The sequence below is a fragment of the Vibrio sp. Isolate33 genome (genome assembly GCF_022397895.1).
Taxonomy (GTDB): domain Bacteria; phylum Pseudomonadota; class Gammaproteobacteria; order Enterobacterales; family Vibrionaceae; genus Vibrio; species Vibrio pomeroyi.
In genome coordinates, this window is record NZ_JAKEUP010000001.1 from 288,358 (window position 1) to 346,028 (window position 57,671).

Annotated in this window: 39 protein-coding genes and 1 pseudogene (2 of these 40 only partly in view); 16 read left to right on the top strand and 24 right to left on the bottom strand. The window is 44.6% G+C overall.

What is annotated here, in order from left to right; translation table 11 throughout:
- On the bottom strand, nt 1-22 hold the start of the coding sequence (locus L1D37_RS01230; RefSeq protein WP_017630398.1) for a helix-turn-helix transcriptional regulator. Its footprint begins 296 nt before the window's first position; 22 of the gene's 318 nt are visible here — the first part of the coding sequence; its start codon is at nt 20-22; its stop codon lies beyond the left edge, outside the window.
- A 201-nt stretch (nt 23-223) separates the two neighbouring features.
- On the opposite strand from L1D37_RS01230, the gene L1D37_RS01235 reads away from it, so the two are divergent.
- Nucleotides 224-550: a hypothetical protein gene (locus L1D37_RS01235; RefSeq protein WP_239846585.1), complete on the top strand. Its 327-nt coding sequence runs from the start codon at nt 224-226 to the stop codon at nt 548-550.
- A 108-nt stretch (nt 551-658) separates the two neighbouring features.
- On the opposite strand, the gene L1D37_RS01240 is transcribed toward L1D37_RS01235, so the two are convergent.
- From L1D37_RS01240 to L1D37_RS01250, 3 genes are all read right to left on the bottom strand, one after another.
- Nucleotides 659-1,726, bottom strand: a complete 1,068-nt coding sequence (locus L1D37_RS01240) for a trypsin-like serine protease (protein WP_239846586.1) — start codon at nt 1,724-1,726, stop codon at nt 659-661.
- Nucleotides 1,727-1,990: 264 nt separating this feature from the next.
- Nucleotides 1,991-3,124, bottom strand: a complete 1,134-nt coding sequence (gcvT, locus tag L1D37_RS01245) for a glycine cleavage system aminomethyltransferase GcvT (RefSeq protein WP_048660228.1) — start codon at nt 3,122-3,124, stop codon at nt 1,991-1,993.
- Nucleotides 3,125-3,571: 447 nt separating this feature from the next.
- Entirely contained in the window at nt 3,572-4,195 is a 624-nt protein-coding gene (locus L1D37_RS01250) for an XRE family transcriptional regulator (RefSeq protein ID WP_017105927.1), read from the bottom strand.
- Nucleotides 4,196-4,635: 440 nt separating this feature from the next.
- Between L1D37_RS01250 and L1D37_RS01255 the strand changes: the two genes are divergently transcribed.
- From L1D37_RS01255 to gcvP, 3 genes are all read left to right on the top strand, one after another.
- Nucleotides 4,636-5,928, top strand: a complete 1,293-nt coding sequence (locus L1D37_RS01255; RefSeq protein WP_017064653.1) for a serine hydroxymethyltransferase — start codon at nt 4,636-4,638, stop codon at nt 5,926-5,928.
- 51 nt (nt 5,929-5,979) lie between these two features.
- Entirely contained in the window at nt 5,980-6,360 is a 381-nt protein-coding gene (gene gcvH, locus L1D37_RS01260; RefSeq protein WP_017072176.1) for a glycine cleavage system protein GcvH, read from the top strand.
- A gap of 89 nt (nt 6,361-6,449) precedes the next feature.
- The gene (gcvP, locus tag L1D37_RS01265) at nt 6,450-9,329 is read left to right on the top strand and encodes an aminomethyl-transferring glycine dehydrogenase (RefSeq protein ID WP_239846587.1); all 2,880 of its coding nucleotides are present in this window, start codon (nt 6,450-6,452) and stop codon (nt 9,327-9,329) included.
- 1,496 nt (nt 9,330-10,825) lie between these two features.
- Here the strand turns inward: gcvP and L1D37_RS01270 are convergent.
- Nucleotides 10,826-11,584, bottom strand: coding sequence for a hypothetical protein (locus tag L1D37_RS01270; protein ID WP_239846588.1), 759 nt, complete (start codon nt 11,582-11,584; stop codon nt 10,826-10,828).
- 392 nt (nt 11,585-11,976) lie between these two features.
- Between L1D37_RS01270 and L1D37_RS01275 the strand changes: the two genes are divergently transcribed.
- Nucleotides 11,977-13,359, top strand: coding sequence for an MATE family efflux transporter (locus tag L1D37_RS01275; RefSeq protein ID WP_239846589.1), 1,383 nt, complete (start codon nt 11,977-11,979; stop codon nt 13,357-13,359).
- A 97-nt stretch (nt 13,360-13,456) separates the two neighbouring features.
- Here L1D37_RS01275 and L1D37_RS01280 read toward each other — a convergent pair whose 3' ends face one another.
- Nucleotides 13,457-14,017, bottom strand: coding sequence for a type II secretion system protein (locus L1D37_RS01280; RefSeq protein ID WP_275665425.1), 561 nt, complete (start codon nt 14,015-14,017; stop codon nt 13,457-13,459).
- 296 nt (nt 14,018-14,313) lie between these two features.
- On the bottom strand, nt 14,314-15,201 hold the full coding sequence (locus tag L1D37_RS01285) for a LysR family transcriptional regulator (RefSeq protein ID WP_239846591.1): 888 nt from the start codon (nt 15,199-15,201) through the stop codon (nt 14,314-14,316).
- A 153-nt stretch (nt 15,202-15,354) separates the two neighbouring features.
- Here L1D37_RS01285 and L1D37_RS01290 point away from each other — a divergent pair, with 153 nt between their 5' ends.
- Nucleotides 15,355-15,960: a short chain dehydrogenase gene (locus L1D37_RS01290; RefSeq protein WP_239846592.1), complete on the top strand. Its 606-nt coding sequence runs from the start codon at nt 15,355-15,357 to the stop codon at nt 15,958-15,960.
- Nucleotides 15,961-16,063: 103 nt separating this feature from the next.
- On the opposite strand, the gene L1D37_RS01295 is transcribed toward L1D37_RS01290, so the two are convergent.
- The 9 genes and pseudogenes from L1D37_RS01295 to L1D37_RS01335 form a co-directional block, all read right to left on the bottom strand.
- The gene (locus tag L1D37_RS01295; protein WP_239846593.1) at nt 16,064-16,690 is read right to left on the bottom strand and encodes a LysE family translocator; all 627 of its coding nucleotides are present in this window, start codon (nt 16,688-16,690) and stop codon (nt 16,064-16,066) included.
- Nucleotides 16,691-16,941: 251 nt separating this feature from the next.
- On the bottom strand, nt 16,942-17,802 hold the full coding sequence (locus L1D37_RS01300) for a delta-class carbonic anhydrase (protein ID WP_239846594.1): 861 nt from the start codon (nt 17,800-17,802) through the stop codon (nt 16,942-16,944).
- Between the two features lie 352 nt (nt 17,803-18,154).
- Entirely contained in the window at nt 18,155-18,586 is a 432-nt protein-coding gene (locus tag L1D37_RS01305; RefSeq protein WP_239846595.1) for a hypothetical protein, read from the bottom strand.
- 134 nt (nt 18,587-18,720) lie between these two features.
- Nucleotides 18,721-19,098: a VOC family protein gene (locus L1D37_RS01310; protein ID WP_132815598.1), complete on the bottom strand. Its 378-nt coding sequence runs from the start codon at nt 19,096-19,098 to the stop codon at nt 18,721-18,723.
- A gap of 200 nt (nt 19,099-19,298) precedes the next feature.
- Nucleotides 19,299-19,991: pseudogene (locus L1D37_RS01315) on the bottom strand (PPC domain-containing protein); the annotation flags it as partial.
- Nucleotides 19,992-20,175: 184 nt separating this feature from the next.
- Nucleotides 20,176-20,532 (bottom strand): hypothetical protein, encoded by a 357-nt coding sequence (locus L1D37_RS01320; protein WP_239846596.1) that lies wholly within the window; start codon nt 20,530-20,532, stop codon nt 20,176-20,178.
- Between the two features lie 217 nt (nt 20,533-20,749).
- Nucleotides 20,750-21,772 (bottom strand): tryptophan--tRNA ligase, encoded by a 1,023-nt coding sequence (gene trpS, locus L1D37_RS01325; protein WP_239846597.1) that lies wholly within the window; start codon nt 21,770-21,772, stop codon nt 20,750-20,752.
- 296 nt (nt 21,773-22,068) lie between these two features.
- Nucleotides 22,069-22,842, bottom strand: a complete 774-nt coding sequence (locus tag L1D37_RS01330) for a hypothetical protein (RefSeq protein ID WP_239846598.1) — start codon at nt 22,840-22,842, stop codon at nt 22,069-22,071.
- A gap of 161 nt (nt 22,843-23,003) precedes the next feature.
- Nucleotides 23,004-24,335, bottom strand: coding sequence for a D-serine ammonia-lyase (locus tag L1D37_RS01335; protein ID WP_239846599.1), 1,332 nt, complete (start codon nt 24,333-24,335; stop codon nt 23,004-23,006).
- 133 nt (nt 24,336-24,468) lie between these two features.
- Here L1D37_RS01335 and L1D37_RS01340 point away from each other — a divergent pair, with 133 nt between their 5' ends.
- Complete coding sequence (locus L1D37_RS01340; RefSeq protein WP_239846600.1) at nt 24,469-25,662, top strand: MFS transporter; 1,194 nt, start codon at nt 24,469-24,471, stop codon at nt 25,660-25,662.
- Nucleotides 25,663-25,677: 15 nt separating this feature from the next.
- On the opposite strand, the gene L1D37_RS01345 is transcribed toward L1D37_RS01340, so the two are convergent.
- Both L1D37_RS01345 and L1D37_RS01350 read right to left on the bottom strand, forming a co-directional pair.
- A complete protein-coding gene (locus tag L1D37_RS01345; RefSeq protein WP_239846601.1) occupies nt 25,678-26,493 on the bottom strand; it encodes a helix-turn-helix transcriptional regulator in 816 nt (271 codons plus the stop codon).
- Between the two features lie 76 nt (nt 26,494-26,569).
- On the bottom strand, nt 26,570-27,103 hold the full coding sequence (locus tag L1D37_RS01350) for a YbhB/YbcL family Raf kinase inhibitor-like protein (RefSeq protein WP_239846602.1): 534 nt from the start codon (nt 27,101-27,103) through the stop codon (nt 26,570-26,572).
- Nucleotides 27,104-27,377: 274 nt separating this feature from the next.
- Between L1D37_RS01350 and L1D37_RS01355 the strand changes: the two genes are divergently transcribed.
- From L1D37_RS01355 to L1D37_RS01370, 4 genes are all read left to right on the top strand, one after another.
- Nucleotides 27,378-28,787 carry a DUF3404 domain-containing protein gene (locus L1D37_RS01355; RefSeq protein WP_239846873.1) on the top strand — a complete coding sequence of 470 codons (1,410 nt, stop codon included), beginning with the start codon at nt 27,378-27,380 and terminating at the stop codon, nt 28,785-28,787.
- A complete protein-coding gene (locus tag L1D37_RS01360) occupies nt 28,765-29,415 on the top strand; it encodes a response regulator transcription factor (RefSeq protein ID WP_239846603.1) in 651 nt (216 codons plus the stop codon). Before L1D37_RS01355 ends, L1D37_RS01360 begins: the two co-directional genes overlap by 23 nt.
- Nucleotides 29,412-30,230: a DUF2861 family protein gene (locus L1D37_RS01365; protein ID WP_239846604.1), complete on the top strand. Its 819-nt coding sequence runs from the start codon at nt 29,412-29,414 to the stop codon at nt 30,228-30,230. The genes L1D37_RS01360 and L1D37_RS01365 overlap by 4 nt, the downstream gene beginning before the upstream one ends.
- A 115-nt stretch (nt 30,231-30,345) precedes the next feature.
- Nucleotides 30,346-32,649 carry a glycoside hydrolase gene (locus tag L1D37_RS01370; protein WP_239846605.1) on the top strand — a complete coding sequence of 768 codons (2,304 nt, stop codon included), beginning with the start codon at nt 30,346-30,348 and terminating at the stop codon, nt 32,647-32,649.
- 130 nt (nt 32,650-32,779) lie between these two features.
- Here L1D37_RS01370 and L1D37_RS01375 read toward each other — a convergent pair whose 3' ends face one another.
- The gene (locus tag L1D37_RS01375; protein ID WP_239846606.1) at nt 32,780-33,682 is read right to left on the bottom strand and encodes a LysR family transcriptional regulator; all 903 of its coding nucleotides are present in this window, start codon (nt 33,680-33,682) and stop codon (nt 32,780-32,782) included.
- Between the two features lie 128 nt (nt 33,683-33,810).
- Between L1D37_RS01375 and L1D37_RS01380 the strand changes: the two genes are divergently transcribed.
- A complete protein-coding gene (locus L1D37_RS01380) occupies nt 33,811-34,875 on the top strand; it encodes an HlyD family secretion protein (RefSeq protein WP_239846607.1) in 1,065 nt (354 codons plus the stop codon).
- 3 nt (nt 34,876-34,878) lie between these two features.
- Complete coding sequence (locus L1D37_RS01385) at nt 34,879-36,429, top strand: DHA2 family efflux MFS transporter permease subunit (RefSeq protein ID WP_239846608.1); 1,551 nt, start codon at nt 34,879-34,881, stop codon at nt 36,427-36,429.
- 102 nt (nt 36,430-36,531) lie between these two features.
- Here L1D37_RS01385 and L1D37_RS01390 read toward each other — a convergent pair whose 3' ends face one another.
- The 3 genes from L1D37_RS01390 to L1D37_RS01400 form a co-directional block, all read right to left on the bottom strand.
- The gene (locus L1D37_RS01390) at nt 36,532-36,942 is read right to left on the bottom strand and encodes a phosphate ABC transporter substrate-binding protein (RefSeq protein ID WP_176679759.1); all 411 of its coding nucleotides are present in this window, start codon (nt 36,940-36,942) and stop codon (nt 36,532-36,534) included.
- A gap of 9 nt (nt 36,943-36,951) precedes the next feature.
- Nucleotides 36,952-38,088 carry a hypothetical protein gene (locus L1D37_RS01395; RefSeq protein ID WP_239846609.1) on the bottom strand — a complete coding sequence of 379 codons (1,137 nt, stop codon included), beginning with the start codon at nt 38,086-38,088 and terminating at the stop codon, nt 36,952-36,954.
- A gap of 131 nt (nt 38,089-38,219) precedes the next feature.
- Complete coding sequence (locus L1D37_RS01400) at nt 38,220-39,833, bottom strand: methyl-accepting chemotaxis protein (protein ID WP_176679761.1); 1,614 nt, start codon at nt 39,831-39,833, stop codon at nt 38,220-38,222.
- 361 nt (nt 39,834-40,194) lie between these two features.
- Between L1D37_RS01400 and L1D37_RS01405 the strand changes: the two genes are divergently transcribed.
- The 3 genes from L1D37_RS01405 to L1D37_RS01415 all read left to right on the top strand — a co-directional run bounded on the left by L1D37_RS01405 (nt 40,195) and on the right by L1D37_RS01415 (nt 43,439).
- Complete coding sequence (locus tag L1D37_RS01405) at nt 40,195-41,784, top strand: response regulator (protein ID WP_176679762.1); 1,590 nt, start codon at nt 40,195-40,197, stop codon at nt 41,782-41,784.
- Entirely contained in the window at nt 41,778-42,110 is a 333-nt protein-coding gene (locus L1D37_RS01410) for an Hpt domain-containing protein (protein ID WP_132762834.1), read from the top strand. The genes L1D37_RS01405 and L1D37_RS01410 overlap by 7 nt, the downstream gene beginning before the upstream one ends.
- Nucleotides 42,111-42,542: 432 nt before the next feature.
- Nucleotides 42,543-43,439, top strand: coding sequence for a sigma-70 family RNA polymerase sigma factor (locus L1D37_RS01415; protein ID WP_239846610.1), 897 nt, complete (start codon nt 42,543-42,545; stop codon nt 43,437-43,439).
- 159 nt (nt 43,440-43,598) lie between these two features.
- Here the strand turns inward: L1D37_RS01415 and L1D37_RS01420 are convergent, their stop codons facing one another.
- Both L1D37_RS01420 and L1D37_RS01425 read right to left on the bottom strand, forming a co-directional pair.
- Nucleotides 43,599-43,955 carry a hypothetical protein gene (locus tag L1D37_RS01420; RefSeq protein ID WP_210472828.1) on the bottom strand — a complete coding sequence of 119 codons (357 nt, stop codon included), beginning with the start codon at nt 43,953-43,955 and terminating at the stop codon, nt 43,599-43,601.
- Between the two features lie 219 nt (nt 43,956-44,174).
- Nucleotides 44,175-57,671, bottom strand: the 3' portion of a protein-coding gene (locus tag L1D37_RS01425) for a tandem-95 repeat protein (protein WP_239846611.1). 8,028 nt of this gene lie beyond the right edge of the window; only the last 13,497 of its 21,525 coding nucleotides appear in the window; the start codon falls outside the window, past its right edge; the stop codon is at nt 44,175-44,177.

Here is a 57,671-nt window from a genome sequence, read left to right on the forward strand (position 1 = left end):
TGACTATGGGCTCTTGTGACATTAGCTTTTCCTCATTAGACAGTTATGACCTAATTTCAGCAAGAAGCAGACCATATTGACTAGCAACGGTTTACATACGCCATCAAAGGCATATTATCCAATTATTAAAAAACGTTACGTATCATAAACTTTCACGCTTTGATCGGCGGTGAGCGTAAAGGCTAGAAAACTTGAAGACTCAAGTGTTGGGAAATAATAAAAATTGCATATTGCGAATAAGAAAGACGTCAAATTGGAAATTGCGAATCGCTATACATTGGCATTTCCTTGCATTAGTCACGCATTAGAATCACACAATCCCCGCCCAGAAATTATTGCAATACAACACAAGCTACTCACGTACAAAGAGGTGTTGCTGCACGGGAACATGTTGGAAGGTAAGGAATTAAAGCAGGCTTTTTCTGCATTGAACGAAAATGAAAAAGGTGTAGCGCAAGATGGGATTAAAAGCATCAATGCTGCGATAAAAGAGATGGATGAGATTCTAGAAAAATACAGCCGTAAAGCGGTTATCGAGCTGAGTAACTAGTTCGACAAGCAACTAACCAACTGTATATCTACAAACCTGCAAAAGTAAAAAGTAAAAAGTCGACGCTATCGTTAGATAAAACGTCGACTTCTTCAAAGCATTGAATATCTAACGTTTAACTGCTTTTCTAACGCCAGCAATCAACAACAGCATACCTAACAAACCAAATGAAACACTACCGCCACTGCTACCAGAGCCAGTTGACGTGCTTGTCCCAGCATAAGCAGTACGTTTCGCGTCTGTTGATACAAACTTAGCAGTTTCAGTTCCAGCCATAACACTGTCGATCCAATCTTTATAGTCTAATATTTCAGTGAATACCGACGTCACGGTAGGGCTACCACCACAAGTATCTGGGCCAAAACTGGTAATGCCAACCTGTCTATATGTTGAACCATCTTGCCAATAGACAGGACCTCCAGAGTCACCTTGGCACGTACCATTAAAGAGCCCGGTAAATGGACTGTAATCACCGTTAAAACATATTTGATTATCAGTTAAAGCTGAGCCATCCGTAAACGCGTTTATGCATGTTGCTTTGTCTACATACTTCAGAGCTGCTTTTTGCAATATAGTCGTGCTGTCAAAACCAGAACGCGTATCACCGTGACCAACGGCAACAAAACTTTCTGACGAATTGCGATAAAGTTCAGTAGAAAAACTAAGGGGATAGATCACATCATTTACAGCATCGATATTGAGAGCGCTTTCTAGCTTCAGGATTGCAATATCATTACGTAACAAGTCGCTCAAGCTATTTGAATAGTCACTACGATAATACACTTCTGATACACGTGCTTTCTGGGCAATGTTATTAGGAAATTGGGAAGTGTCTTGTAATTGAGGCACGACAACAGTAAATAACTGAGCATTCTCATCACCATAAATACAGTGCGCAGCCGTTAGAATATGCGTTGGGTCTAAAATTGTCGCACCACAGTATGGGCCAGTTGAATAGGTACCGTCATAATCTATGCGATCAATAAACAGGCTCGCCATTGACGGAAACTCAGCTACTGTCGCGTCGCTACCATTCACAATATAAGGTGTTACACCCACATCAGGAGTACTTTCAACCGTGTTTTCCATCGCCATAACACTTGATGTATAAATCAATGGCGCTAAAAGCCCTAAAACGGCTTTACGAACTGGACTCATTGTATGATTCACATTCATAGATAACTCCTTGTAACCCCTACTACTTATTTACAATATTGATGAATAGCCACCATAACACGTCCCAACCTTCAGTATAGTAAGTATTTGTAACGATATTGCCACATCTCTCATTTTATAAACCAATTTCAAAGTAACAGTTCTTGATGGTCACTTATCAAATCAATACGCGGCAATAAACAAAAAAGCCTACTGTTGAGTCCCTCTATATAGAGAGGTCAACAATAGGCTTTCGTAATAGTTGGTGTTTTCTCTTAAAAGAGATTAGCCACGGTAGTAACGTTGAGGTACGAATGGCATTTTTTCTACTGTCATTGGTAGTTTCTTACCACGAACTTCAGCGAATACTTCAGTGCCGATAGCCGCTAGGTCAGTACGAACGTAAGCCATTGATACTGGCTTGCCAGCGTTAGGACCCGCTGTACCACTTGTTACTACGCCAATCTTGTTGTCTTCAGCATCGAACAATTCAGCGCCTTCGCGTACTGGAGCCTTAGTTTGGCCTACTAGACCAACACGCTTACGTTGAACGTCTTTAGTCGCGATTTGCTCAAGGATAATATCAGCACCAGGGAAACCGCCTGCACGTTCACCGTCAGTACGACGAACTTTTTGAATACCCCATAGAAGGCTAGCTTCTACTGGAGTCGTTGTTGTATCTAAGTCGTGACCGTATAGACATAGACCACACTCAAGACGAAGTGAATCACGTGCGCCAAGGCCAATCCATTCTACTTCAGCTTCTGCAGTTAGCTTGCGCGCTAGTGCTTCAGCATGATCGTTCGGTACAGAGATCTCGTAGCCATCTTCACCCGTGTAACCACTGCGGCTCACGATGCATTCAACACCATCGATATCCACTTTTTGAACGTCCATGAACAGCATGTCTGCAACGCTTGGTTGGAAGCGAGCTAGAACTTCCGATGCTTTAGGACCTTGAAGTGCTAATAGAGCGCGGTCATCAATCACTTCCATTTCAACGTCTGCAGGAAGATGTGCCGTTAGATGATCGATATCTTGTGTCTTACAAGCTGCGTTCACAACAACAAACAGGTGATCACCTAAGTTAGCAACCATCAGGTCATCCATGATGCCGCCCTGCTCGTTAGTAAAGAACGCGTAGCGCTGCTTACCAGAAGGAAGGTCAATAATATCTACAGGAACCAAAGATTCTAGGACAGCAGCTGCATTTGCACCATGTAGACGAAGTTGCCCCATGTGAGAAACATCAAAAAGACCGGCAGCATCACGAGTGTGTAAGTGCTCTTTCTTTACACCTAGTGGGTACTGAACTGGCATGTCGTAGCCAGCGAAAGGAACCATCTTTGCGCCTTCTTCAACGTGAAGTGCGTGCAATGGTGTTTTTAGTAGGTCTTGATTAGCGTGTTCTTGAGTCATTTTATTCTCCATGAAGCGTTGCAGGCTTTCCAAATCGAATCTGCCGCTTGTATCTCTATTTAGAGTCGCTTCTAACGCTAGGTCTCAGCATTAGAAACAGTAGATAGTAAAAAGTGATGTCTTTTATATAGGCTTATATAGTTAGCGTTATAAAAATAGATAGCTGTACAAAAGCTCTACAACTCACTTTTTAAGAATTCACTTCAGTAAACTTCAATCAACATGAGTAAACCGTGTTCACTATAGTAAACAAGCCTGAGTCAGTTTTACACCCTTAACAAGATTAAAACAGCTCAAAATGTGACATTTAACAATTTAAAAACAATTATTCGATACATACAAAAACGCGATATTGATGATTTTCACATCAATATCGCGTCATTTGGCAAACGTTAGAAACAAAAGCAAACGTTTGCTTTCACTATAAGAAATTCTAATTTTGTTAACTTATTTTGCAGTCACCCACAAAATCAGCGCATCTTCTGCACTAGTAGAAATCAACATGTGGCCCATGTTGGCATCGTAATACATGCTGTCGCCTTCGCTCATAGGCACAGGTTCGTAGAATTCTGAGTAGAACATCACATCACCGGAGATAATCATTAAGAACTCTTCACCATCGTGACGAACCCAATCATTATATTCTTCAAAAGTACGCGCTCTTACGCGGCTTTTGAACGGCATCATCTTCTTATTAGAAAGCTCTGTCGCAAGCAGTTCATGCTCATAAGTCGGTGTCGGGTGAGGTTTGCCCTGGCCTGCCTTAGTTAAGTCACGACGTCCTGTTGCGACTTTTTTCCTTGGTGGTTCAAAGAGTTGAGGCATATCAATTTGCAAACCCATCGCTAATTTTTGCATAGCCTGAAAGGTTGGCGAGATTTGTTCATTCTCGATTTTGCTGAGCGTAGAACGCGCCAAGCCAGTTCTTTGGCTTGCTTCTTCTAGCGTGATCCCAAGCTTGCCGCGGATATCTTTAATACGCTGGCCAAGCCTAAGTGGTTCTATATTCTGGTCTAACGTTTCTTTCGCCAACGTTAAAGATGGGTACTCATCATAAATGTCTTCTGACATAGGTCCCTCATTATTTTCTTACTTCCTGTCTATTCATTTCATTGTTGCATGAAGCGCTTTGTTGATTAAAGAGCACACACAGAAATAAAGCGTGCTCCCTGTAGCAAAATGAGAAAAGTTGTTTCCTATTGGAAATTTTTGTTGAAAATTGATTTTATCGGAGCTATGTTATCGACTTGTTAGATGAAGAGATGCTACTTCAGCTTGTAGCAAATGATAGTTTTAACATTTGTAAGAGCTGTTTTTTACCCGAACTTTTGGGAACCAATTCGTGCTGCATTGACCCTACAACGATCGCTTAGACGCTGTAAGAGTATATTTAAAACGCAATTAACGTTTATCTGTACCTATATAGCGCAAACGATACCGATGCAGAAATCAACGTAAGACCTAATGGACTATAAAAACAATCACCATTAGCTTAATGAAAGGTCTCGACAATGAACGCTTACCAAAACCATAGCTTAGACAGTTTTTTCTCTACGAACCTATCTGCGACTGACGACGCAGTATTTGCTGGAATCCAAGCAGAGAACACTCGTCAAAACGAACAAATCGAACTTATTGCTTCTGAGAACATCGTTTCTAAAGCAGTAATGCAAGCTCAAGGCACCTGCCTAACCAACAAATACGCTGAAGGCTACCCAGGCCGTCGTTACTACGGTGGTTGTGAGCACGTAGATACAGTAGAAGCTATCGCAATCGAACGCGCTAAGCAGCTGTTCAAATGTGAATACGTAAACGTACAGCCTCACTCTGGCGCTCAAGCAAACGGCGCAGTTAAACTTGCCCTGCTTCAACCTGGCGACACTATCCTAGGTATGTCTCTTGACGCTGGTGGTCACCTTACACACGGTGCACGTCCTGCAATGTCTGGTAAATGGTTCAACGCAGTTCAATACGGCGTAGACCGCGACACTCTTGAAATCGATTACGAAGCGGTTCGCGCTTTAGCTATCGAAAGCCAACCTAAAATGATTATTGCTGGTGGTAGTGCTATTCCACGCGTTATTGATTTCGCTAAGTTCCGTGAAATCGCTGACGAAGTCGGCGCAATCCTAATGGTTGATATGGCACACATCGCGGGTCTTATCGCGACAGGTGCTCACCCTAGCCCACTACCACACGCACACGTTGTTACTACAACAACGCACAAAACACTTCGTGGCCCACGCGGCGGTATGATTCTGACGAACCACGAAGACATCAACAAAAAGATCAACTCTGCAGTGTTCCCTGGCCTACAAGGCGGCCCACTAATGCACGTTATCGCGGCTAAAGCAGTGGCGTTTGGCGAAGCACTTGGCCCAGAATTTAATACTTATATTGATTCAGTGATCGACAACGCAAAAGTTCTTGCTGAAGTGTTGCAAACTCGCGGTTGTGACATTGTGACTGGCGGAACAGACACGCACCTAATGCTGGTTGACCTTCGTCCTAAGGGCTTGAAAGGTAACGTAACTGAAGAAGCGTTAGAGCGTGCAGGGATCACATGTAACAAAAATGGTATACCATTCGATTCAGAGAAGCCTATGATTACTTCTGGCATTCGTTTAGGTACGCCAGCTGGAACCAGTCGTGGTTTTGGCACTGAAGAATTCAAACTTATCGGTGAATGGATCGGCGATGTACTTGATGGCTTAGTTGAAAGCCCTGAAGGCAACGCTGAAGTTGAGCAACGTGTTCGCAAGCAAGTTAAAGAGCTTTGCAAGCGCTTCCCTCTTTACCGTTAGACCGTTTTTAAGATTTAAATTAAAACCTCATAAATTTTTGGAGAATAAGCAATGGACAATACACTAAAGTTTGCAGACAGCCACGAGTGGGTAAAAGACAACGGTGACGGTACTGTAACTATCGGTATTTCTGAGCACGCTCAAGAGATGCTAGGTGACGTTGTGTTTGTTGACCTGCCTGACACTGACGACGAAATCGAAGCTGGCGAAAGCTTCTCTCTAGTTGAGTCAGTGAAAGCTGCTTCTGATATCTACGCACCAATCTCTGGCGAAATCGTAGAAATCAACGAAGAATTAGAAGATAGCCCAGAGCTAATCAACGAAGAACCTTATGAAGGTGGCTGGATTGTTAAAGTGAAGATGTCTGATGCGTCTGAACTAGACAACCTTAAAGATGCGGAAGAATACCTAAGCTCTATCGAAGAAGACTAATAGGTAACCTCATTACGATAAAGCTGCTCTTTTGAGCAGCTTAATTTTAGGGGCTAGCTCACGGCTCCAGAGAGAAAGTAGAACATATCATGACTGAATTACTTCAAAGCCAATTACTAAAAGACCTGGGTACTCAAAACGAGTTTGTTGCTCGTCATAACGGCCCAAATAAAGCAGACCAGCAAAAAATGCTTGAAGCGATCAACGCGACTAGCCTAGACGCACTGATCGACGAAACGGTTCCTGCACAAATCCGTCTTGAAAAACCAATGACACTTGCTGCGCCACTGAGCGAAATGGACATGCTGACCTCTCTTAAAGAGATCGCTAACCTAAACCAAGTGAAACGTACTTTCATTGGCCAAGGCTACTACAACACATTCACTCCAAACGTTATTCTACGTAACGTTTTAGAGAACCCAGGCTGGTACACAGCTTACACACCATACCAACCAGAGATTTCTCAAGGTCGCCTTGAAGCTCTACTAAATTACCAACAAATGGTAATGGACCTAACGGGTATGGAAATCGCAAACGCATCACTTCTTGATGAAGCGACAGCGGCTGGCGAAGCTATGACACTGTGTAAGCGTGCTGGCAAAAGCAAGAGCAAAGTATTCTTCGTTGCTGACGATGTTCACCCTCAAACACTAGAAGTTGTTAAAACTCGTGCTGAGTACATCGGTTTTGAAGTAATGGTTGGCGCTCTTGAAACACTTCCAGAGCAAGACGTATTTGGTGCGTTAGTTCAATACCCTGGCACAACAGGTGAAGTTCGTGACCTAACAGACATCATTGCGAAAGCTCAAGCAAACAAAACTCTAGTAACCGTTGCTACTGACCTACTCGCTTCTGCTCTACTTAAGCCAGCTGGCGAAATGGGCGCAGACGTAGTAATCGGTTCGGCGCAACGTTTCGGTGTTCCTATGGGTTACGGCGGTCCACACGCTGCATTCATGGGTACTCGTGAAAAGCATAAGCGTACAATGCCAGGTCGTGTCATCGGTGTTTCTATCGATACTCACGGTAACCAAGCGCTACGTATGGCAATGCAGACTCGTGAGCAACACATCCGCCGCGAGAAAGCGACATCGAACATCTGTACAGCTCAAGCACTTCTAGCAAACATGGCGTCTTTCTACGCGGTTTACCACGGTGCAGAAGGCCTACGTACTATCGCTCGTCGTACACACCACATGACAGCTATCCTAGCGGCAGGCCTGACTAAAGCGGGTTACGAGCTAACGAACAACAGCTTCTTCGATACGATCACAATCAACTCTGAAGAGAAGACAGATGCACTGTACGCGAAAGCGCAAGCAGCAGACATCAACTTACGCCTTCTTAAAGGTAAGATCGGCATCAGCTTAGACGAAACAACAACGATCGACGACGTGAATGCCCTATTCGCTATCTTCGACGTGAAAGAAGACGTTCAAGCACTATCTTCTGACATTGCATCAAACGAGTTTGCAGCAATTCCAGAAAACTGCCGTCGTGAATCAGAGTTCCTAACTCACCCAGTATTCAACACGCACCACAGCGAAACGCAAATGATGCGTTACCTAAAACAGCTTGAGAACAAAGACTTCTCACTAACGCACGGCATGATCCCACTGGGCAGCTGTACGATGAAGCTGAACGCTGCTGCTGAGATGATTCCAGTAACATGGCCTGAGTTTGGTTCAATTCACCCATTCGCACCTCTTGAGCAAGCAGCGGGTTACACTGCACTAGCGAAAGATCTTAAAGAGAAGCTATGTGAAATCACCGGTTACGACGATTTCTCACTACAACCAAACTCTGGTGCATCTGGTGAATACGCAGGTCTAATCGCGATTCAACGTTACCACGCAAGCCGCGGTGAAGGTCACCGTAACGTTTGTCTGATTCCAAGCTCTGCGCACGGTACTAACCCTGCTACAGCATCAATGGTTTCAATGAAGGTAGTAGTTGTTAAGTGTGATGAAGATGGCAACATCGACATGACAGACTTAGCTGCGAAAATCGAGAAGCACAAAGACAACCTATCAAGCATCATGATCACTTACCCTTCTACGCACGGCGTATACGAAGAGCAAGTGAAAGAAGTGTGTGAACAAGTACACGCAGCGGGCGGTCAGGTTTACCTAGACGGCGCGAACATGAACGCTCAAGTAGGTCTAACTTCACCTGGCTTCATTGGTTCAGACGTATCTCACTTGAACCTACACAAAACATTCTGTATCCCACACGGTGGTGGCGGTCCGGGTATGGGTCCAATCGGTGTTAAATCGCACCTAGCGCCTTTCCTACCAGGTCACATCGAAAACGGTGTACAAGGTTCTGACTACGCGGTATCAGCTGCGGATCTAGGTAGTGCTTCAATCCTACCTATCTCTTGGGCTTACATCGCAATGATGGGCGAACCTGGCCTAACAGACGCAACGAAAGTAGCGATTCTGAACGCGAACTATGTGATGGAAAAACTACGTCCTCACTACCCTGTTCTTTACCGTGGCACTAACGGCCGCGTAGCACACGAATGTATTATCGATATTCGTCCGCTTAAAGAAGATACAGGTATCAGCGAAGAAGATATTGCTAAGCGTCTAATGGACTTCGGTTTCCACGCGCCAACTATGTCTTTCCCAGTTGCTGGTACGCTAATGGTAGAGCCAACTGAATCAGAAGATTTAGAAGAGCTAGACCGTTTCTGTGAAGCGATGATCGCAATCCGTCACGAAATGGCAGCAGTGAAAGCGGGTGAATGGCCACTAGACAACAACCCTCTAGTAAACGCACCACACACACAAGTTGACCTTTCAGGCTCAGAATGGGATCGCCCTTACTCTCGCGAACTGGCTTGCTTCCCATCGAAAGCAACCAAGAACTCGAAGTACTGGCCTACTGTTAACCGTGTAGACAACGTATACGGCGACCGTAACCTAATCTGTTCTTGCCCAAGCATCGATAACTACGAAGACTAATTCGTAGCGGCGCTAAGCAGCGAAACATAACAAAAGGCGAACCAAATGGTTCGCCTTTTTGACATTCTAGATTTCAATTATTAACTAATCTAACTTTAGCGCTGAACTATACTAATAGGGTAATATATTGTTGCTAAACAAAAATAAGCTGAAAGCTGGCATAGAAGAATTACTCTGTAAGCTCTCATCGCACATCATTGCCATCATGCAATACATTGTTTTGATATTTATTTATAGTAGCAGTGACAACATCCCCGTGCCTCATATGCGATAACACGATTTCGCTACTTTGAGTAAATCTATGGCTAATTTTTATGGTATACGACTTAAATAGCCAGTTGAAAAAATTCTGGTAATATACAGCCTGTTCAAAATTACACCACCTGAGCCCATATGTACCTTTACTCCACGGAAATATACCAGAGTAACACCACACCCCCGATTCATTGATATAAATCTTTACGCTTCTAATGTTAAATATTTTTAGTATTATTCTAAATATATAAACTACTAAAAACGGTACAACCACAATCAGGATAAAACCATAGTATTCTTGAGGGAATAGCTTGAAAATCAAAGGAAAGTTATACACTATGACGCAAAGAATAACTAAAGTTAGTACCGGGTCTATATATGCAGTCCACGATTTTCTGAAAACGTAACTCCCTTCTAGAACATTACTATCCCTCACGGTGCACCCTCCTTTTAATTAAACCGTTATATTAAATGCTAATAATTTTTAAAGTTCGTTGTAATAATTTCATAGTTTTCGCGCTAAAAGTATTCGTGCATAGATTTAACCAATAAATATTCGACGTAACTCACTAATGTAGATAATAAATATGATCTACCAATAATCCAGTCTAGTAACCAAGATTGTCGTACATTTATTCGTTATGAGGTCGACGACAGGCATATCTAGTTTTATCTACGCAGAGGGATATTTGACTAATCGACATGATTTAAATACGCCAACCATGTCCTGCTCACCAGTTCCGTCGGTCGAAACACCCTTATTCTTGTGAACTTGGCTGTTTCCCATAAAAAGCAACAAAGAACTCGAAGTACTGGCCAACAGTTAACCGTGTAGACAACGTATACGGCGACCGTAACCTAATCTGTTCTTGCCCAAGCATCGATAACTACGAAGACTAATTCGTAGCGGCGCTAATCAGCGAAACATAACAAAAGGCGAACCAAACGGTTCGCCTTTTTGTTTTCTGAAATCTGAGGCAAACAAATGCATTGACCTTACCGTAAGGGAAAGGTTTAAGGTGAAATGAATCCAATGATGAATGAGGGAAAAACTATGGGATGTTGCAACAAAGCGCCAAAAGGTGGAGCCCCTCTTGGCCTGCTTCTAAAAGTCACGCTCGGGATTGGGTTATTTGTGTTTCTGTTGGCTTTGTGGCAGTAAGTTCAAAACAAAGAAGTGATTGTATGAACAAAGCAGAAAGCGCCAAGTTGATTTTGGCGCCATAGTCGTTTGTATACTTTTAAGTTAACGCGATTTTCTCTACCACTTTTAAAATAAATTTTCGCCCCTCTTCGGACTTAAATATATTGACCAACGTTTCCTTTATTTTTCCTTTGTTCAACTTCAACCACATTGATTTCGGATACTGAGGTGCATTATCACTAGCTTTATCTATAGCAGAACGCAATGCTTCTAACTTTGACTGAGAGATCTCACATTGTTCCTTAAGTTCATCAACTCGCTGATACAATTTCTCAAGATTCTGTTTTAGCAATATGATTTCGTCTTCAGAGAACTTTCGATTGGGTTCGACAACTTCGTGAGGAAAAATCGCTTCTAGTTGTTTATCTAACTCAACATCCGTGTGTTCTGGTTGGTTATAAATTGATAGTAACTCAACCTCAATATTGTTTACCCACACAGGCAATCGTTGGATAAAGCTAGTTAAATTAATGAACGAAATGGTATCCGTAGATTTTATAGAGCCTGGAGATTCAGTCGAGACATACTTGGTTCGTGTGACCGTTTTAGTATCAGGCTCCCCATAACGCGTGCCACCAATAGCTGCAATCATTTGGTCTGTTTCATTTTTATGCAACTGCAACGTTTCTTGGTATTCAACCTCTTCGAGTGAGATTTTAAACCCGTCATGATGCTTAAATTCAATCGAAACCAGCGCACCATATGAAGGGTATGTTATATCCACGTCTTCTAAGCTGAACTGTGTTTTACACAAAGCTTCCTCAATCTGAAGCCGATAAGTATTATTTACTTGCACGAGATTCTCCTAAAATATATCAGCCACTAGACCTAAAAACTGCGCATTTAAATACAGAATATTTTTATCTAGTTCTTTATGCCATCAATTGTACTAGCCTTTGCCTTTCCATAACAATGACTTATACCGTTGACTTAGTGATTAGCGTGGCAAATGTTGAATTTATCTTTCTAGTAATATCCCTAATAAATCATTAACTTACGTGCATTGATTCTCTGTTTTAAGGATCAGAACTTTTCCATATCTCTGAACTAGTGAAACTCTATAAATCCAATGCTTGACCCTATACGGTAAGGTGTTTATATTGTCGCCCGCCCAACGGGGCACATCCTAAAATGCACACCGGCCATCCTGCCATCATTCGTGTATTTATATTGGTGTTGTGAACTTCCATGCTAACGAAATTTCGTCCTTTTACTCGTGAATCGGGTGCGCTTATGCATCTTTCGGTTCCAATCATTTTGACTCAAATAGCGACCCAAGCGATGGGATTTGTCGATACGACAATGGCTGGCCAAGTAAGCCCTGCCGATCTCGCCGCTATTGCACTTGGCACTAGCCTTTGGATTCCTGTATTGCTGCTACTACGTGGCGTGATTATGGCGTTAACACCTGTTGTCGCTTACCACCGCGGCGCACGCGACTTTCAAAGTATCTCTGTTGAATTCTTCCAGATGGTTTGGTTGGCATTAATCGCGAGTGTGCTACTTATCGCTTACTTGGTGAGTGCGAAACCGATCTTAGAATGGATTGGCGTAGCCGCTGAGATAATTCCAATTGGCAGTGACTATGCGTTTGCCCTCGCCTTTGGTGTACCGGGTATTGCCCTGTTCTACACCTTGAACGGCTTCTGTGAAGGAATGAACAACACCAAAGTACCAATGATCATTTCTGTGGTTGGTTTGTTGGTGAATATTCCGGTCAACTACGTGCTTATTTACGGTAAGTTCGGCTTCCCTGAAATGGGCGCTGTGGGTTGTGGCTGGGCGACAAGCTTAGTGTATTGGCTAATGTCGGGAATGCTCTATTCCTACATTAAAGGTCATCACCACTACAAAACCATCATCAGCTTTGCTGACGCTAAACCAAAAGCAAAAGAGATGCTTCACCTTCTAAGGCTAGGTTTACCTATCGGTATGAACATCGCGGTATGTGGCAGCATCTTTGCGGTAATCGCATTGATGATTGGCCGTATTGGTGCAGAGAACGTGGCAGCCGCACAAATTGCACTTAACATTTCGAGCCTAACTTACGTGATTCCTATGAGTATCTCTTTTGGTATTACGATTCGTGTTGGGCACGCTTTGGGTGAAAAAGACGAACTTGGCGCGATTGAACGCAGTAAAGTCGGTATCCTGGTTGCAGCGTTGATTTCATTGCTTTCAGTGGCGATGTTCCTGCTGTTCCCTGAGTGGATCATTAGGCTTTACACAACCGACCCTACAATAAGCGCGACAGCAGCAGTATTGTTGACCTTTACAGCTATGTACCAATTCAGCGATGCATTGCAAACGTCTGCTAACGGTGCACTGCGTGGCTATAAAGACACTAAGATCCCGATGATCTTAGCTATCGCTTCATACTGGGGCTTAGCACTACCACTGGGCATGGTATTAGGCTTAACAGACCACATTGTTCCTGCAATGGGTGAAGAAGGCTTTTGGATTGGTATTCTGACGGGCTTGAGTGTGTCAGCGGCTCTGATGTTACTTCGTTTGCGATACGTGATTAAGAAGCGTGACTTGCCGCCAGCAGATGCAGCAATAGCAAACTAAGATAGACCATTAAGCTAATACAAAAAAGCGCGTTACTACCAATAGGTAATAACGCGCTTTTTTATTGAATTTCTACAAGTCAGTTAATGTGTTTGGGTTAACATTCGTCGTTCACTACACGAACGGTACATTCACAACCACCGACTGGACACTTGCTTGTGTCCTCACGGCCAAAAGAGTCATAAAGAACATAACAACCAGAAGGTAATGAATCGTCGGCTATGTGGTTTCTATCGAGGTCTGCTTGACTAAAGGGCTGAGTAAATCCCACTACCGTGTGTCTGTTGCCTAATTCAGAGATTATACTGTCATCGTCTGACAAGGTCAGGAAGTGGAGCATATTCAATTTATCACCAGATTCCCCCTCACTTTCAGGACATAGCGTTCCCCAGTCGACCTCAACTCGGCCGATACCGAAATCGATCACATAGTTACTTTGGTCATCTGGGTTTTCTGCACTAGGATTAAGCCCAGCAATAATAGCTTTCGAGGTTACTTGCGTGATCACCCCTTCCATTGCACCCGCAACACCTTCAAGTACTGCTTCTCTCGCTGACTCTTGGATATTAAGAAACCTCGGGGCTGCTGTCACAGCTAAAACACCGAGTATCACGATGACAACGATTAATTCCATTAACGTAAATCCGTTTTTCTTCATAACACCCACATCAGCTGACAACTTAAAGATTCAATAACTCAATGAATTATTGGTAACTATACATCGCGATTAGGATTCATAAAACTCCTCCCACTTCGCCTCAAATAGCCTATATGGGACGATTTATAGAACCTGCGCCTCACATCATTAACTGGAAGCGTTATCACATAAGGCATGAGCCGCTGTTATCCCGACAATACAACAACATAAACGAGAACAAGATACTGATAAAGTTTAGTCAATTTCTTTGAGCTAACGCATAAATGAAAATGGTGGTTAATTGGTGTTAGCGTTCTTCACGACTCCACTTCTAACAAAGAGGTGACCCATTTTTGTAGCGGATCATCGTTGTATCTTGGGTGCCATGCGGCTATCACATCAAAACTCTCTGGTGATTGTTCCATTGGGATTGTCACCAAATTCAAGCCCTCTATCGCTCTGGATGGTAGGAAGGCAATCGAGTCAGTGGTGTTTAGATACATGGGTACGATGGAGAAACACGGAGCAGACACTACCACATTGCGCTTTAAATCGAACTTCCCAAACCATTCGTCAATCGACCCTTTAAAGTTCGGGCGAGATGGTGAAGCGATGATCGTCGGATAACTCGCGACCTCTTCTAACGAAGGATTGGTTTGTGCGATAGAGGAATGAGGTGAAGTGACGCAAACATGGTGCTCTTCAAACAGCTTAATGACCTTATAGCTATCTGGAATATAATCAGGGAATGCGATAGCTAAATTGACCTTACCGCTTTCCATTAACTCGTGCAGATTATCGATTTCGAAATCACGCACAATCAGCTTTAATTCCGGTGCTTGCTCCCTTAGCTTTGCTATCAAGCTCGGTAAAATAATCTGCTGGGCATAATCTGTCGCCGCAATCACAAACGTTCCTTTTGCTTTCTCTGGCACAAAGTTGCTTTTTGATAACAGCAAATTAAAATCAATAAGCAGACGATCCACACCAACAGAAAGTTCTTGAGCAAATGTCGTTGGAACAAAACCATTGGTCTTCCTCACAAACAACCTATCGTCGAACACTTCACGCAGTTTCTTTAAATGCTCACTGACGGCTTGTTGAGTCATCCCTAATTGGTTGGCAGCTTTAGAAGCGTTCTCTTCACGTATTAGCGCTTGGAAAACCCTAAGTTGCTTTATGTCTAATCGATCTAATTTGCTCACACTCACCTACTTCCGTGAAATTGGATTCTGTATGAGTGTAACACTGCACAATAAAAACCAGTAACACTCACAAATAAGCTTTGTTTCTACTTGTTTAGTCATTTAGTTAAAGTTCCTCCATCGAAACGAAACACATACAGATCGGAGAAGAACATGAAAACAATCATTCTAATTGGTGCACGTGGCAAGATGGGTCAAGCAGCACTAATGGGCTTAGGCAATCACAAGGTAATCACAGCGGGTCGCTCTGGCGATGTCGACCATATTGTAGATATCACCGACCCACAGTCGATTGAAGCGCTTTACAAGAACGTGGGACACTTTGATGCGGTTGTGAACACCGTCGGCCTTTGCGAATACAACACCTTTGCAGATATGACAGAAGAACAGTGGATGACCACGGTAACGAGCAAAATGATGGGACAAATTAATCTTGTTCGCATCGGCCAAAAGTACATCGCTGACGGTGGTTCGTTTACGCTGATTAGCGGCATTTTGAATGTGAAGCCAATCCCTTACGCGATTGCAGACGCAACCACCAGCGGCGCGATTGATACTTTCGTAAAATGTGTCGCTTATGAGATGCCAAGAAACACACGCATCAATGTCATCAACCCGACCGTGCTCGCTGAAGCGTGGGATGTATATGGTGAAATGATGCCAGGTTTTGAACCCGTACCAAGCAAATTAGTCGGCAAAGCATTCGAGCGCTCAGTCGATGGCTTCCTTACTGGTGAAGTGATTTTTGTAGACGCTTAGATTTACAAACAAAACGCGAGCTATAACGAAGAAAGGCGAACCCATCGGTTCGCCTTTTTGTTTAATGAGTCGTGCTTAAAGAATCGAGCTCAACAAGCCATATCTATCGATTGATCGCCAAATATGAGCCAGCCGCAATCATTATTCCACCAGCACTTTGGTTTAATCTTTTATGTGCGCGTGGTGTTTTAAGCAAACTTGCCATTCTGCCCGCGCCCATTGCAATGATCATTAAACCGGACATCAAAGCAACGGCCGCTAAAACAGAAACCAAGACAATATCTTGTGAACGCAAAACCGTCAGATCAATAAAAGTCGGTAAGAATGAAATATAGAACAGAATCACTTTTGGGTTTGATGCCGAAATCAAAAAGCCTTGCGCGAAACTAGCAAGTTCTGATTTCTGGCTTTGTTTAGCCGCGAGCTCCGCTGTACCTTGCACTTCAGGCAGGCTCTTAAACATCTTGTAGCCTAAGTAAATCAGATAAGCGGCACCAACGTAGCGAATCACCTCAAAGGCCAATGCCCAGTTCTCAGCAATCGTCGCTAGACCAAAACAGGCAAGCGCCAAATAAATCAGATCACTGCAGATCACTCCTACAGAAAGAGAGATGCACTTTCGCCATCCATCGACCATACCACGAGCCAAAATCGCAAATACACCGGGCCCCGGAGTAATGCCAAATATAAACATGGCAATAAAGAATGTAACTGCGCCTTCTAATGACATTGGCTTGTCCTTACTTATAACCCAACATGATTGGTCACGAACGTATCATGGAGTTTCGATTCAGGTAAAGAGTGTTTTGGTTTACGAATATTCAAAAAGCTCATGTTTGAATAACTGTCACACGTAATTTCCCCACTAAACACACCTGTAAACCTAAATCTAGACCCGACGTATTTTTCGGTCAGACATAAAAAAGGCGAACCTAGTGGCTCGCCTCTGCAAAATATTGACTACGAATTAAGGTAACAAGATTAATTCGCCATTGGTGACAACAACTCAGGGTTAACCACCAAGTTTCTCACGCCGTGGGCGTGGTCTTCGTTAAAGTCATTGCCTTCACACCAGTTCCCCACTGTCGCGATGTTTACTTTCGCTACTTGTGGACGAACGCTCCATGTTACTTGGAAAGGTGAGCCTTGCTCGTTATAACCTGGACCTGTTGTAGAACCAGCGTATTGAATCGCTGAGCCAGTGTTTTGTGGAATGTTGGTTGCTTGGTGCAAACCATTCACTTTTGAGTGCTTAGCCAATGCTTCGAAGTCGAGAGCCTTATCATCATTCACTAATACGTAGACTTGAGTCTCAACACGCAATTGCGGATTGGTAATCGCATCGTTGAAACAAGCACCAAGCGTTTCACCCGGTTCTACTTGTGCCGTTGAGTACACGTAATGCACTTCTATGGTGTCGCCCGAATGCAAAGAGCCATGATCGCTCGGGCAAACCTTGCCCTCAAATGGTTTCAACTCAGCAGAACTCAGCTTGCCTGTGTATTTAAAGCCACTCTGGAAACCTTTACCATCACCGTTACCAGCGTATTGGGTAAACTCGCCACCTTTGTGTTCTGCGTTCTTATGGAAGTGGATATTACATAGGTTCATGGCTGTTGAATCTGGCGCATCCGAAAACAATCGAGCGTTTGTTCCTTCGGCTGAGCCTAAATCGCGTGGCGCTTGTGGGCCAAAACCTTTTCCTTGCGTATTGTCAGACAGGTTCGCTCTTTGTTCGGTGATGACACTGTCTGCTACAGACTCATGGCTCGCGTCAGAAGCGTTTGCGTGAGCCGCGAACATAACCATCGCGACGCTTAAAAATGCACTCTTATTCTTCATATCTCTTCCCTAGAATATTGATAACTAAACCTAAATAACGGATTTCACGCCAAACATACTACTATGCCCTTGAGTGAATATCAGACACTGTCTTTGTAAGATTAGATTTCGTTGCTTACTTTGGGAGGAGTATTAAAACACTCGATGCATATAACAAGTCGAACACCGTAAATACGGCGTGTCCATTCCAGAACAAATAAATACCTGCTTTATTGACTGTCTCTTGACGCAAACCAACGGGCTTGTTGGGTATGAATTAAAACATATCGATGAATAAGCATCTGAAATAAAAAGGCGAACCATATGGCTCGCCTTCTCTAATGATTGGATGTGCTCAGTAAGAGCTATTCGATTAACCGTGGCCTGTGGCAAATATCCCAAAGGTCAGAACGTTCAAGGTGTCTGTTACTCCCTCGAGTGATTTGATGACTTTCTTAGTCGGCTCGTTATTGAGCAATAGGTAACTTCCCAGCCCTTTCTCATTGTCGGTCTCGACTTCATCTTGTTTCGCTGTTACTTGAGATGAGTGTACTTCAGACTCTTCGACCGCTTCTGAAACAGTTTCTACTTCTGCTTTAACGTTGGCACTACTATCTTGAACTAAGGTCTCATTGGTCTCATCACTAGCATCCGAAACTACGCTTAAGTTCGTATCCTTCTCGACACTTTTCGACAGAGCGTCTTCGTTGCTCAACGCCTTCTCATCGATCTGCTCGTTACTCGTTGTAGAGCAAGCCGTTAAGAAAAACAGACTTACGATGAATGTGATTAAGTTTCGCACCATGGTAATAAGGCTCGAATTAATAAAACATTGTTCGATTGTAATTTATTTATCTCGCTACATCCACCATCAAGTGACTTAAGATCGCGGTTTATTGTTTGGAAAGATGAAGCAGAAATGATGTTTAAATCTAGATCCTAATAGTTAGAAACCTCAATCAGATTACCATCAGGATCTCGAACATAAACAGAGACAATTTTACCCGTCGCACCTGTTCGCGGCACAGGACCCTCTTCTATCTCTATTTCGTTCGCTTTGATATGTTCGATTACCTCAGCCATGGGTGTATTGGTAATAAAACAAAGGTCAGCACTCCCCGCTTGTACGCGCTTTGCTTTTGGTTCGAACTCATTACCTAATTGATGAAGGTTTATCTTTTGGTTACCAAATGACAACGCCACGCGACCTTCACCGAATTGGATAGGCTTCATACCCAATACGCGCTGATAGAAATCTACCGTTATCTCTATATCTTTGACGGTTAGTACCAAGTGATCTAAATGACTGATTTCCAAATTAATCATCCTTGTGTCGTCGTTACTGAATATTGCGTGCTGAATGCCGAATAAGCCTTAACCACATACTCTAATGTCCAACGTGCTAACACAAGATCAGCATACATCTTCACCTCTCACTTTGAACGAATAAAGGGAGCTCAGACTGCGCTCCCTTCTCATCAGTTTTAGCTAACTTAAATCACTTTAAGTCGTTTTAACTAGTAACAAGCACCTTCAAATACCCAGTACCAATAATTGTTGAACGGGTCGGCTCCCCAGTTATCCGCAGACGCTGTGAATCTGTTGCCATAATATTGAATGGTTGTTCCTGCTGGATAATAGTAATTTGGATTCCACTCTTGAAGGTTATCGCACAAGCCTTGTGGCTCAGGTTCTGGCTGAGGTAATTCAAACTCTGCGCTAACGGCCACGTAAGCATCCATTGAGCTTTGAGCACCGTCCACCAGCACGTAGATATCTTCACCTTGCACACCACCAAAACCGCAATATTCGTTGTTATCTGAGTTGGTAGAAGCGCAATCGTAGTCGCTTAGTGATACAGGTCGGCCGATTGCGACATACAAGTCAACGTTACCGTAACCATGATAAGTCTGAATCCAGGCATCACTTCCAGGTACATTCTTTAAAACGAACTGTTGCTGGTCGTCACCACCACTTACAATTGGTGTTGGCTCGTTTATCTCTAGTTCCACTACGCCGGGTGTTGGTGTTGGTGTTGGTGTTGGTGTTGGTGTTGGTGTTGGTGTTGGTGTTGGTGGATTAGGGTTCGGATTTGGCTGACCAGATCCACAGTTTTGTACATCAATACCCACTTCGTTAAACGCAGATTTCACTGCAGAGGTCTCATAACCTAGCTTTTCAGCGGCTTTGCAAACCCCGTTGGCACCTTCCAAAATTATCCAGAAATTTTATGCTTCAAATCGTTACGGGATTAAGATTCGATATGGATTTTCAAATAACAGCGCCAACTCACCATCATAAAATTAAACTCCCGCATTCACTAAACAAGGTAACGAGCAAAACAATGATGAAAGTGTGTTGGCGGTGTGTATTGGTTAAGGTGTAGGTTGAGACTTAGTCTTTAGCTTTATTGAGTGTGTAAGTGATGATGCTATCGCCCTCTACCTTAAACGCCCAAGTTTTTTCGTCTTCGGTAAAATGATATTCACCCTTGGACGAAGTTGGCGTCAGATTAGCGATGAACTCAGACAGCTGAGGCTCGTTGATCACAAAACTCCCCTCAGAGGTATTGATGTCTAAATCGTTATTGACTTCAATCTGCGACGTTGAGCTAGGCAAGATGTCGGGTAACCAGCCTCTATCAAACAAACGATCCTGTTGAGCCAGTTCGTAAGTTGCGTACTCATCACTGACAACGTCAGAGCAGCCCGAGAGTAAAAGTAAAATTGGGAGTAATAGTTTCGTTTTCATTTATTTCCATCATTTGAAGGCAAGGTCTTGTCCACTCTCTCAGTTGTATTCGAATAAAAAACAACAAGCAAGGGACAAGTACAATCACAAAAACGACTTTATAAATTAATTATTATTCCCATTCAATTTAATTGACTTTATTTACATATAGTCCACATGAAAATCATTGATAATCATAGCTTTAAATGCAGATTCGACCTAAAAAGCATCTTGTAAATTAGAGTATATTGAGACCAAACACGCCCTTTACATCGAACAAAACAGCTTCCGTTTTTTCTCTCGAGACTTGCGAGCCCTGGCGCAAGATATCGATGAGTTGCGCTTTGTCATCCAACAGTTCGGCTCTGCGTGCTCTTATCGGGCGAATCATCTCTTGTAAACACTCTTCCAATACCTTCTTAGTTTGGCCATCCCCTAACCCGCCTCTGCGGTAGTGATCTTTTAGTTCATTGACGTAGTGAGCGTCAGTGTGGAATGCATCAAGATAGGTAAACACGATATTCCCTTCTACTTGGCCAGGATCTTCGATTCGTAGATGATTTGGGTCGGTATACATGGATTTCACTGCGGCACGAATCTCTTTCTCGGTCGCGCCTAAGTTGATAGCGTTGCCCATTGATTTCGACATCTTGCTTTTACCGTCGGTGCTAGGAAGACGAGAGGCATTGCTCAGCAAGGGTTTACACTCATTTAAGATTGGCTTGCCTGCGAGCGAGTTAACTTTTCTCACGATCTCATTGGTCTGTTCTAGCATTGGTAATTGGTCGTCGCCCACAGGAATCAAGGTCGCGTTAAACGCCGTGATATCAGCCGCCTGCGAAATCGGATAAGTCAAAAAACCAGCTGGAATTGAGCGACCAAACTCCTTGTTTTGAATCTCACTTTTAACGGTTGGATTGCGTTCCAAACGAGCAATAGAAACAAGGTTGCTGTAGAACATGGTGAGTTCAGCCAGTGCTGGTAACTGTGATTGAAGACAAATCGTGGTTTTTGTTGGGTCGATACCTACCGCTAGATAATCAGCCACCACATTAAGAATGTTAGACGAAACCTTGGCAGGATTATGAGCGTTGTCGGTAAGCCCTTGCATGTCGGCAACCAATATCGTTTGGTCGTGAATATGCTGTAACGAAGTACGCTGCTGAAGTGAACCAACATAGTGACCTAGATGTAAAGGACCGGTAGCTCGGTCGCCAGCCAGAATGATTTCTGGTTTGTTCGTGTTTTGAGGTGTTTTCATGGGGTATCTCCAAGTAATAAAAGCTACTGGAGATAAAAAGAGACGACATTCTTGGTGACATTCTTAACTACCTTCCAGCAGCTAAAGAATGTGACTATTCCGTGCTGCTCTAGATAGAGCACCACCAGAAGAAAATTGAAGTTGAAGCAGAAGTAAATTTCATTATTAAAACCTACCAACAATAAGGGTTAACGACAACCCTTTTATTGGCAGACAATAAAACTAACGTACCGAAACCAGTTTTCGATGCGTTTTGAAACAGAAACCATTAAAGGTGAATATCGTAAGTAAATGTATTAATTACATAAATCAATAATTCTAGAGCGCATAGCTTGGTTGACGTTAAAGTGAGCGTTCAAAAATTCAAGCTGTTCCAGAGCCGATTCCGCCGTACGTTCGTAGCCTTGAGTAAAGGTTGGCAGTAACTGAGCAAACTTAGGGAAGCGCGCTTCTAGCCTTCTATCAGACATAAACTCATCGGCAAATTCAGGTTGTGGGCTTTCAGTTTGATCCACAAGATCGATCAAACGATCAAGCGCGTAAGATTGAACAAACCGGCTCCCAGAAAGCTTTTCACCTCGGTTATAGCGAGACATACCCACGTAAAGGTTAGTTAGCGCCTCTCCCATAATCCATGCCTGAGAATTGGGTTGTGCAGCAGCTTTTATTGGAGGCACACAACACTGAGTATCAAAGTCAGCTTCCTGCCAAACGATTCGCCCTTCCGCAAACGGAATATGCGCTAATTCATGTGGTTCGAATACTGCAAACTCACAGAATATCCCATCGGCATAAAGTACTTTATAACCATCGACCGTATTTCTTACCGCGTAGTCGATTGGGTTGATATCAGACAACCAATGCAAACTGTCTAAGAAATACTGTTTGTGTCCCGTTTGCACTATCGCGAAGAAATCGACGTCTGAATATTGATCCAGTCGCTCCGTTTCAATGCCAACTGAGCCTAGCCCCAACAAGGCATGCGCCTTACCAGAAGATCTTAAAGATTCCCCAATGGCATCTAACCGTTGTAAGAGTTTTTGTGGTGTATTTAGTTGTTGTGCTGGCATCGCTCTATCCCTATCAAGTTGAATGCCACTCAACCTAACTGACAGTGATAACAAGCATGAAGCCTAATTTATAAAATCTGTGTTTTAGGTAACGATCTGTGCAAGTTATTGTTTCATTTAAACTCGCAAACCATTCGTTAGCGCCTGCCTTTCTACCCGATTTACACCGGCGACTTAGCTAAATACTCTGCCATTTCTTGCTCTGGAACCATACCGCCGCCTGTCGCCCAAACAAGATGCGTTGCATTGGCTAACGTAGAGTCATCGATGCCTAACCTTTCCAGATATTCTCGGTTGTGTTCCACATGCACTGCACCCGGCATACCAGCCAATGCAGAAGGCTCTAATTGAATACCTTCAGATTGATTCAATTCACTTAGCAGCTGATACATGCGTTCGTCGGTTAACGTGTAGTAACCATCTAATAAACGTTCCATTGCTCGGCCAACAAAACCAGACGCACGACCTACTGCGAGTCCGTCTGCTGCTGTTAGGTTATCGATACCCAGATCTTGCACTGCAATTTCATCATGCAAACCAGTGTGAACGCCCAACAACATACAAGGCGAATGGGTCGGCTCAGCAAAAATACAATGAACATCATCACCAAACGCCATTTTTAAACCAAACGCCACACCACCGGGGCCGCCGCCAACACCACATGGCAAGTAAACGAACAACGGGTGCTCTTTGTCGACGACAATCTGTTGTTGTTCGAATTGTTGTTTGAGCCTTTCTCCTGCCACCGAATAACCGAGGAACAAGGTTTGAGAGTTTTCATCATCAATGAAGAAACAACGCGGATCTTGCTCTGCTTCTTTACGACCTTGCTCTACCGCTACACCGTAATCTTGTTCGTACTCGACCACATTAACGCCATGCTCGCGCAGTTTGTTCTTCTTCCACGCTCTCGCATCAGCAGACATGTGAACCGATACCGTAAAGCCAAGCTTGGCACTCATGATACCGATGGACATGCCTAGGTTGCCTGTCGAACCTACGGCAATACTGTATTGTTTAAAGAAGTCGCGAAACTCCGGCTCTAGCAGTTTGTTGTAATCATCGCTCTCACTCAGTAATCCGGCTTCAAACGCTAATTTCTCGGCGTGGGTTAACACTTCATAGATACCGCCACGCGCTTTGATTGAACCAGAAATCGGCAAGTGGCTGTCTTTTTTCATCATCAGGCGACCTTTAATCGGTAGCTGATAATGCGCTTCCAGTGTTGATTTCATCGCAGGGATATCAACAAGCTCAGACTCAATAATGCCATTGGTGACTTGGGTTTCAGGGAATGCCTTCGCCAGATAAGGCGCAAACCTTTGTAATCGCAGGCTTGCATCGTGAATGTCTTTTTCGCCCAAACCCACATAAGGTAAACCCTGCTCTAGCGTTGTGATGTTTGGGTTAAACCAATTCACTTCGTCGAGTGCCATTAATCGTTGAAGCAATGGGAAGTTTGAGATGAGTTTGTCGACATTCAATACAGTCATGGGTGACCTTCTCTGGTAACACGCGCACTGCGCAGGTTCAATCATTAGTAGCCCTATTTAAACGGTATTTGTGTAATCATTCAATGATCTGTAGGCTAGCCTGTCTTCTCATAAGCAAACAGTAGAACAACCTATGAGCGCCTCACTTCGTAACAGCATTTTCATCATGTTAGGGATTCTATTCCTATCACTTAACCTTCGTGGACCGTTCACGAGCTTGGCTCCGGTGCTTTCTCAGGTTATGGAAGGGCTCAGCCTTAACTCTTCTGCCGCTGGATTCTTAACGGCTTTACCACTGTTAACGTTCGCCCTGTTCTCGCCGCTAGTGACCAAAATATCTCAGCGAATTGGTCTTGAACCTAGCTTGCTGTTGGCTTTAGTCTTGATTACCACAGGTATCACGCTGCGTTCTTTTGGAGCGATTCCGACTTTATACATCGGCACCGTGATGATCGGGCTTGGTATCGCAATTGGTAATGTGTTGCTTCCGGTTGTGGTCAAAATTAGCTTCCCGACACGCATCGCGACGGTGACCTCCTTGTATATCTTTACGATGGGGATTGGTTCGACATTGGGCTCTAGTTTGATGGTGCCACTTTCAGAGCTGACCTTATTCACGTTGACGGGTTGGCAATTAGCGCTGTTGATGAACCTCGTATTTCCACTGTTGGCATTGATGATTTGGTTACCTAAGATCACCAAGCGTTCTTCTTCTAAAAGCACGAAGCAGAACGAAAAAAATCCAGTACCGATGAAAAAAATGATTAAGAGTGGTGTTGCTTGGCAGGTGACACTCGCACTTGGACTTAACTCATTTACCTTCTACTCTTTGGCGGGTTGGTTACCACAAATCTTGAACGACCTTGGCTATAGCGAAATCGATGCGGGTTACATTTACGGATTCCTACAGTTTTCAACCATGGTTCCAGGGTTACTGTTATTGCCGTTCTTAGGTAAGAGCAATAATCAACGATGGCTAATTACCTTGTGTACTTTGAGTGTGTTTATTGGATTGATTGGCCTGTTGTACTTACCAGACTTTGCAATATTTTGGGTAGGACTCTTTGGTTTAGCCAACTGTTCTACGTTTATTATCGCGCTCTCTTTTGTTGGCTTGCGTACATCAAACAGCAGCCAAGCGGCTTCGTTGTCTGGTATGGCCCAAGGCATTGGTTATGCCCTAGCGGCGACGGGCCCGACTTTGGTGGGTAAACTCCATTCACAAACGGGCTCTTGGAGCGTTCCGATTCTATTGATTGCTGGCGTTGCCTTCGCATGTACGATTTTTGCCGCACTCGCTGCAAGAGATACAAAAGTCAGCGTTTAATCAGTAGAAGAATGATTAAACAATAGAAGAATGATTAAGGCGTTGCGACTCTGCACTCGCAACTGTCTTAATGTATTCACTCGGCGATAAACCAAACTTACCTTTAAAACGTTGGCTAAAACGCCCTTCAGATTGATAACCACAAGATTGAGCCAGCATCGCTACATTCTGTTGGCCATTCTGCATCAAATACAGTGCGTGACTTAAGCGCACTTCCGCTAACACCTCACGATATTGCATGCCTTCAAGCTTAAGTTTGCGAATCAACGTGGTACGACTCATCGCAAAACGTTCTGCTACCGACTCTAACGGGTGTTTCTCGTCTGGAGAATGGGAAAGATAGTGGCTGAGCTTTTGGCTAAACGAAACGTTTGAGCTAATAAACAGTCGATGTAATACGCCCTTCTCCGCCAGTTGCTGATACAAGCCTTGCAACCAAAATTGCTGGGTTGCTGCACTCATGCTTTGACGATCAAACGTAAACAACGCGTTCAACGAATCTTGCAAACTCCGGTCAGCTTCTATGGTCGGTAATTCCAACTCATCGGCTCGCTGTTCACTTAAATCGAGCATCGCTTGAGTTGGCTGAAATTGAAAACTGAACACTCGCGAAAGGAAACGTCCTTTGTGAGGCATGTTCTCAAAACTCAATGATGCCGAGGCTTCACACAACAACAGCTCTGAATGTGTGAGTTCGGCTGCCGACTCTTTCCAAAACAGGCGCTTACTGCCTGTGATTATCTGAATAATACTAGGGGATAGAATCCTCACATTGCGCAGTTTCTGTAATTGCTCAGCGCGAAAGACTGTCACTTGATATTGATGATTCATCCCATCCCCTTGTTTGGTTGTATTTCTTGTAGTTATATTTCTTGTAGCAACAATCGCTTATTGCTTTATTAACCAACTAACGAGTATAAGTCGTGGTTAATCTCGCTTTGTCTAACGCCATGCTGTTCAGCGTAAAACCGACCACAGCAGATGGTGTGTTTTCGTCTAGGTTAAGTTTATCCGTTGGTAATGCCCAAACGGTAAATTGGTAACGGTGCATGCCATCTTTTTCTGGAGGACAAGCGCCACCAAAACCAACTGTTCCGTAATCGATGCGACCTTCTTTACCGCCTAGCTTTGTAATATCAGCTGCACGAGGAAGTTCATTTACACTTGCTGGGATATCAAATGCCACCCAATGCCAGAAACCGCTTTCGGTAGGTGCATCCGGATCATAGGCTGTAATCGCAAAGCTTTTGGTGCCCGCCGGCGCGTTTTTCCACATCAACTGAGGTGATAAATTATCGCCATCACAGCCCCAGCTAGAGTATTCAAACGCCTTCGCCATAGGGTGACCTTCTTGAATATCATTACTCGTGAGTTCAAATGCCTGAACTGAACCTGTAGCCAAGATACTTATTGCCAATACTGATTTGATGATTGTTTTCATGGTGTTTCCTCTTATTAGGTTTGAACCCAGTATATTCAGTTCCACCTTCCCAAAAATAACAGTAAGTACACAATAATCAAATTTAAACCAAATAAATGATACTTTCTGTATTTTAGCCTTATTCTCTTAAAGCATGTTCAATTCAGGCTTATGATTTATTTCATGACTCAGCTTCACAATTCGGTATTGAAAGGACACTTGTTGACATTCAGGTTACAAATCTCAGTCAAAACTCTTTAGACTCGCCCTAATGACTTTTAACGAGAATGACTGGATGCGCAGGCTGACATTAGCCCTTTGTTTGACCCTTTGGCTCCCAACGCTAGCCAATGCCCAAAGTTTGCAAGACAAGTGGCAAACCCTGTATCAACTCAGTTGGCAGTCGTCTCCTATCTCTGTCGCTCAACAAGAATTAGCTCAGTATCCAAAAGTTCTTCTTAAGGAAAACACCCGCTACCCGGATTTCAAAAAATTCAGTTGGGAAGAGATCGCTGCGCTAGCCACAATTCAAGATAGCTGCCGAGCGATTGAAAACACCAATCCTTCTTTGAACGATGCCATCGAATTCGAACTGGCTTTGTGTCAGCAACAAACGTTAGATTCAATCTGGTTTGCGGCACACTCAAAACGACATCCTGCTGGTGGCAGTTTTGCTGATCGTTATGTAGCGCATTACCCAGAGAACAGTGAACAAATTCATCCATTTTTGAGTATCAGCAATCCTCTGCATCCTTTGTTTAGCAAGCTGGAAACTTTAACGACAGAAGGAAAAGAGGCACTACTTAATGGATACCGCGCTTGGCAACAAGGTGATGTGCTTTGGTTAAGTGGCGAACAGGGCTGGAAAGCGATTCCCTCTGAAGTTTGGCAGCCTATCGCCGAGCAGCAAGAAGTGACCTTGTCGGGTGAAAACTGTTCTTTTCGTTACAGTAACCTGTGCCTGAGCGAGTCGAGCAACGACAGGCTTGTCATGAAGCTTGTGACTCTCGCACTACTCTTCACGCTACTTTGCGTATTAACTCGTGCCATATACCTGCGTAGAAAAGAGCGCAAAGAGAAACAGTTCGTTTTGCAGCTTCTCACGCATGAACTTCGCACGCCAATCACTAGCCTTGGCTTAACCGTCGAAATGTTCAGAAACCGCTACGATGATTTCCCCGATGATACCCAAGGGGCAGTTTGGCGTTTAATATCTGACTATCAAAGGCTTTCTCAGCTCACTCAGAACAGTAAAGTCTACTTGAGTTCGGATCAGCCAGAGCCCTTGCTAAAGCAGAACGCATCATTGGAAGAATGGCTCGACCATGTCTGTGAAAAGCACAATATTGAGTATCAATGTGAAGCAAGCGAGGTCGAACTTAATCTACCATATTACTGGCTAACCATTTGTTTAGATAACTTGATCAAGAATGCTAAGCAACACGGTCAAGGTAAGGTTTTAGTTAAAGTCACCCTTGCCGATAAGCTGACGATAGAAGTGCAAGATGAAGGTCAGTTCCCTTCTTGGATACAACGCCTTATGTCTCGACTAACGCCAAGCACTGCACACAAACAAGATAACATGGGCATTGGCCTAACGATTGTCGAACACTTGATGAAGCAAGCCAATGGCCGTCTCATTATTCTCCGTAACCCAACCCGATGTATTTTGGAAATCGCTTATGAACACCCTATTGCTGATTGAAGACGACCAACTGCTTGGGCAAGGCCTCGTCAGCTTCTTTGAGTCCAATGGTTACCACTGCCTTTGGGCACAAGATGCAAAGAGCGCCAGTAAGCTGTGGTTACGTGCCGACCTTGTGGTACTTGATCGACAGCTCGAAGATGGCGACAGCTTACAGCACCTTCCAAACTGGTTACTGCTCAAAGCTCTGCCTGTGATTGTGTTAACCGCAAAAGTGGAAGTTCAACAACGTGTTGAAGGCTTGATGGCAGGCGCTAAAGATTACGTGACTAAACCATTTTCAAATGAAGAGTTGCTTGCTCGGGTGATCACACAGCTTCGCCCATTAGGTGTTAGCCACTTGAACTACGCCAATATCCAAATCAACTTGTCGGAACGAATCGCTTATCTGGATGACAACCCTATCGCACTCAAACCTAAAGAATTTCAACTATTGGTTTTGTTTGTTCAGAATCAAGGGCGCGTGTTTCACCGAGATGAGTTGCTCAATAAAATTTGGGGTTACCAAGCCTTCCCAAGTACCAGAACCGTGGACAATCACATACTGCGCTTACGTCAGAAGCTGCCGACACTTCACCTAGAAACACATCGAGGCGTTGGTTATCGTTTGGCAGGAGAACCCCAATGAAACTAAGCTCGCTAACAGCTCTATTTTGCACATTGCCCTTTGCGTGTCATGCAGCTTGGTTTGCTGATACTCCATTGCAACACACCTATCAATCACTGCTTGATAACCAACCACAAGTTGCTTGGCAGGAGCTACAAATCGCGCTGAATCAGGAAACACTTGATAGTCAACTTTGGTTGCCCGTTAAACAGGAAATACTAAGTCGAACTCAATGTGGAACCACTCTTGAACAAAGCTCTGCACCCAACAATCACATCCAAGTCAGCTTTATCAAACGCCACGGTCTTTCGTCACAAGGCTATCAGATCAAAGTGTCTGCGGAGCAGTTGAATGAAGCAGTAGAAGATCAAACACAGCGTATCTCTTTGGTTTCACCAGAGGGGAAAGTGGTTATCGATGGGCAGCTCAATTCTGATGTCGAATATCAAGAAATTGAAACCAGTGAAATGTTTATCAAGCCGGAATCTGGTGTTTATCAGTTAACCATAGGATCGAACAACTACCCTATTATTGTTGCGCTAGATGACAGTAAGCGATGGTTAACACTCGAAAACAAACTCAACGACCCTCACATCGTGGTAACGCCACCCAATGTGATCGACAACTGTCCTAACACCAATGTGAGTTGGCAATGGTTTGATGAAAACTACGACATGTTAGGTTTCAAGGTTCCAATCAAATCACTTGAAGCAACCGTTCCGACAGAAAGCCCTTCGGGAGCTCAAGCCAAACACTTAAGTGCTTCGGTGGAAATGTTCGAATATCAAGGCTCGATTGAAGTCCAATATGTACAGCGTGTCTCGGTACCCTTCTAGAGTTATGCTCGCTATTACTATTCCCCGCTAAGGGAAAGAATAGAGACATATAGGTGACAAAGCACCAACAATACTTGGGTGTAATAACCGTACTTATTCTTTACGGAACCTAGATATGCTCAGTGTACGTCACCATCTTAACTTTACGTCTTTCGCCATCGCGGCTCTCTTCAGCACTTGTACGTTCTCAGCAAACGCACAAGACAGCCAGATAACGCTAACGAATACCAACAACAGCGACACAGTATCGATTTCAACGGAAACACTGAAGATTGATTGGAATGACTTAAGCGTGAATAGCGATGCTCTGACCGTTGATCGTCAGCCTCAGCAAGTCACTAAACTTGTCGCTCACTCAAAAGCCATAGCATCTTGGACGCTGATACCAAGCGGAATCCATGTTGAAGCTGAATTGAAGCAAAATGATCTTCTTGTCCAATTCACCTTACCTACAAAGACAGAAGTAAAACGAAATCACCCCATTGAACTCGCTTGGTTTGACCTTGCAGAGCAGCAAACTCAAACCCTATTCCTGCCCTTTAGCGAAGGGATGCGCGTGCCTACCGACAATAAGCAGTGGGCAAACTATCTAGTCGCCAATCATTCTGGAAGCAACACAACTCAAGACTTAAAAATGCCGTTTTGGACCGTGCAACAGAAGGATCAATTCATCAGTTACCAGTTGGTCAACCCAACCAACAATCTTTTGTTTTTTTCTAACTCGTCCGCTAATACAAACACCAAAATTGATATGAACGCATCACATCAATTTACCATGCTGAACAAGTTTCAGCCTTTCACGATTCGCATAACAATTGGCGATTCTTGGTTAGATGGTGCCAAACAATACCGAGATTGGCGCGTTAAGAACGGCCTCTCTAAATCGCTTGTCGAAAAGGAAAAGCGTGATCCTGACGTGAGCAAGCTAATTGGCGCGAGCCACGTTTATCTGTTTGGTAAAGACCCATTGAGCATCCAAGATGTGAACGACTGGTGGGGATTAAACGCTTGGTACCTAGAGAAGTCAAAACTGATTGTTCCAAGTGAAGCCAAGCGAGAACTGTCTTCACTGTCTAAAGGCAAAGATTGGTTCAGTCAATATCACAAGCAGCTGTTGTTGGACTCTATCAGCCAATCACTGCAAGGCTTATATCCTGTTGCCACTCCAACACTCACTGACAACGCTATTAGAGCTCAATATACCGCTGCGCAACACAAGAAAAGCTGGTTGATTAAGAGCGCGTCTTCTTATCTCAATGCACCTGAAACTTGGGGACAAGCCTTGTCATCGGACATGGTCAGCAACCTAAATAAAGCGGGCCTGAATAAGCTTTGGCTGGGTTTTGATAATTGGATGCCAGCTTTCTATCAACCGAACGCGGTGGAACTGGCTAAACAGTCTGGTTATCTGGTTGGAACCTACGACTCCTACAACACTGCCATACCAGCTAAGTTAAATGACAACTGGCTAACGGCTCAATTACCTACACCTATTCGCGAGACGTGCGCGATTGAACTAGCGGATGGCAGCTTGAAAAAAGGATTCCGAGGTAACGGTTATTATCTAAATCCGAATTGCCATTTAGATTACGTAAAGCAGCGCGCTCAAGACATTATGAGGTTCGGCAACTTCAATAGCTTGTTCTTAGATGTGGATGCGACAGCAATGGCGCGTGAGGAATATCGAGACAATTCCAATGAGTCGGATATGCTTTCTGCCTTTAATAACCGAATGCAGTGGTTAAGTGAGCAACCAAATTTGGTGTTGGGTTCTGAAGATGGCAATAGCCTGACAACCAAAGGCATCGCGTTTGCACACGGCTTAGAAACGGTCGGCTTTGGTTGGACAGACAAAGACATGAAAGAAAACCGCAAGTCGCCTTATTACTTAGGTCGCTGGTACCCTGATCATAAGCCGGACTTTTTCTTCAAATCGGCAAAAGTGAAAGAACCCTATAAGTCACTGCTGTTTTCGCCTCAATACCGAATTCCGCTATACCAAGCCGTATTCCATGATGAGGTGATTAACACGCACCACTGGCATTCAGACAGTCTCAAGTTCAGCAATGTGAAAGCCAACCGCGATTTAACTGCCATGCTTTACAACACACCTGCGATGGTTCATTTGACAAGAGATGAAGCATTATCTAGCTCAAGCACCAGGCTAAAGGCATTGAAGCACTATCAAGACGGTTTCGAACCTATACACAAGCAGCTATGGGATAAGCAGTTGGTCGATTTCGACTGGTTAGACAAAAACGGCGATGTTCAACAAACCGTATTCAGTGACGACAGTAAGATCATCGCGAATTTCTCTGACCAAGCGTTTAGCCAAAACGGCGTCACAATAGCAGCGACTTCTATCAAAGCTATGTTGAGCAATGGACAATTCGTTGAATGGAAACCAACGCTGAATTGATTACGTTTGTGCTCTCGTCCTTAATGTCAGGTCTTAATATTCAGTTCTTTAGCTCTTTGTTTCCCATAATTTTCTGTTTAGATGCTAAAGAACTGAGGGCTCTGAATCACTTCGATAGACTAGACGAACACTACTTATTCTTCTCACTGAGGAATGCCGTTAGTAAGTAGTCAATAAACACCTTTTTTCGTTTGGGCATGAGCTGCCTATCGGCGTACACCAAGCTAACCGAGACTTGTGGCATGTCGTATTCTGGCAGCAAGTGCACCAACCGACCTGTTTTAAAATGTTCTCGACAGATGAACTCAGGGAGCACCGCAAGCCCTAACCCATCGACACATGCTGTCAAACACGCGGTAATGGTATTCACCTTCAGCTGGCTTGGCAGCTCGATATATTCAGACTCTCCATCATCAAGCTGCAACTTCCATTTAGGTAAACGTGCCGCTTTATTCGAGACTTCAATCATACGAAATGGTGACTTGAGATCCTTGGGCGTTTTAATTTCGCCAAATTGCTCTAAATATTTAGGGCTGGCGACCAACACTCGCCCTGAAGTCGTCAAAAAACGAGAAACCAAACTGGAATCTGCCAACTCACCGATTTGCGCATAAAGATCGATGCCTTCACCAATAATATCGACTTCTCGATTAGTCAGTTCCAAGTTCATCGTTACATTCGGGTATTCAAGCAGAAAGCTGTGAATATACTTCGCTAACACTTGATGTCCCAGCTCGACAGGCAACACCACATTTAGAGGGCCTCGAATCAGGTCTTGATTGGCAGAAACCTCTAGCTCAGCTTGATTCATGATCTCGTGCATTTGCATACTCGACTGATAGAAGCGCTCACCTTCCGGTGTTAATACCAAACTTCGTGTCGAACGAGTGATCAATCTCACACCTAGGTGCTGTTCTAGCTCGGCCAGTTTTCGACTGACGGTCGACTTCGTCATGTTCAAGGCTTCAGCTGCGTGTGTAAAACTCCCACAATCAACCACTTGTGTAAAAATAGTGACCGCATTTAAGTCCATCCGACCTCCCCAAACTCGCTATTAGTAAGATTTTTGCAACAGTGTTTCCCTTTTTTCCTATCTTATCAATCAATGACTTTCATTTACAATTCGTTACATCTAAATAAAAACAAAATGAGAAAATAGAAATGACAGAGAACAACAACGCTTCGCAATCAGTAAGCACAAAAAAACGTAAAAAAGCACCGCTTATTGCTACTGCGATCATGCTGTCATTGGGTTTAGCCGGCGCTGGATATTGGTATGGCTACGGCCAGTATTTTGAATCGACCGATAACGCCTACTTACAAGGCGACATCACCAATATTAGCCCTAAAGTATCTGGCTATATTGTTAAGTCTTACGTGAGTGATAACCAATCGGTGAAAGAAGGCGACCTATTGGTTCAAATTGATGACCGTGATTACCAAGCAGCCCTTGCTCAAGCGAATGCCCATTTAGCCGTCGTACAATCCGACGTAAAGAACTTAATCGCTCAACAAACGTTACAACGTAGCAAAATCAACCAAGCAGAAAGTGGCGTCGACTCTGCCGAAGCAGAATATGAACGTGCGATCCAACAAGTGCAGCGCTCTCGCAGCTTATTAAAACGCAATTACGCTTCTCAAGATGAAGTCGATAGCATGGTCGCTCAACAAAAAGTGACCCTTGCTGACTTAGAAGAAGCGAAAGCCAACCTTGTCGCTACCAATGACCAACTCATCGTTATTGCGAGCGAAATTGAGCAAGCCAAAGCCTCAGTAACAGAAGCGCAAGCACAACAAGATCAAGCACAACTCAACCTTGATTACACCAAAGTCTACGCACCTACTGATGGCATCATTGGTAAGCGCAGTGTGCGTGAAGGTTTATTGATTCAAGCCGGTGCTCCGCTTATGAGTCTAGTGCCTAACAACCAAGTGTGGATTGAAGCAAACTTCAAAGAGACACAGCTAAGTGGCATTCACAAAGGTCAAACGGTTGAAGTTGAGCTAGACGCTTTTCCAGGACAGCCACTTGAAGGCGTGGTAGACAGCTTCTCCCCTGCGACTGGCGCTAAGTTCGCGCTGCTGCCACCTGAAAATGCGACAGGTAACTTCACCAAAATTGTTCAACGTGTCCCTGTGAAAATTACCATTCCAGATCAGCAAGAGTTGAAAGGTCGATTGCTTCCTGGTTTGTCTGTGGTTGCGACCATCGATAAACGAGGCTAGACCATGAGCAGCGCTGGTGTTGTCACCTCAACTCATGATGAGGACAAAGTATCAACTCGCCATTGGATCGCCCTATTCGGCGGATTGATTGGTGCGTTTATGGCGATCTTGGATATCCAGATCACCAACTCGTCCCTTAAAGATATTCAAGGTGCCTTGTCTGCAACCTTGGATGAAAGTTCATGGATCTCGACGTCATACCTAGTTGCGGAGATGATTGCTATTCCGCTCAGTGGTTGGCTTTCAAAAGCGCTCGGTAAGCGTCGTTATCTCACGTGGACTACGGCAATCTTTACCATTTCATCTTTGCTGTGCTCGTTTTCGTGGAACATGACATCAATGATCGTGTTCCGTGCGATGCAAGGTTTTAGTGGTGGTGCATTAATCCCACTCGCGTTCTCCTTGGTTATTCAACTACTGCCTATCAACAAACGCGCCGTCGGCATGGCGCTGTTTGGTGTTACCGCGACGTTTGCTCCGTCTATTGGCCCAACGTTTGGTGGTTGGTTGACCGAGAACTTCTCGTGGCACTACATCTTTTACATCAATATTCCACCCGCTCTGCTCGTGATCACCATGATCCGCTATGGCTTGGACGATGAAAAACTCGACCTTGGTACGTTGAAAAAAGCCGACTGGTTCGGCATCGCAACCATGGCACTAGGTTTAGGTTGTTTGGAAGTGGTGCTAGAAGAAGGCAACCGTGAAGAATGGTTTAGCTCAAGCTTTATCGTTGGCTTGAGTATTGTGTCTGCGGTCAGTTTGGTTTACTTCGTGATAAACGAGTTGCAACACAAGAAGCCACTGGTGAACTTGCGGCTATTGCGGGATGCGCAGTTTGCGATGTCTTGTATCGCCTATCTGATTTTAGGTATGGCGTTGCTCGGGTCTATCTATGTATTACCGCTGTACCTAACGCAAATTCAGCAATACAACGCGATGGAAATCGGCGAAGTTCTGATGTGGATGGGTTTTCCTCAGTTACTGATATTTCCAATCGTACCTAAGTTAACCCAAATCATTAAGCCTAAATACTTGGTGACCTTCGGCTTCGCGATGTTTGGTTTCAGCTGTTACGTGAACACCCACATGACAATTGATTTTGGTGGTCAGCAGTTGATTTTATCTATGCTTCTGCGCGCTATTGGCAGCCCGTTTATTATGGTTCCGTTGTCTTTGGTGGCCATGAAGAACATAAGCAAAATCGACACACCGGATGCTTCGACTTTAACCAACGTAATGCGCAACCTAGGTGGTGCGTTCAGCATTGCAATTATCGCTACGCTACTGGATAACAAAACCCGTGAGCATCTTGCCCATATCAAAGAGTCGCTACCTTCAGTGAGTCAACTTGGTTGGCAAACACTCAAAGATCAGCAAGCGTTCTTTATCCAATCAGGCAGTGATGCAGCGACAGCAATGCAACAAGCACAGGCAAGCTTACTTGGAACCATGCAACGTGACGCCGCTATCATGGCCTATAACGATGTGTTCTTAATGATGACGGCATTCTTAGCGTTAGCCGCTGTATTGATTCTGAATATGCGTGATTAGAGCTAAATTGATTCATCATTCAACTCAGCGAAAGTAAAAACACGAAAGCCCGATAACAACTTAGTTATCGGGCTTTATAAATCTGCGTTATTGAATCAGATACTAGTACTTAAGCAATACTTTAACTTCGCTGGTAAGCGCAGCTTCATCAACATAACCAATCGCGTTCGCGTTTGAAGCGACTTGATTGATCACAGCACTGTAGTCAGCGACTTGGATTGGCGCTTCTGCTTTGCCAGTGAACACCAGTCGAGCCCAACCCGATTGCAGCTGAGACTCAGAACGACCCGTTGCTACTTCATGGAAAGCAATTCGACCTGCAGCGCCATCAACAAGCTCTACAATTTGTGCTCTACTGCCATTACCCAATTGGTTTGAATTGCCCATGAATAATCTTTTCACATCAGCACTGGTTAACGCATCTACACCTGCGTTATTACCGATAACAACCATACCCGCAGCGGCATTAAATGAAATGAATGTTGCTGCTATAAACGTTACTAACTTTTTCATACTGATACCTTAGAATACGAAATCTAACTTAGCTGAATACAAGATTGAGTCATCTTCAAAGAAATTACCCGTTGCGATAAGTGGGTTACTAGTTGTTTCGATATTCTCTTGGAAGCCGCCGCTGGTACCTTTGTAGTCAACATAAGTTACATCGACTTTAAGTGACATATTCTTAGCAAAATCCCAACGAGAGCCGACCGCATAAGATAAACGCTCGTAGTTCATAGCTTCTCTAAGTGACGAAGATGGTAGGTTTACACGCTCTTCGTTATCAGTAGTTTCAACCCAGTTGATAGTGATATAAGGGGTAAACTCATTCACTCTGTAACCAACTAATGTTGAAATAGATTGGTAATCATAGAACTCACCATCTAACTGTACATCTGCGCCTTCGATGTTTGCGATTAGATCACCGTTGTCGTATTGCGCGCCAATCGAAATAAACTGGCCATCTTTGCTGTCTAACATCTGAGCCATCTTGCAGTAAGTATCAGACGAGCTATTAAAATCACAAGATGGGTTCGATTCAGCAACAAAGTAAGAACCACGGAACGTCATATCCCCTACGTTCCAGTTCGCACTTACACCCATCAGCTTATCAAGTTTAACTTCACCAACAATCGAGTCATCTTCGTCAATAGTGCCAATACCAACAACAGGTTGAATCAATAGGCTGGAGTTTTCAAACTCTACAGGAATCAACAGATCAGCACCGGTATAGCTTTTTAAAACAATATTTTCGTACAGCTCTTGCGAAGGGCGAATCATAGGGTATGCGTAACCAAGATCCGTGTAATCTGAGTAGAAAAACAGAGGCAGACGTAGCTTACCAGCGCGAGCTGTAAAACTGTCAAAGTCGTATGATGCATACGCCATCTCGATCTTCGGTTCATAATCATAGCGGCTGTTCGCAACGATCTGGGTAACGAACTTCGCTCTCTCATTCACTTTAAAATCAAACTGAAGCCCAGCAAGTGTCTCTTGTTCCCATTCAAGATTCTCACTGGTGTATCCTGCGTAATTAACATCATTGTTCGCTTTCCCAATACCTACGGAGCCAAAACCACTGATACTAATATCTTCCATACTTGCAGCATTAACACCACAAGCAACACTTACTAAAGCAGCAATTACTGTCTTTTTCATAACGAACTCCACAGTTATGTTTTCATTTTTATAATTAGTAGCCCCAAATTCGAGGCAAACTCCCGCTGTTCTTCTTGGTTGTAATCAAGAAAAACATCATTTAGAAAAACAGCAGGAAGAATTAAGGACGATTAACGAATCTTAAAATGACCCGTTAATTCAGATAGGTTTCGTGTGATTTTTTGAATATCTTGCGCGACTGAATCAACTTGTTGAACACTGTCAGTAGTACCTTCAGCCATATCACGAATATCCGTTACAAACGTTTCAATATGAGACGAGGTTTGCTCTTGCTCTTCAGTTGCCGATGCAATGCTGTCGTTACGTTGACTAATATCCAAAACATCTTTGGTGATCTGAATAAGAGACTTCTCCGCGACTAATGACTGTTCAACACAATTCTCAGCTTTGATTGCGCTTTCAGAGATAATTTTTGACGCCATTTTTGCTTGCTCTTGCAGTCGAGAAAGCACGGACTGGATCTCTTGTGTCGAGCTTTGCGTTCTGGATGCTAGCGTACGAACTTCATCAGCTACGACAGCGAAGCCTCTTCCCTGTTCCCCCGCTCTTGCAGCTTCAATAGCTGCATTTAATGCAAGTAAATTGGTTTGCTCAGCAATTGCGCTGATTGAATCGAGTATCGAGCCAGCACTTTGAGTATTCGTATCCAATTGCCCAACAACTTTTGAAGCTTGACGGACATCGGTAGTCAGTTCTTGTACCGCTAGAATGGTACTTTTCACCTGTACTTCGCCCATAGACGCTTGTTCGCTTGCACTTGTAGCAGACAGCGATGCATCACTTGCATTGTTTGCAATATCTTTAGCCGCGCTAAATAGTTGCAGCAAAGATTGGGATACCTCCTCAATAGCCACATGTTGGTTCTTAGATAAAGTACGTGTATTTTGGCTTGAACTCACTAAAGAACGCGAAATAGAATCTAACTCCACTACGTTTTCAATGGTCTCTGTAACATTACGTTGCAGATGAGAAACGAACGCATTAAACGAGTCAACTAATGGTTTAAGTTCATCGTTTTTCTCATGTTTAAGCCGAATAGTTAAGTCACCTTCGCCTTCCGCTATATCTCTCATTTTATCGCTTATATTGGCTAAGTCTTTACGTATGGCATAGACAACAAACCAACCAAAGATACACAATGAAATCAACGCTAAAATGCCAAGCACTCTCATAATCTGGTTTGAACGAAGATTGTTTTCTTCAAGAGAAGTTACTGAGCTTTCGAAATCAGAAATTCGAGCGGCGGAAAAGTCGTTAATACCTTTGGTCAACACTTCCAGTATTTCACTGCTCTGTTTAGCCAGTTGTCCTGCTTCACTCAGTGAAATATCCGCTTCGATCATCCCTTCAGCTATTCGGTACGCAGAATCAAAATAAGCTTTCGTATTTTCTTGAAGTTCAGAAATTGAATGCTCTATAGATGGGTCTAACTCAGCCTGTAATTCGAAGTTAGCAAGAATCGCTTTATATGTTGTAACGTTCATTGCTAGCAGTTCTTCATCACCTAGCGTAACAGCTAGATTGAATCGCTCTGCAAGTTGATCGATTAAAACCTTATTCATTGATGAAGAGTCCATGATTGGATAAATAACTTCATCTATTCGATTCACTTGTTCATTGTTGTTACTTAAGGCCCCCTCACCCACAAATAAAATACTACTGAAGCCAGAAAACGAAAAAAGGCACAAAGCCAAAACTTTATTTTTTATGGAAAGCGAAAACATCAAATATCCTTATAAACGGAATAATACACCGTGTTTTATTTCTAAGAATACTTGTAGGGATACACGTCAACAATTCACATAAAAGATGATCACCACAAATAATTTCGATTAAATACATAAGTACGGTAAATAATATGCATCAGGTAAAATAATTATCATTATGATTAGGTACCGATACATAAAGTAAAACAACGATAAAACAGAGGGCTATACGCGCTAAAAACTCAATCCAATTAAACTTTTATCCTGTAAATAATCGACATAACAACAAGGACTTAAAGTGATCTCATTAAAGAAGATGCCGTCTTGACAATGTGCAACCTGACACCTAAATTAAAAATAACATTTGGTATTGAGGAAAATGGATTTGACCTTACCACCAGACCTACGGGTTTTGATTGTCGACGACTCTAAAAGTGCAACGATACTTATCAAGCAACAATTGGCGAGCCTTGGCATTTCGCGCGACTGCATCTTCATTGCAACCGATTATCGACAAGCCATAAAAGCGGTCGAGACGCACTCTTTTCACGTTCTCCTCATTGATTACCACTTAGAGCAATCATTCACAGGGTTTGAATTGTTGGGCATTCTTTACCGAAATCGACTTATTGATCATACGGTTGCGACGATTCTACTTTCCGGTGATATGCGCCAAGAAACCGTACTAACCGCCCTATCCGGCGAAGCGCATCATTTCATTTCTAAACCGATCCACACTCAGTCGTTGGGTAAGAAAATCCAAAATGCTGTGTTCGAATCTCAACAAATTGATCAGCTAAACCGCCTCTACCCGATTAACACTCCTGAAGTGCTGAAACAGGCGCTAGCGATTCCTAATAACCAAGTGAACGTACAATTCGAAGCGACACTGATCGAGCACTTGATTGCGGATAAAAAATGGGACTTGCTGTCAAACGTTCTCACGACTTCGAAAACAAAAATGCACCCGACCAAGTTGGTTGCAGAGGCATTAATTTTAGACAGCTTAGGTAAACCGAACCTAGCGATAGAGAAACTGCACAATTATTTGATTGTGCAGCCGCTGTCACTAAACGTGATTGATTGCTTAAGCTGTATCTATGAAAAACATAAGATGTTGCTGCCTGCGCTTAAGCTAGCGATACGAGCATTTGAAATGACGCCGAGCATCAGCCATCGCGCAATCAGAGCGATCGATTTGGCCGAGAACGTCGACAATACGCACATGTTGATTAAGCTTGGGGAAATGTATGCAACCCACATTTCGTCTGCCGATATTGATGTGATTAATTCGATTGGCACGCACTACGACTCTTTAAAAGCAACCTACCAACGAGAAACTCAGACAAGTAACAAACGTATGTTGCTTGAGCACGCCAACCAATTCACTGAGTTGGTGAATTTAAAGCTCCCAGCAAAGCTACAACAACAAGTTTTAGCCAGCCTTGCCCTGTTCCAGAGCAGTATATTGCTGATAGAAAACAGTCCTTTGGTTGCCCATAAGAAAGTGATACGAGCAACCAAACTGTTATCGAATCATTTTTTCAACCAACCGACTTCGCTGCTAGCTCAATTGTTGCCTTTGCTTAGCCACTTTGGCGAATATTCGTTGTACCACCTTGTAGCGGAATGCCTCAAATCTCGTGGGGAGCCAGTACAAGAACAACTGGCGTCAAACACAGCCGACCCGTCCACATGCATCAATATCGGAAATTCGGGGTCGATCCAAGAATTAAAAGATTACATTCACAATTACCCTTATTCAGTCGCCGCTAAACTTGACTATCTATATGCCGTCAATAACGCTCACATAGAGGTAAACCTTAGTGACGAATACGTAGAAGAACTGACACAGCTAGAACTTCCACCAAGATGGAACCAATGGATCAGTGATTCATCAAGGTATGGTTTTTCCACTAAGCCACCTAGCCCATTCTCAACAAGCAGCCGACAGGAGTCTATATGCTAGATTTTGATGCTTTAAATGCCTACTTAGATAATGACAGAGAAGTGATTTACGCTGTGCTGTCGACTTACCAAGAAGACCATGGCAATTCACTCGAAGAGATAGAAGAATTAGTACAACAACAAGATTGGGGCAAGCTTCATTTCACTGTGCATACCTTGAAAGGCATATTAGCCAGCTTTGGCGAAGAGACTGCTACAGTGGCCTTAGAAAGAGTCGAACAAAACACACTTAATAAGCTTGCGCCACAAGACGATGATCTTTCCGTTATCTACAGCGAGATGAAGATCATCAACCAGCAAATCGACGAAGTACTTGCTACTTACTAGTCAATGTATTGAGCTTTCAAGCATCGCTTTTTAAGCTTGGTGTAGCGGTCAATATCCACAGAACAGGTCTGAGAGCTGAGGGACTTTGGAAACATGGAACCTCGACTCTTGCCATTTTCGCCTCATTTCCCCTACCAATTATATAGCTGACTCACACCTATAAATTCACTCAACCTATCTACATACGTCAATGCATAACACATGCTTTATAAACCATGCATCTTCATGTTTTAGTTGAAATAACGCCCCTCTCAATAAGATGCAACTTAGTTAAATATTTGTAGGTATTTTTGTGACAAAAACATATGAAATTGCATTTTATTTATTGGTAAAGGAGAAAGTGTTATCTACACTCTAATGAAACCAAGCGTTAATCACTTGGTGGCATAATAATAAAATAAAACGTTCAGTCGGCTAGATAAGGACAAGGAAATGAACAATGACAGTTTTGCTGCGTTTCAGGGGCTCACGGATGACACACCCATTAAAGAATCATTTTCTGCCAACGCAGAACCTTATGCTCACTATCTAAAGGATATTGTGGGCATTGATCTATTGTCGCGTGAAGATGAACTTTATTACGCGAAATTGAACCGTGCCGGAGATAAACAAGCGCGCGACGTAATGATCGAATCGAACCTGCGACTTGTTGTAAAAATCGCGAAAAGTTACCTAAAGCGTAAAGGCAACAACTTCACGCTGCTAGACCTTATCGAAGAAGGTAATATCGGTCTGATTAAGGCTATTGATAAATACGACCCAGAACCTGGCTATCGTTTTTCAACCTATGCCGTGTGGTGGATTCGCGAAAACATTGAAGCCGCTTTAATGAACAAAGGGCGCACCGTCCGATTGCCTGCTCATGTCTGTAAAGAGATTAATAGCCTTGCCTCAAAGAAGCTCGATGTCAGCAAAAAGATGAGCAAAGAGATCTCAATATCCGAGCTATCGAACAGCTCTGGAGTAAAAGCTGAACGTGTCGATCAACTGGTCGCGTTAAGCGGTTTTATTGACGTAACAACAACCGTAGGCATCAGCCATGCTCCACTCGTGCTGGAACAATGCGAAAGCGAATACATCCCCGACCCTCAACAAGACTGTGAAGATCAATCATTCACACACGCGCTTGAAGAGATCATCAACACATTGCCACCAAAATTACAGAAGGTGCTTATTCACCGTTTCGGCTTCTTCGATAACAAAGTAAAAACGTTATCTGAGATTGGACAAATGTTGGATGTGAATGTGTCTAATGAGCGTGTTAGACAGATGCAGAAAGAAGCAGTCGAGAGAATTCAAAAGCGACTTAAATTCGATGGTTGGGTCTAAGGAAATTAGCCACTGGGAAGATCAGCAATCAAGCAAACAAAACTGATCGGCTAGAACACTGAATAGCTAGATTAGACATTTAAAGAAAAATCATAAGGGTGAGCTTTCAAGCTTGCCCTTTTTGTTGGTTAACAGACTTACTGAGTTGCACTGGCGTATTTACTGCCTCAACAAAGTAGTACGTTCACTGCGTAGAATGAGGTAATTGACGTAGGTCGTCTCAAGGCTGTCTTGTTCCCACACAGACAAAATGCGCTTGGCTGCGAAGTAATAATCTTTGTTCCTCAACAACATTCCAACCGTACGGCTGAGTTTCTCAAATCGAACTTGATCGCTGACAGAAATATAATCGTCATCACTTTGAATAATCGGTGCTAAACCATCGGCAAACCAATTGTTTAGAATTTCTCGCATCTCCAATTCAGATTCGGGTACATCAACGCTAGACAACTCTCGATGTTGAGGTGGTGGTACGATGTATTTGGATGCTTGTGGCGAACTGACATATCGATACATGTCGTCCCTCCTTTTAACTGACTCTTCTAATAATTAAGGACATTTTTATTGGTTCACAAGTTTTAATGCCCAGTTTTTAACAGCAATTTGTCATAGCAAGTAACGAGTAAGACAGCACAAATAAAAAAGCCATGCAAAGCGCGCTCTGCATGGCTCTGATGAGGGCAACATTACGCTGCCCTATCTATGTGTGGGCTCAAACGAACCCAACCTTTCTGGTTAGATCGAGCTTTGATCGAAGTCGTTGCCTTGATCGGTTCCAGTTTGAGAGTCTGAATCGAAGCTTCCAGAGTCGTCCGTGAAGTCAACACCTTGGTCTTGACCACCCGCACTTGTCCAATCGCTGCCACCAGATTCCATACCTGCCATGTCTGGTTGCTGCTCTTGAGTAGAACCTTGCATGGTGTATTGATCATCAACCTCAACTTCAACAGAACCACTTGCACCGTCTATTGAGCTACCCAATTCGTCGTAACCTTGGAATTGGATCTCGCTAGTACCTTCGTAACCCTCAGGAAGTTCAACCGATACCGACTGCTCTAAGTTGCCGCTGATTGTGAAGCTACCATCACCATTGTCCAGTGCGTTACTCACTGTAGAGCCTTCAGGTAAGCCAGACATTTCAGCGTAATCAACCGACTCGTTACCACTCACCTCATCTGGAATCGAGATAGAGATGGTATCGCCCGGAGCCGCTGTCACGTCAGCAACGCTGTCTTCGGCTTCTGTTTCACTGTCTTGAGCTTGGTCATCAGCTTGTTGTGCGACTTCCACTTGCTGCTCTTCAGTAGCTTGAGCGGCTTGTACTTGTGGTTCATCACTCTGTGCTGAGTCATCGGCTACTTGGATGCTTAAGCTATGGCTTGATACTTCACCACCATCGTTAACGTCGACATTCATCGCTAAGTTGCCGTCGAAGTCTTCGTTTGGCCAGTATGTCCATTCGCCTTCACCAGATTCAGCGAAGAAGCCTGCATCGTTCGCGTCTGCAACATCAACAACTTGTGCTGTATCGCTAACGTCCAACTCATCCACCAGCTGAGACTCTGTGATAGTTAGTGAACCATCATCCGCTAAGGCATAACCTTCACTCGCGGCTGCTTCATCGCCACCTTGGATATCCACGTTGAAGAAGCTTTCGATGCGGTTTTCGCCATCGGTCGCTACGAATCCAACTTGAACATCTCCGGTGTAATCTTCAGCCGGTGTGAATTGATAGTTACCTTGGTTATCGCTCTCTATCACACCCTGACCTTCCATCAAGCTCACTGACTCAATGCTCATGCTATCGCCCTCTGCATCGCTCAGGTTCGCTAACATATCTTGGTCAGTAAACGACAAAGTTGCGTCCGCTGCAATTTCAGTGGTTGTGATGCTGTTAACTTCTGGTGCTGCATTCTCTTGTGAATCGCCCTCTTTCACGACCACGCCAGTTTGCTCATCATGAAGCACGCCATCTTTATCAACCACGTAAGCAATGTCTGCTTCGCCAGTAAAGCCCGGGGCTGGTGTGAACGTCCAAGTGCCATCGCCATTATCGACAATCTCACCTTGACTACGGTCTGCTAGATGAACCAGTTTCACTTCATCGTCGCTGTCTGCATCCACATTCTCAGCCAACCCAATTAGGTCGTCCGCAGTTAGGATGATGGAATCTCCCGCTACGGTTTCGAAGTCACCAGAATCGATGCCATCTTCGAACGCTTCTGGTTCATCTCCGTAATCGACCGTTGTTGCACTTACAGTTACGAAGAACTCACCATGGAAGTCTTCAGGAGGCGTCATTTGAATATTTGAAATATCCCAGTCGAACAGGTCGATGTATTGACCCGGCTCAGTGATCATCACGGTATTCACACCATCGGTTACTTCGAATCCAACAGGGAAACCTGTCATCACCAAGTTACTTAGTGTTTCTGAATCATCGACTAGACCAACGTTCAGTCCTAAGTGACCCGTTTCATCTTCACCGAAAACTAGAGGACCGTCATGGTCAGTGGTAATCACCGCGCCATCCGCAACAGGACGAACATACACAGGAACATCGAGAACCGTTTCAAACTCACCGTCACTCACGACAACTTGTAGGTCTGAAACGCCTGCGAAATCACCGGTTGGTGTGAATGTCCAAGTACCATCACCGTTATCAGTGACTTCTCCGCCATCTTCACCGTCTGCAGTGATAATGCGTGAAACCACAAGGTCAGTCGTATCAATGTCACCGAACAAGTTCATCAAATCGCCAGCATCGAAGGTGAACGCGCCATCTTCGTCTGTGGTCATCATTGCGTTACCGACATTGAATGGAGCGTCGTTAACTGGAATCACATCCACATTCAGCGAGCCATCAACCACTTCTTCGCCGTCAGTTGCTTGATATCCCAGTTCTACCAAGCCATTGAAGTCTTGAGTAGTCACTAAGTGATACATGCCATCTGGCTGCTGAGTTAAGGTCGCATTGGCTGGAGCACGAACCGTGATGCTTTCGATGCTGATCTCGTCACCATCTAGATCCGTAACTTGATCCGCAATGTAAGCTGGGTCAATGACCATGACCACATCTTCTTCGCCTTGCATCTCAATGGTCGGTGCTTCAGGTGCGTCGTTCACTGGTGTGACATCTATGTTGCCGTCGACTGAGATTGTCTCTTGGCCATCGCTAACGTTAAACGTCATTGGCACATCGCCATTGAAGTTTTCGTTTGGCGTGAATGACCAAGTACCATCTTCATTGTCTAGCAACTCACCTAAGCTAGGGTCGATTTGTAGACCAGATGCTGACAACTCATCTGCGGTGTTATCGATATCGGTAGCTTGAGCTAACAACATGTCTTGTGTGATAAGAATGGTGCTGTCTTCAGCTGTGGTTAGTTTCACATCCTCCGACTCCGGTCCATCATTCACAGCCAGAACTTCAATACCCGCCGTTGTTGTCGCTGTTGCGCCGTCATCGTCGGTTACAACCACATCTAGGCTGATATCACCGTTAAAGTTCTCACTCGGCGTGAAGGTCACAGAACCATCATCGTTTTGAACCAATTCGCCGTCAGAGCCAGTGTAAGTCACGCTTTCAAGCGACACTTCACCATCAACATCTGAGCTGTTCGCAATCAACTGCTCAGGGCTAATGGTAATCGTGCCATCTTCGTTCATTTGGTAAGACGTTGAACCCGCCACTGGTGCGTCATTAATGTCCGTTACGGTCACATCAATATTGGCATCGACTGTCTCAGTGCCGTCAGACACTGTGAAGCCAAGATTTACATCGCCATTGAAGTTTTCGTTCGGAGCAAAGCTGTAAGTGCCATCACCATTATCAGTGAACACACCTTCTGCGCCCGTGTAAGACACATCCGTGATAGACAAGTCATCGCCGTCAATGTCTGCAGCGCCTGCTAGTAGGTCTGCATCCGTGAAGATTAGCGTTCCATCTTCCTCGACGGTGAAGCTTTGATTTTCTACTGTTGGCAGGTCATTGACTGGGTTAACCGTTAGGTCGACGCCAGCTTGAACAGTTTCAAGGCCATCGGACACATCGAAGCTTAGGTCAATGTCACCGTTGAAATCAGCATCCGGCATGATAGTAAATGAACCATCTTCGTTTGCTGTGACGGTTGCATTGTCACCTGCAGATAGGTTGCTTGCGGTCAGTGCATCACCATCAACATCGGAAGCGTTCGCCAACAACTGTTCTTGAGATAGCGTAATTGAACCATCTTCATCAACCGAGTAAGCCACGTTTCCGGCTACTGGTGCATCGTTGACAGCAATCACTTCAATACCAGCCGTTGTTTCAGCCGTTGCGCCATCGTCATCAATAACCGTCACATCAAGACTGATGTCACCGTTAAAGTTTTCATTTGGAGCGAAGGTGACTGAACCATCTTCGTTTTGAACCAAGATACCGTCGGCACCTGAATAGCTCACGCTATCAAGCGACACTTCACCGTCTACATCTGAACTATTCGCAATTAACTGCTCAGGACTCAATGTAATAGTGCCATCTTCGTTCATTTGGTAAGACGTTGCGCCAGCTACTGGAGCGTCGTTAACATCGGTAACTGTGATATCGATATTGGCGTCAGTGGTTGCCGTGCCATCGCTTACTGAGAAGCTTAAGTCGACTTCGCCGTTGAAGTTTTCATTTGGAGCGAAAGTGTAAGTACCATCACCATTGTCGGTGAACACACCCTCTGCGCCTGTGTAAGACACATCAGCAACTGAAAGCTCATCTCCATCTATATCAGAAGCACCCGCTAGCAGCTGCTCATCTGTGAAGGTTAATGAACCGTCTTCTTCAATGGTGTATGCCACATCTTCAACAACCGCGACATCATTCACTGGATTAACAGTAAGGTCTGCCGTTGCGACAACCGTTTCCGTGCCGTCAGACAAGTCGAAGCTTAGGTCAATGTCGCCATTGAAGTCAGCATCTGGTGTGATGGTAAATGAACCATCCTCGTTTGCCGTTACTGTTGCGTTGTCACCGGCCGTTAAGTTAGCAGCTGTAAGGTCATCACCATCCACATCTGAAGCTTGAGCCAGCAATTGCTCTTGGCTTAGGGTAATTGAACCATCTTCATCCACAGAGTAAGCCAAGTCACCAGAAACTGGAGCGTCGTTGACTGCGATAACGTCAATGCCTGCGGTAGTTTGCGCGGTTGCACCGTCTTCATCGGCAACCGTCACATCTAGGCTGACATTACCGTTGAAGTTTTCGTTTGGTGCGAAGCTGTAAGTACCATCACCGTTATCAGTAAAGATACCGTCTGCACCCGAGTAAGATACGTCGCTAACGGATACATCACCTTCAATGTCTGAGCTGTTCGCAAGCAGCTGAGCATCAGAGATAATAATCACATTATCTTCATCAACGCTGTAGGTCGTTGAACCTGCAACTGGTAGGTCGTTGACGGCAATAACGTCGATACCTGCCGTTGTTTCAGCCGTTGCGCCATCCTCATCCATAACAGACACATCAAGGCTGATGTCGCCGTTAAAGTTTTCGTTCGGCGAGAAGGTGTAAGTGCCATCACCATTATCCGTGAACACACCATCTGTGCCGCTGTAGCTAACATCGCTAACAAAGACTTCCCCTTCCACATCGGAACTGTTCGCCAGAAGTTGTGTGTCGCTTAGGGTAATACTGCCATCTTCTTCAACGGTGTAAGCAGTAGTGCCTGCAACCGGTACGTCATTGATAGGAACAACTTGAACGTCAATGTTTGCCGATACAACATCAGTACCATCACTCACATCGTAAGTTAGGTCGACATTACCATTGAAGTTCTCGTTTGGCGCAAAGGTGTAAGTACCATCGCCATTATCCGTGAACACGCCGTCAGTACCTTCGTAGTTAACCGACTCGACAGAAAGGTCGTCGCCATCAATATCCGTTGCACCAGCCAATAGCTGTTCATCGGTAAAGGTCAGCGAGCCATCCTCATTAATGGTGTAGTCATGATCGTAAATCACAGAAAGATCGTTGACTGCTGTTACGGTCACATCTAGCTCTGCCGGAGTCACTCCACCGTTACCATCATCCACGTTGTAGCTAATGGAGAATTCACCGTTGAAGTTCTCTTCAGGTGTAATGGTGTAAGTACCATCACCATTGTCAGTGATAAGAGCGTTCTCAATTGAAACATCTCCAACACTTGGTTCGTTACCACCAGTTTCACTAGAGTCACCATCTTCGTCGCCGGTTAGCAATTCAGAGATATCAATGCCGTTTTCATTCGCGAGCGCTTCTTCTGCCGTTGGCAAATCAAACGCATTTTGTGAACCAACATCTTGGCTTGGAACAATCACGCCGTTCACGATATCGAATACATGCCAGTGATCACCCGATGGGTTATCCGATAAATCAGGGCTGAAGGTTTCAATCAATGTATCGCCTACGAAGACCTGAACTTGCACATCTTCAACACCGTCCACATCCCAACTTCTGCTGGTGTAGTTGTGAACTGAATAGTGCATGTCCGCATCTTGGTAGTTTGGAATGGTGATGGTTTCAGGGCCGCCACCATTTGTGTCATCTACGTCTTGCTGAACGACATTACCTTCGCCCAAGTCATGGCTCATGTCGCGATAGTAAATATGGTCTAGCTCATTGCCATTCTCTGTATCGTAGAGCCATAGGTGGTTGTCCATGTCACGTGGGCTTTCACCCCATGTGACCACGATACGCATATCTGTTTCTTCAAGCACTTCCGATATTGCGGTTACGCCACCATTGGTATCTTCACCTGCTGGAACCAGGAAGCTGCTAGTAATAGAGCCTTCTTGTTCAATAGTTACGGTACCTTGCTCAACAACAGGACCGCTCACAGAGTAGTTACCAGATTGATCCGTCACCGCTGTGTAAGAGTGACCGGCATTGTCGGTTAGCGTAACGTCCGCACCTGCGATTGGATTGCCAGTTTCAGCATCCAACACCGTACCAGTTACCGTCGTTTCATCACCCGGCTCTCCGATAATCGCTGTCATGTCATCGTCTTCGATGTCAGTCGCGAATTGTAGGAGCTCTTCTTGAGTAATGGTGTACGAACCATCTTCTTCAATGGTTATTGCCACATCAGCAGAAACAATCGGAGCATCATTAACTGGATCAACCGTTAGACCTAAGTTAGCGGCAATTGGTGTGTCGCCATCGCTGATGCTGTAGGCAACATCGATGTAGCCATTGAAGTTTTCACTTGGAGTGATAGAGAATGTTCCATCGCCATTATCGACAATCGTTGCATCGTCACCCACTAAGGTTAAGTCGGAAGCGACAAGATCATCGCCCTCAATATCAGCGGCATTCGCAAGTAACTGCTCCTGCGTGATAGTGATGACATTATCTTCATCCACGTTGGCATAAACATCATCGCTGGTTGGTAGATCATTGATTGGGTTAACCGTTAGATCGGCGTTCGCCACAATCGACTCTGTACCATCAGAGATGTCGAAGTTTAGGTCGATATTTCCATTGAAGTCAGCACCTGGTGTCACCGTAAAGGTACCATCGCCGTTATCAACAACGGTTGCATTATCGCCTGCGCTTAGGTTGCTTGCCGTTAGGTCATCGCCGTCGACGTCCGATGCTTGAGACAGCAACTGCTCTTGAGTCAGAGTAATTGAACCATCTTCATCAATGCTGTATGCCAAGTCACCCGATACTGGTGGATCATTAATTGGCAGAACATCAATGCTTGCCGTCGTGGCGGTCGTTGCGCCATCCTCGTCGGTCACCACTACATCAAGGCTAACATCGCCATCGAAGTTTGCGTTTGGCGCGAAGCTGAATGTTCCATCGCCATTGTCAGTAAAGATGCCGTCAGCGCCTGTGTAATTCACGCTGTCAATCGCGACTTCGCCTTCAACGTCTGAAGAATTCGCCAACAGTTGCTCTGAACTGATGGTGATGACTTCGTCTTCATTCACTGAGTAGCTCGTAGAGCCTGCAATTGGTGGGTCATTAACCTCAAGAACCGTAATTCCAGCTGTAGTCGCTTCAGTTGCACCCTCTTCATCAGTAACAACAACCGCTAAGCTCACTTCACCATTAAAGTTTTCATTTGGTGAGAAGGTGTACGTGCCATCACCGTTGTCTTCGAACACACCATCACTGCCAGTGTAAGAAACGCTATCAATCGCAACCTCACCTTCAATATCTGAAGAGTTGGCTAATAGCTGTTCGTTACTGATGGTGATTGAGTTGTCTTCATGAACCGTGTAAGACGTGCTGCCTGCCACTGGTGGATCGTTCTCAGGAGTCACGCTCACATCAATGTTGGCTTGAACCGTATCTATGCCATCTGACACGTCAAAGCTAAAGTTCACATCACCATTGAAGTTCTCGTTTGGTGCGAAGCTGTAGCTGCCATCACCATTATCCGTAAGCACACCGTCAGCACCTGTGTAGGTCACGCTTTCAACCGTTAGTGTGTCACCCTCAACATCCGTAGCGCCCGTGAGTAGGTCTTCGTCTGTGAAGTTAAGCACACCATCCTCACCAATGGTGAATGCTTGGTCTTGTGGCTCTGGCGCGTCATTGACTGGTGTTACCGTCAAGTCTAGGCCTGCTGCCACCATGTCTTCTCCATCAGTGACATCGTAACTAAATTCGATATTACCGTTGAAGTTTTCACTTGGTGTAATGGTGAAACTGCCATCGTCGTTCATTTCAACGGTCGCATTTTCATCATTGGTGGTTAGGTTGATTGCGGATAGATCATCACCATCAATATCGACAGCGTGCTCTAGCAACTGCTCTTGAGTTAGCGTAATGCTGTTGTCTTCGGCAGTAACCGCGCTGATATCACCTTCTACCTCTGGCGCATCGTTCGCAGGCGAGATATGAATCGTCACATCTTGCGTAGCTGTTGCGGTTGTACCGGTATCAACATCTGTTGATGTCGCATTAACCGTTAGCACCACATCGCCATTGAAATCACCTGAAGGAATAAACTCTAACCCTGCAAGTTCTTCTGGCTGTAGAGACCATGTGCCATCGCCGTTGTCGGTACCTGCAGAAAGCGAACTTCCTTCTAGTACATCTTCAATCAAGATAGCGAGATTTTCTGAACCATCGGTATCCGTTAGTGCGGCATCGATATCCAGTGGAACTGGTGTGTCTTCGGTACCAATGATTTGGTAATCCGCGTCAGACACTGAGATTTCGATGTTGTCGATACCAAACGACTCATCATTGACGCTTTGATTCAGGGTTGAACCGAAGCCAAGTTCAAGTTGGCCGTCTTCAACTGGTACCGTTAGGTTGATTTGGTGTGCTTGGTCATTCCAACCACTGAAGCCCTCACCTTGCGATACGCCGTGAACGACTTCGCCGACTTCATTACCTTCTGAGTCGTAAAGCGTTGTTGAGCCATCTTGAGTACGGAACGCAGAGTTATCTAATGTAGTTAGCTCTTCGCCACCAACAAAGATTTGGAAGGACTCGCCATCCCAAGAATCGATTTCGTAGAAGCTAAACGAGATATTAACTTCGCTCACATCACTTGGAATGTCGTAAGTTTTGCTGACGGCTTCATCGCCGCCCGTGCCACCGATACGACCCAGCATGTCACCCGACTCGAAGCCTTGTGAGCTTTCTGTGCCTGTGTTCCAACCATTCGAGCCAGACTCGAAGTTATCAGAAGCAATCACCAAGTCAGACGCAATCGACAGCTCTGGCATATCAACCACAGATTGAACGTCAATCGTCGCTTCTGCTGGTACTGTCGCAGTACCGTCATTCACGTCGAACGTCACATTCACATTGCCGTCGAAGTTTTCATTCGGCGCAAATGTGTAAGTACCGTCGCCATTATCCACTAATGAACCGCTGTCAGAGGCAACATTTTCGACCGACAAGTTATCGCCATCAATATCGCCTGCATTTTGCAGTAGCTGTTCCTCAGTGAAGGTGAAGCTGGTGTCTTCTTGAGTCACAAACTGTGGCTCGCCAACTATTGGTAAGTCGTTGACTGGGTTAACCGTTAGGTCAGCCGTTGCTTGAATCGTCGCATCACCATCGGTAATGTCGAAATTCAAATCAATGTCGCCATTGAAGTCAGCATCTGGCGTGATAGTGAAGCTACCATCGTCGTTTGCTGTTACTGTCGCATTGCCGTCAACGGTTAGGTTAGATGCCGATAGGTCGTCGCCATCAACGTCACCCGCTTGGGCAAGTAACTGCTCTTGGCTTAGGTTAATCGAACCATCTTCATCAACACTGTAAGCCAAATCACCCGATACCGGAGCGTCGTTGACAGGAAGAACATCAATGTTTGCTGTGGTGGTTGCGGTTGCGCCATCTTCATCGGTCACGACCACATCAAGGCTGACATCACCGTCGAAGTTTGCGTTCGGTGCGAAGCTGAACGTACCGTCACCATTATCAGTGAAGATACCGTCTGAACCGGTGTAGTTAACGCTATCAATCGCCACCTCACCTTCGATATCTGAAGCATTCGCCAACAGCTGCTCAGAACTGATGGTAATCACTTCATCTTCGTTCACGGAGTAACTAGTTACTCCTGCGATTGGCGGATCGTTCACCTCAAGAACTGTAATGCCTGCAGTTGTCGCTTCAGTCGCGCCATCTTCATCCGCTACGACAACATCTAGGCTCACTTCTCCGTTGAAGTTTTCGTTTGGTAAGAAGGTGTAAGTACCATCGCCATTGTCTTCAAAGACACCGTCTGTGCCAGAGTAAGTCACGCTATCAACGGCAACATCACCCTCAATATCCGAAGAGTTAGCTAGAAGCTGCTCATCACTGATGGTAATTGAGTTGTCTTCATGAACTGTATAAGACGTGCTACCAGCAACGGGTGGATCGTTCTCTGGTGTCACGCTTACATCGATATTGGCTTGAACCGTGTCCGTACCATCTGACACATCAAAGCTGAAGTTCACATCGCCATTGAAGTTCTCATTCGGTGCGAAGCTGTAACTACCATCACCATTATCGGTAAGAACACCATCGGCACCTGTGTAAGTCACACCTTCAACCGACAAGTCGTCCCCATCGATATCGGTAGCACCCGTTAGCAGGTCTTCATCTGTGAAGTTCAAGACACCGTCTTCGCCAATGCTGAACGTTTGGTCTTGCGGTTGTGGTAAATCGTTAACTGGATTCACCGTTAGGTCAGCGGTAGCAACAAGAGTGTCTGCCCCGTCGTTGATGTCGAACGTTAGGTCAATATCACCGTTGAAGTTCGCATCTGGTGTGATGGTAAAGCTACCGTCATCGTTAGCCGTAACCGTCGCATCACCATCAACCATTAAGTTGGAAGCGGTTAAGTCATCACCGTCTACATCATTCGCTTGAGATAGAAGTTGCTCTTGGCTCAAGGTAATTGAACCGTCTTCCTCAACGCTGTATGCCAAATCTCCCGATACTGGAACATCATTGATTGGCAACACATCTACCGTAATGTAGGTATCAACTTGAGCACCGTCTTCATCTTGAATGGTCACATCCAACTGCACTTGGCCGTTGAAGTTTTCATTCGGTGCAAAGCTACATGTGCCATCACCATTGATAGAGAAGATGCCGTCTGGGCCATCGTAGTTGATCTCAACAAGCTCTACATCCCCTTCAATATCAGAAGCATTGAGTAGAACTTGAGACTCGCTGAATGTCAGAACTGAATCTTCGTCGATTGTGTATGACGTTGGACCTGCCACTGGCGGATCATTCACTTCAAGAACAGTAATGCCTGCGGTAGTGGCTTCAGTCGCACCATCTTCATCCGTCACAACAACATCTAGGCTAACTTCGCCATTAAAGTTCTCGTTCGGAGAGAAGGTGTATGTGCCGTTACCGTTGATTTCAAGCACACCATCGCTACCACTGTAAGTCACGCTATCAATCGCTACTTCCCCTTCGATATCCGAAGAGTTCGCAAGCAATTGTTCGTTACTGATGGTGATGGAGTTATCTTCATGAACGGTGTAAGACGTACTGCCAGCAACCGGAGGATCGTTCTCTGGCGTCACGCTTACATCAACATTCGCAGTGACGGTATCTGTACCATCAGACACATCAAACGAGAAGTTCACATCGCCGTTGAAGTTTTCGTTCGGCGCGAAGCTGTATGTACCATCACCGTTATCAGTTAGGACACCATCCGCGCCAGTGTAAGTGACACCATCAACGCTTAGGTCATCCCCTTCAATGTCCGTAGCACCCGTTAATAGGTCTTGGTCTGTGAAGGTTAATACACCATCTTCGTTAACTGTGAATGCTTGGTCTTGTGCTTCTGGGCCGTCATTCACTGGTGAAACTGTTAGCTCTAAATTGGTAGAGACAACATCATCACCATCCGACACATCGAAGGTGAAGTTAACATCCCCGTTGAAGTCAGCGTCTGGCGTTAATGTGTAAGTACCATCGCCGTTATCCGTGATGGTCACATTGTCATCATCAGTTGCTAGGTTAAGCGCTGTAAGTTGGTCGCCATCTAAATCGCGAGCGTTAGCCAACAAGTCTTCTTGCGTGATGATAATTGAACCATCTTCTTCCACTGTTGCTGCAACAGGAAGTGCTTCAGGTGCGTGCTCAATGTGCGCGCCTGTCGCATTAATGTAAATAGTTTGAGATACCGTTTCAGAATCATCATTCGATAGCTCTGTTGCGGTTGCCGTTACGTGAACTTCAAGCTGTTCATTGAAGTCTTCTGGTAACTGGATTTGCAGCTCTTGTGCGATCGCCGTTGTTGGTAGCGTTACAGAACCATCTGGGCCAACCGTTACTTCACCGCTATAGATTTGGCTGTTCACCTCACCCACATCAATCGTGAAATTGAAATCGGTATAGTCAGCGTCACCGCCGCCATAAAGATCTTCAAACCCGTAAACCAGCTCGCCTTCTTCATTGACAGTGGTGCGAGTATGTTCGATACCATCTTGGTTTAGCTGAGCGCTTGAACCACCATGGAAGATCGCGTCACCATTCTGGCCTTGTATCACTGTTTCAGTGCCATCAGCAGCAACAAACACAAGTTGAGGATCAACCGTGTCCATGTTTGCAGGCGAACCATTCTCAGCACGGAACTCATACTGACCTTCTTGCATCGCGTCAAAGTCGTTGTGCTGATGTCCGTTTGGAATCAAGAACAGGTTGAAGCTTTCACCTTCTGCAACTTGGAAGCTGAATTGATCTTGCCCTGGGACAAGGTCACCGCCACCACCAACTTGTGATGCGTTTTCGTAAACAACTTCAACACCTGTAATGTTACCGTCTTCGTCAACTTTGTAGTAACCCGCTGCGTTTTGGTAGCCCGCGGTTTCGCCTTCAAACGTTACTGTGATTTCAGTATCGTTGTAACTGGTGATACCGTTCTCTTGGTCATTCAGAACACCTTCGTTATCGTATTGGATAACCGAGCCTTCTGGCACACCATCTACCGTTACAGTGAGTGTTTCAGACAAATCTTGGTCAACAAGTGCCGCTGCAATGTTCAGTTCAACAATACCGCCTGGCTCAACCAAAATAGCTTGGTCATCAACGTTAACGCCATCGCCATTGGTAATCACAAGATCCGGCGCATCCGCGACCGCTTCAATGTGAACATTGAGGTCTTGCTCTACTTCAGTTGTGCCGTCGGTCACGGTAAAGCTGAACTGCAGGTCGCCACTAAAGTGCTCTTCAGGAACAAAGCTGAATGTACCATCACCGTTGTCGGTGACTGTGCCTTCATCACCAGAATAATTGATGCTGGTAACGCTTAGGTCGTCCCCATCAATATCAATCGCACCACTCAATAGATCTTCTTGAGTGAACAGGATGCTGCCATCCTCTTCGATGTGGTACATGCCTGGAGCAACAATTGGAATGTCATTCACCGGATTCACGGTCAATGTCATGTCATTAGAAGTACTTAGCTCACCATCGCTCACCTCATAAGTGAATGCGATATCACCGTTGAAGTTCTCCGAAGGTGTCACCGTGTAAGTGCCATCGCCATTGTCTACGATGCTTGCATTTGGATCGTTGGTTTCAAGTGCACTCGCAAACAGCTCATCGCCATCTTGGTCACTCGCATTCTCTAGCAACATCTCTTGTGTAACCAGAATTGAACCGTCTTCGTCAACATCCGCAACCATTGACGTTGCTTCTGGTGCATCATTGACGAATTCAACTTTCAGGTCGATGTTTGCCGCCACCACATCAGTGCCATCGCTCACATCAAACGCGAGATCAACATTGCCGAAGAAGCC

Coding starts and splice junctions, on each gene's coding strand:
- L1D37_RS01395 (WP_239846609.1), bottom strand. CDS start 38,088: ATGAAAAAGACAGTAATTGCTGCTTTAGTAAGTGTTGCTTGTGGTGTT.
- L1D37_RS01400 (WP_176679761.1), bottom strand. CDS start 39,833: ATGTTTTCGCTTTCCATAAAAAATAAAGTTTTGGCTTTGTGCCTTTTT.
- L1D37_RS01415 (WP_239846610.1), top strand. CDS start 42,543: ATGAACAATGACAGTTTTGCTGCGTTTCAGGGGCTCACGGATGACACA.
- L1D37_RS01320 (WP_239846596.1), bottom strand. CDS start 20,532: ATGAAAACGAAACTATTACTCCCAATTTTACTTTTACTCTCGGGCTGC.
- L1D37_RS01355 (WP_239846873.1), top strand. CDS start 27,378: ATGCGCAGGCTGACATTAGCCCTTTGTTTGACCCTTTGGCTCCCAACG.
- L1D37_RS01420 (WP_210472828.1), bottom strand. CDS start 43,955: ATGTATCGATATGTCAGTTCGCCACAAGCATCCAAATACATCGTACCA.
- L1D37_RS01290 (WP_239846592.1), top strand. CDS start 15,355: ATGAAAACAATCATTCTAATTGGTGCACGTGGCAAGATGGGTCAAGCA.
- L1D37_RS01370 (WP_239846605.1), top strand. CDS start 30,346: ATGCTCAGTGTACGTCACCATCTTAACTTTACGTCTTTCGCCATCGCG.
- gcvT (WP_048660228.1), bottom strand. CDS start 3,124: ATGACTCAAGAACACGCTAATCAAGACCTACTAAAAACACCATTGCAC.
- L1D37_RS01280 (WP_275665425.1), bottom strand. CDS start 14,017: ATGAAGAAAAACGGATTTACGTTAATGGAATTAATCGTTGTCATCGTG.
- L1D37_RS01295 (WP_239846593.1), bottom strand. CDS start 16,690: ATGTCATTAGAAGGCGCAGTTACATTCTTTATTGCCATGTTTATATTT.
- L1D37_RS01375 (WP_239846606.1), bottom strand. CDS start 33,682: ATGGACTTAAATGCGGTCACTATTTTTACACAAGTGGTTGATTGTGGG.
- L1D37_RS01350 (WP_239846602.1), bottom strand. CDS start 27,103: ATGAAAACAATCATCAAATCAGTATTGGCAATAAGTATCTTGGCTACA.
- L1D37_RS01275 (WP_239846589.1), top strand. CDS start 11,977: ATGCTAACGAAATTTCGTCCTTTTACTCGTGAATCGGGTGCGCTTATG.
- L1D37_RS01385 (WP_239846608.1), top strand. CDS start 34,879: ATGAGCAGCGCTGGTGTTGTCACCTCAACTCATGATGAGGACAAAGTA.
- L1D37_RS01255 (WP_017064653.1), top strand. CDS start 4,636: ATGAACGCTTACCAAAACCATAGCTTAGACAGTTTTTTCTCTACGAAC.
- L1D37_RS01305 (WP_239846595.1), bottom strand. CDS start 18,586: ATGGTGCGAAACTTAATCACATTCATCGTAAGTCTGTTTTTCTTAACG.
- L1D37_RS01335 (WP_239846599.1), bottom strand. CDS start 24,335: ATGACTGTATTGAATGTCGACAAACTCATCTCAAACTTCCCATTGCTT.
- L1D37_RS01410 (WP_132762834.1), top strand. CDS start 41,778: ATGCTAGATTTTGATGCTTTAAATGCCTACTTAGATAATGACAGAGAA.
- L1D37_RS01345 (WP_239846601.1), bottom strand. CDS start 26,493: ATGAATCATCAATATCAAGTGACAGTCTTTCGCGCTGAGCAATTACAG.
- trpS (WP_239846597.1), bottom strand. CDS start 21,772: ATGAAAACACCTCAAAACACGAACAAACCAGAAATCATTCTGGCTGGC.
- L1D37_RS01330 (WP_239846598.1), bottom strand. CDS start 22,842: ATGCCAGCACAACAACTAAATACACCACAAAAACTCTTACAACGGTTA.
- L1D37_RS01380 (WP_239846607.1), top strand. CDS start 33,811: ATGACAGAGAACAACAACGCTTCGCAATCAGTAAGCACAAAAAAACGT.
- L1D37_RS01250 (WP_017105927.1), bottom strand. CDS start 4,195: ATGTCAGAAGACATTTATGATGAGTACCCATCTTTAACGTTGGCGAAA.
- L1D37_RS01365 (WP_239846604.1), top strand. CDS start 29,412: ATGAAACTAAGCTCGCTAACAGCTCTATTTTGCACATTGCCCTTTGCG.
- L1D37_RS01405 (WP_176679762.1), top strand. CDS start 40,195: ATGGATTTGACCTTACCACCAGACCTACGGGTTTTGATTGTCGACGAC.
- gcvP (WP_239846587.1), top strand. CDS start 6,450: ATGACTGAATTACTTCAAAGCCAATTACTAAAAGACCTGGGTACTCAA.
- L1D37_RS01340 (WP_239846600.1), top strand. CDS start 24,469: ATGAGCGCCTCACTTCGTAACAGCATTTTCATCATGTTAGGGATTCTA.
- L1D37_RS01390 (WP_176679759.1), bottom strand. CDS start 36,942: ATGAAAAAGTTAGTAACGTTTATAGCAGCAACATTCATTTCATTTAAT.
- L1D37_RS01240 (WP_239846586.1), bottom strand. CDS start 1,726: ATGAATGTGAATCATACAATGAGTCCAGTTCGTAAAGCCGTTTTAGGG.
- L1D37_RS01360 (WP_239846603.1), top strand. CDS start 28,765: ATGAACACCCTATTGCTGATTGAAGACGACCAACTGCTTGGGCAAGGC.
- gcvH (WP_017072176.1), top strand. CDS start 5,980: ATGGACAATACACTAAAGTTTGCAGACAGCCACGAGTGGGTAAAAGAC.
- L1D37_RS01300 (WP_239846594.1), bottom strand. CDS start 17,802: ATGAAGAATAAGAGTGCATTTTTAAGCGTCGCGATGGTTATGTTCGCG.